Here is a 56,382-nt window from a genome sequence, read left to right as displayed (position 1 = left end):
TGAACTCAGTCCCAGTGATGCGAAGGCTCTGCGCGAAGATGTGCGCGCCATGATGGCTGCATACGCCCGCGGCGATGCGGACTTCCTCATCGAACGCACCCATCCCAGCCTCAAGCGACTGGCCGGCGGCGATGACGCCTTCCAGGCGATCACCCGTGATGCGTTGAAGAAGCAGCACAACGCCGGTGTAGTGATCATCAGCGAAGATGTAGGTGTGCCGACCCGGACCTATGCTGCCGGAGAGGAAGAAGTCTGCTTCGTGCCACGCCAATCCCTGATACGGGTGCGTGAAACCCCAATGCGCAGCACCACGTTCATGGTGGCCGTGCGCCGCGTTGGTGGTTCCGGCTGGACGTATCTGGATGGCACCGGGCTGCAGGGCAATCCAAACCTGCTTCGCCAACTGCTGCCAGCGCTGGAACCCGACGTGACCTTACCCAAGCGGGAGATCGAGGCGCTGTAGTCGCCGGCCCCTCCCGCCTTGCACGGCGTGGATCTAGCGGAACAGCGCGTTCAAGGCAGCCCCGGAGGCCGCCTGCTGCAGGCCATCGAAGCGTCCGTCCTGCACGATCGGCTGGGTCGCCTGCATCAGCCCGCCCCACGCGGCACGGGCGAGTGCGCCGCCCAGGCTGACCCGGCGCACGCCGAGCGCGGCGATGTCCTGCAGGCTCAGCGGTGTCGGTCCACCGACCAGCAGGTTCACCGGTTTCGACCCGGCAGCGGCGACCACCGCGCTGATCTGCTCGCGCGTGCTGATGCCAGGTGCATACAGCACGTCGGCACCGGCCTCTGCGTAGGCACGCAGGCGCTGCAGGGTGTCCTGCAGATCCGGCACGCCAACGAAGAAGTTCTCGGCGCGGCCGACCAGCAGCACGTCGCCACCCGCGCGGTCGATGGCTGCACGGGCAGCGCGCAGGCGCTCGACCGCCTGGTCGATCGGACGCAGCGGTGCATCGGCCACGCCGCTGGCATCCTCGATCGACAATGCCGCAATGCCGGTGTCGATCGCCGCGGCCACCGCCTCCTGCACCGCCTGCGGCGTGGCGCCGAAGCCATCACCGAAGTCGGCATTCAACGGCAATGGGGTCGCTGGCGCCATCACGCGCAGATGCGCCAGCGTGGCCTGCAGCGAAACCGCTCCGTCCGGCCGTCCTTCGCTCCAGGCGCAGCCGGCACTGGTGGTGGCCAGTGCCTGGAAGCCCTGCCGCTGCAGGTAGCGGGCACTGCCCACATCCCACGGGTTGGGCAGCACGAAGCAACCCTGCGCGTGCAGCTGGCGGAAAAACGCGCGCTTTTGCTGTGTGTCGGCATCGGGCGAGATCATGGAAGGGCTCCGGGGCGGCAGACCTGCACCCTAGCCCGCCCAGCGGCCACGCTCAACGACAACGGGGCGCACCTGCATGAGGTGATGCCCCCTGCTTATTGGACGCTGTGGATGCGGGTGCCCGAGCGTGCTTGCCTGCCCACACGATGCCGCCACGGAGCCCTTCATGCACCCGGACCCGCAGACCCTCACCGACGCCGGCGATGATGACGCCCACTGGGCCGACCTGCTTTCGCCGGCACGGCGCCGCCTGATCGCTTCGGCGGGTCTGGCCGCTGGCGGCCTGGCCAGTGCCTCGATCGCCGCCGCAGCACCGCGCGGCAACGACGCGGTGAACACCACCGAGCCTGGCCGCCCCGGCTTCCGTGCCATCGTGCCGCCAGCACCGGAAGGGCGCAGCCCCTGGGGCCAGGCCACGGCCAGCGAACCGACCCCGCGCCCGGCCAGCGTGCGTCCCGGCGAGGCCACCCTGCCCGTGACCCCACGCGCCTACACCGACATCAAGAGCTATCACGCGCACATCTACTTCGACGAGGACAGCTTCGAGAAGGCTGCGCTGCTGCGGCGCTGGGCGGCCGAGCGCTTCCCGGTGGAGCTGGGCAACTGGAACCTGGAACCACGCGGGCCGCACGTCACCCCGTCGTTCTACTTCGGCTTCACCAACGACCTGCTGCCGGTGCTGGTGCCCTGGCTGCAGCTCAACAGCCTGGGCCTGACCATCCTGATCCACCCCAATACCGGTGATGGCCGCGCCGACCACCTGTATTACGCGTTGTGGGTAAACCGCGCGCAGCCGGTGAATGCCTACAACTGGCCGGCACCGAAGCCTGGAGAACGGGAACCGCTGGAAGAGGTGTTCCCGAACGTGGTGCCGACGGTGCCGCTGGAGACGTGAGCGGGGGCGTGGCGGGGGCAGTAGGTGTGCGGCACACCTTGGGCTGCCCCTCGGTGGGTGCATGGCGTGCTGCGTACCGAACGCCCTTCATCCACGCATGGCGTAGATCTACCGACCGGTGGCCCATCATCCACCCGTGGCGTGGATCTACTGACCGGTAGCCTCATCCGCGCGTGGCGTGGATCTACCGCAGCACCGCCCATGACAGCATCAGCCCTGCGCATGCCTGCCGCCATCGTCGGCCTACGTGCATGCATCCCCGGCCTGCGAGCCATTCAGCGCGCCTTGATCCAGCGCCCGCCATACGGCCACAAGCGCTCCGGCAGATTTCAAACGTTCGATTGAAACGCTGCAAACTTCGCCGAACTGGACAGCATCCGCCGCTTCCGCCAGACTGCCGCCCTTTCCCGTCTTCCGGATCCCATGGCGAAGCTGCTGGTCCTGCACGGCCCCAACCTCAACCTGCTCGGCACACGCGAGCCGGAGGTCTACGGCCACACCACGCTGGCCGACATCGACCAGGCCCTGGCCAGCCAGGCATCGGCCGCCGGACACGCGGTGGAGAGCCTGCAGTCCAATGCCGAGCACGTGCTGGTGGACCGCGTGCAGGCCGCACGCGACGACGGAACCGCTTTCATCCTGATCAACCCCGCCGCCTTCACCCACACCTCGGTTGCCCTGCGCGATGCGCTGGCCGCGGTGGCGGTGCCGTTCATCGAGATCCACCTGTCCAACCCGCATACCCGCGAACCGTTCCGCCAGCACAGCTACTTCAGTGACAAGGCGGTGGGCGTGGTGTGCGGCTTCGGTGCCGACAGCTACCGCTACGCGATGGACGCGGCGCTGCTGCGGGTATCCGCCACCTGATTGTCGACCCGGGCGCCCACGGCGCTCTCCTCACCTAGATAGAAACCAAAGAGGCCCTCATGGATCTGCGCAAAATCAAGAAGCTGATCGACCTGCTGGAAGAGTCGAACCTGGCTGAAATCGAAATCAAGGAAGGCGAAGAGTCGGTGCGCCTGTCGCGTGCCCCGGTGGCCGGCTATGCCGCCCCGGTCGCCGCCCCGGTGTACGCCGCTCCGGCCGCCCCGGCACCGCAGGCAATGCCGATGCAGTCGCCGACCGAAGCCTCCACCGGCGGTACCGCCAAGCCGGGCCCGGCACTGCCGGAAGGCCACGTGCTGCGCTCGCCGATGGTCGGCACCTTCTACGCGTCGTCCGCCCCGGACAAGCCGGCCTTCGTCACCGTTGGGCAGCAGGTCAAGGAAGGCGAGACCCTGGCCATCATCGAAGCAATGAAGATGTTCAACCCGATCGAAGCCGACAAGTCCGGCACCATCGTCGCCATCCTCGGCGAGAACGGCCAGCCGGTGGAATTCGACCAGCCGCTGTTCGTGATCGGCTGAGGGGCACGCCATGCTCGACAAAGTCGTCATCGCCAACCGAGGGGAGATCGCGCTGCGCATCCTGCGCGCGTGCCACACCCTCGGCATCCGCACGGTGGCCGTGCATTCCACGGTCGACCGCAACCTCAAGCATGTGGCCATGGCCGACGAGTCGGTCTGCATCGGCCCGGCGCCGTCGCCGCAGAGCTACCTCAACATTCCGGCGCTGATTGCCGCCGCTGAAGTCACCGACGCGCAGGCGATCCATCCCGGTTACGGCTTCCTGTCGGAGAACGCCGACTTCGCCGAGCGCGTGGAAGAATCCGGCTTCATCTTCATCGGCCCCAAGGCCGACACCATCCGCATGATGGGCGACAAGGTCGAAGCCATCCGCGCGATGAAGTCGGCCGGCGTGCCGTGCGTGCCCGGTTCGGGCGGCCCGCTGGGCGATGACATCGTCGCCAACACCAAGATCGCCCGTGAGATCGGCTACCCGGTCATCATCAAGGCGGCCGGTGGCGGTGGCGGTCGCGGCATGCGCGTGGTGCATGCCGAGGCCTCGTTGAAGACCTCGATCGAAACCACCAAGAGCGAGGCCAAGGCCGCGTTCGGCAATGGCGAGGTCTACATGGAGAAGTTCCTGGAGAACCCGCGCCACGTGGAAATCCAGGTGCTGGCCGACGGCCAGGGCAACGCCATCCACCTGGGTGAGCGCGACTGCTCGATGCAGCGCCGCCACCAGAAGGTGGTGGAAGAAGCACCGGCACCGGGCATCACCGCCGAACAGCGCGAGCAGATCGGCAAGGTCTGCACCGAAGCCTGCGTGCGCATCGGCTACCGCGGCGCCGGCACCTTCGAGTTCCTGTACGAAGACGGCCGCTTCTACTTCATCGAGATGAACACCCGCATCCAGGTGGAACATCCGGTCACCGAAATGGTCACCGGCATCGACCTGGTGGCCGAGCAGCTGAAGATCGCCGCCGGCCAGAAGCTGTCGATCAAGCAGAGCGACGTGGTGCTGACCGGCCACGCGATCGAGTGCCGCATCAACGCCGAAGACGCCGAGACCTTCGTGCCCAGCCCGGGCACCATCACCGGCTTCCATCCGCCGGGCGGCCCCGGCGTGCGCGTGGATACCCACATCTACAGTGGCTACCGCGTGCCGTCGAACTACGACTCGATGATCGGCAAGCTGATCGTGCACGGCCCGGACCGCGAAACCGCCATCGCCCGCATGCGGGTGGCGCTGAGCGAGATGGTGGTCGACGGCATCAAGACCAACATCGCCCTGCAGCAGCGGATCATGCGCGACAAGGGCTTCCAGGCCGGTGGTCAGAACATCCACTACCTGGAAAAGCGTCTTGCCGAGCGCAAGAACAAGCCGATCGCACTGACCTGATCGGCAGCAGGTGCTGGACATGAAAAGGGCGGGGATATCCCCGCCCTTTTTCCATTGCCGTGGAGCCGAGCGTGGGCTCGGCTCTACGGCAGGTGCATCAGCGCTTGTCGGCAGCTTCGGCCGGGATCTGCGAATTCGCCAGCGGGCGTACACCATTGGGCGAGCTCGGGTCGACGATCACCATCGTCTCGGTGGACCCATCGGGCCACACCACCTGGAAGGTACTGCCTGCCGGCAACGAAGCGAACGGCATGCCGCTCTGCGCGCGATAGACCGCAGCGACCTGGCTGGCACCCACGCGGCGCACATCTTCCTGCGCCTTCACCGTGGTCAGTTCCACTTTCGACAGATGCCGGTAACGATCTTCATAGGTGTCGATCATCAACAGCCCGACCGCGCCGGCCGAATAGGCCACGAACAGTGCCACCCAGAACCAGAACTTGGCCCCATGCAGGAATCGACGGTAGTTCATTGCCCGCCCCTCTTGCCAACCAATCGCTTGATCCACTGCTTCATTTTCCCCGCACCTTGCCGCGAAACCGCAGCGTCATACACGAAATCCCGGAAATCCTGCGTTCCATCCTGCGAACAGATCCCTCCATTCGCGCAAAAACTGTTGACCAGCACGCTGTCGGCACCACACGGTAGACCGAGCTCGCAGGCCGCAACCCGCCACGCCAATTCACTGAGCTGTTCACCCGCCACCAGGCCAGTGAGCGCCTGGTCGCCCGCCGCGCGCACGCCCATGCCCGGTGCAATGGCCATGAAGGCCTCCGGATCGCGCGATGTGCGCACCCGCTCGACCAGGTCACGGCGGTACTCGGGGCTGTCATTCAGCGGCTCGCCTTCGGCAAACAGCGATGCTTCCGCTGCGAGGTTGCCCTGCGTGGCTGCCTTGCGGCGCTCGGCCAGCACCAGCGCGGACCCCAGCTTGTCGCCCGGCACGAAGCCGCCACAGCGCTGCGCCACGCGCTCGCGCGCCTGCACCATCGCCGGTGCAGCGGTCAGGCCCAGCCCGGCCAGCACATTGTTGTCCAACCGATAACCGCCTGGATCGATGGCGTACTGCGCGCAGTAGTCGTAGACCCGGCTGAGCATCCAGCGCGCCTCGTGATTGCCGTCGTCGGCCTGCACGCGCAGGCGCTGCGCGTAGGCGTACAGATCGGTCGCATCCTCGATGTCCGCGCGCAGGTCCAGCGGCAGGCCCGAAGGCAGCGCGTTGCCGCGCTCGAACGCCGCCAGGCGACGCGCCAACGCTTCCGGCACGACCGGCAGGGGCGCCGCATCGTCCGACGCAACCTGCGCCGTCGGCAGTTCGCCTGCGGTCACCGGTACCGATCCGGCATGGCCGCTGGCCCGATACCCGGCCACGCCCAGCACGGCCACCGCCGGCAGTACAAGCAACCAGGTTTTCAGGGTCGGAGCAAAGGCCATTGGCGGCAGTGAACGTTCATGGCGCACAGGAAAGCACCAAGTTTAGCAAGGCCCGCCAGGCCTGTCTGAATCGGTTCCGTTCATCTCCGAGCAGCATCTCAGGCAATACGGAGACGCTCCGATGGTCTAGCATGGCCCCCTTTCCCGCGATTGCCCCCCACCGCCATGCCGTTCCTGGAACTGACCCTGCGTTGCACCGAAGCTACCCAGCCCCGCTATGAGAATGCGCTGGAGGATGTCGGCGCACTGGCCGTCACGCTGCTTGATGCCGAGGCCGATACCAGCAACGAACAGGCCATTCTCGAGCCGGGCGTGGGCGAGACCCCGCTATGGGACACCCTGGTGCTGAGCGCGCTGTTTCCCGCCGACAGCAACGCATTGCTGCTGCTGGCCGCGCTGGAGGCGTTCGACCCGGAACTGGACTGGAGCAGCGGCAGTTTCCGCGCGGTCGAGGACGAGGACTGGGAACGCGCCTGGCTGGACCAGTTCCAGCCGATGGCTTTCGGCAGCCGCACCTGGATCGTGCCGTGGAACCATGAACTGCCGGAGGCCGCACAGGCTGCCGACGCCGCCGTGGTGCGGCTGGACCCGGGCCTGGCGTTCGGATCGGGCACCCACCCGACCACCGCGCTCTGCCTGCGCTGGCTGGACCAGCTGGCCGTGGATGACCTGCTGCAGGGCCAGCGCGTGCTCGACTTCGGCTGCGGCTCCGGCATCCTTGCGCTTGCCGCGCTGAAGCTGGGCGCCGCTGAGGCCATCGGCGTGGACAACGATCCGCAGGCCCTGGTCGCCACCGCCGACAATGCCGAGCGCAACGGCGAACAGGCGCGCATGCACGTGTACCTGCCGCCGGACGAACCGGTCGCCACCTACCCGATCGTGGTCGCCAACATCCTCGCCTCGGCACTGGACGCGTTGGCCGAGCTGCTGGCCGCGCGCGTGGCTGCCGGCGGCCGTATTGCCCTGTCCGGCATCCTGCACGGCCAGGAAGGTGAACTGCTGCAGCGCTATGCGGAATGGTTCGACGACCTGCAGGCGACCCAGGATGGCGACTGGATGCGCATCACCGGCGTGCGCCGCGCCTGATCGTGGTTGAATGACTGCTGGATCCGAGCCCGCACCCTGAGCATGTCCGAGCCGAACCCACCGCGACGCCCTCTGGCAACCTTCCTGCGCACCGCCCCGGAAGGTTTGCCCGTGCCTGCGACCGATGCGCGCACGCAGGAACCGGAAGAACACGCGTCGCCTGCCATGCAGGTGCCAGCCGGGCCCGCCGAAGCGGCGCATGTGGCGGCGGAGATGCAGCACGACGATGCGCCTGTCATCGTTGATGACATTGCGGCCATCGCGTCGGCACCGGTTGCAGTGCCGGCAACGACGGCCGCCGTTGACGCGCCGAGTTTCCTTGGCAGTGCGCGCCCCCGCAGCCTGCCGGCACCGCGCTGGCACTGGCTGCTGGTTGCAGGGCTGGCGCTGCTGCTGGTGCTGCAGAGCGTGCTGGCCGACCGTGCGCGGCTGGCCGCCGACGCTGGCAACCGTGCTTGGCTGGGCACGCTCTGCGGCCTCCTGCGCTGCAGCCTGCCGGCCTGGCATGAACCCACCGCCTTCACCATGACCAGCCGCGAGATCCGGCCGCTGCCCGGGCAGGCCGGCGTGCTGCAGGTGCAGGCCAGCATCCGCAACGACGCACGCTGGGCACAGGCCTGGCCGGACCTGCGCCTGTCACTGTCCGATGCTGATGGCCGGGTGATCGGCAGCGGTGTGTTCACGCCTGCGCAGTACCTTGGCGAGAACCCCGGCGCCGCCCTGCTGGAACCGGGCCAGAGCGCGCGCGTCGCCTTCCGTGTGCAGGAGCCCGCCGCATCCACCGTCGCATTCACCTTCGACTTCCTCTGAACGTGAAAAGGCGACCGGCCGTGGCAGGCCGGGCAAGCTCGCGCTAGACTGGCCGCCACCACCTCGTCCGGCCGCGCGCACCGCGCGCACGGGCCCACCGAATCGGGAACCCCCTTGAACGCTGTCCTCTCTCGTCCTGACAACAGTCGTGGCGCTCCCCGGCCACCGCTGCGTGAACATGTCGCCCAATCCGTGCGCCGTTACCTGCGTGACCTCGATGGCTGCGACGCGGACGATGTCTACGAGATCGTGCTGCGCGAGATGGAGATCCCGCTGTTCGTGGAAGTGCTCAACCACTGCGAAGGCAACCAGAGCCGCGCCGCCGCGATGCTGGGCATCCACCGTGCCACCCTGCGCAAGAAGCTGAAGGAATACGGCATCAGCGCGTAAGCGCGCACGGGTAGTGCCGGCCGCTGGCCGGCAACCCCACGAACGATGGCAGGATGTTGCAGTTGCCGGCCAGCGGCCGGCACTACCGGTAGATCCACGCCATGCGTGGATGGAAGCCGGCAGAATCAGCCGCCGCCCGCCTTCCAGTAATACCGCACCACGTGGAAGAACACCGGCGCGGCGAAGCACACCGAATCCAGCCGGTCGAGCATGCCGCCATGGCCCTCGATCATGTGGCCCCAGTCCTTGATGCCCCGGTCACGCTTGATCGCCGACATCACCAGGCCGCCCCAGAACCCCATCAGGTTGATCAGCAGCGACAGGCCGAACGCCTGCAGCGGCGTGAACGGGGTGATCCACCACAGCGCCGCGCCCAGTGCGCTGGCACTCAGCACGCCGCCGACGAAGCCCTCCACCGTCTTCGACGGCGACAGCTTCGGCGCGATCAGGTGCTTGCCCAACAACTTGCCCCAGATGTACTGCAGCACGTCCGAGGACTGCACCACGATCACCAGGAAAGCAAACAACAGCACGTTGCGCGAGGGGTCATGGCCCGGCACGTGCAGGTTCAGCAGCAGCGGCACGTGCGAGATGCAGAACACGCAGATCATCAGCCCCCACTGCACCTTCGCCGTGCGCTCCAGGTAGTGCGTGGTATCGCCGCCGATGGTCGACAGGATCGGCAGGAACAGGAACGCATAGACCGGAATCAGCAGCGTGTACATGCCGTACCAGTCGATCCACACCAGGTAGTACTGCCACGGCAGCACGATGTAGAACGCGGCCAGCAGCGCGTAGTAATCGCCTGAGCGGGTCGGCGCCAGGGTGATGAACTCGCGCAGTGCGAACAGCGAGATGATCGCGAACAGCACGATCACCCCGGCGCGGCCGAAGAACAGCGCCAGCCCGACCACGATCGCCATTACCCACCACGCGCGGATGCGCGACACCAGGTTGGCGATGACCGCGCTGGGCCGGCCGCGCTGGCGCCATCGCAGCGTTTCGGCCACCAGCGTGGCCAGTACCAGCACCGCACCGACGCCAGCGAACAGCAGGCCGGTCTGCTGGCCCACGCTCTGCGCTGCCAGGTCGCCGGACACATCGATCAGGAAACTCATGCGCGCCCCCCGTTCGGCGCCAGGTCCAGCAGCGCCTGCCGGCTGCGGGCCAGGAAGGCCGCCTTGTCCTCGTCGGCCTGCAGCCGCAGCGGCGTACCGAAGGTGGCCGTGCACAGCAGCGGCAGCGGCAGGAACCGGCCCTTGGGCATCACCCGCTTCAGGTTGTCGATCCACACCGGCACGAATTCCAGCTCCGGCCGTTGCCGTGCCAGGTGATAGATGCCGCTCTTGAACGGCAGCAGCGGCTCATCGCCCACGTTGCGGGTACCTTCCGGAAACAGGATCAGCGAGCAGTCTTCGTCCACCGCGTCACGCAGGGCCTGCAGCGGATCCTGCTGGCGATGGCCGGCCTCGCGCTCGACCAGCACGCCGTTGAACACCGCATCGATCAGGTAGCGACGCAGGCCGTCGCGCTGCCAGTACTCGGCCGCGGCAACTGGCCGCACCTGGCGCCGCAACGCAGGCGGCATCGACGACCAGATCAGCACGAAGTCGCCATGGCTGGCGTGGTTGCCGTAGTACACACGGCGCTCGCTGGACGGCGCGCAACCGATCCACAGCGCGCGGGCACCGGTCACTACATGGATCGCACCACTGCAGGCGCGGGCAATCAGTTCGGCGAACATTGGTCCCTCCCGTTCACGTCTGCGGCCACAACACGGCCAGCACCAGCAGTGCGAACTGCACCGCTGTCAGCAGGTACTGGCGCAGCAGCAGGCGACGCATGCCGGCCCAGCGCGCGTCCCAGCCCCGCAGGGGCGCATCGGGCGACGCGCGGCGCAGGCCACTGTCCTGCAGCAGCTGATCAGTGCGGCGCGCGGCGGCATCGCCGTCCAGGCGCTCATCGCGCAGCAGCTGCAGCAGGCTGGCGTCCAGCGCAACCCGCCACGCGTGGTACGTCTGGGCCACCCCTGCAGACATGCTGGCCAGCAGCAACCCTGCAGCGATCATCGCCAGGCCCGGCTCGGTGCCGAGCAGCAGCAATGCCACCAGCAGCAGCCCCAGCGACAGGCATGCCGGCCAACGCCCCTGCCGCAGCAGCAGCTGCATGGTCGCCAGATCGGGAACCGTGCTCATGCGCGCACTCCTGCCGCGTCGGTGATGGCACGCAGATGGGCCGTACCCAGCACGATGCCAGGGCGCGCAGCACGCACGATCGCCACCGCCGCGTCCGCATCGGCCGCACGACCACTGCGCAGCAGCCAGGTGGCCACGCTGGCGGCGCTGCGCGAATAGCCCAGCGCACAGCACACCAGCAACGGTCCGTGCGCATGCAGGCGCTCGATCGCCTCGGCCGCTTCGCGCAGCTGTTCCGGTGCAGGGACCACCAGGTCCAGCATCGGCACGCTGGCATACGCGGCGCCCTGCGCGCGACAGGACAGCTCGGCGCAGGCATCCACCACGCCCCCCAGTGGCGGCGGCAACGCGCCGTTGGGAATGCGGCCCAGCCACACGCCGTCCAGCACCGGCACCGGCTGCGGCGCACGCCGCGTCCACAGCCGCGAGTTGATCCAGGCAGCGCCCAGGTACGGTGCCAGCAGCCATCGCGGGGCCATCGCCAGGCGGCCATCGGCGCGCTTCTGGAACACCGCTGTACCCAGCCCGGCATAGGCCAGCGCCACCAGCAGCAACGACGCCACCGGCCACAGCAGCCACAATGCGGCGCCACGCAGAAGCACCACCGGCACCAGCAATACAGCGGCCCCCAGCAGGTACAACGCTGCCAATCGCCAACGCCTCGCATCACGCGCGGTGTGCCAGGCCCGCAACGGTGGCGTGCCCTGCTCCGGCCACAGCCAGACGCACAGCCAACCGGCCAGCAGGCCGGTCGGGATATCGATGAAATGGTGCTGGAACGTGGTCAGCACCGAGACGCCGATCAGCAGTGCCCACACATGCAGTACCCCGCGCCACATGCCATGCAGGTACTGCGCGAACTTCACCCACAGCACGATCAACAGCACGATGTGCAGCGACGGCGCCTGGTTGAACGGCTTGTCGAAGCCCAGCAGCACATCGAACAGCCAGCCGAACACACCGCCGATCTCCGGACGCTCGAAGCTGAAACGCAGCGGCCACAGCAGGAAGCAGGCCACCGCGATGACCTGCGCACTGAACAGCCGCAGCGCGTGCCGGTCCAGCTCCAGCCGTTGCCGGCACAGGAAGAACGAGATCGCGTAGAACAGGTCGATCGACCAGTACGGCACGATCGTCCACGGCACGAACGGGATGCGTGTCTCCCACGCGAACGCCATCACCGGCAGGGTGGCGTGGCGGCCGGCCATCCAGTTGGCGAAGCCGTAGCTTGCGAAGAAGAACGGACCCAGCAGGGCCAGCCACAGCAGGGCGCGCCGCCAGGGGCGCCCTTCCGCGGCCAGCGGGGTTGCGGCGAGCGTCGCCATCACGCGGTCCGGCGCGCCAGCGACACGGTGAAGATGCCGAAGTCGTCGATGCGCTGCGCCACCTTCTCGAAACCGGCGAGGCGCACCAGCTCATCCATCTCCTGCTGGGTACGGCGACGCATCACCCACGCCGCGCCACCGCGATGGCTGGTCAAGGCGCGCGCGATGAATTCCAGCTGCGGGTGCCAGGGTTGGCCGGTGTAGGCCAGGTAGCCGCCCACCGGCACCGTTGCGGCGATACCCTGCAGCGAGCGCAGCACGGCGTCGTTGTCGGGGAACAGCTCGTACAGGCCCGAGACCACCGCCAGTGTCGGTGCTGGATCGACCTTGGCCAGTTGCGCCGGATCGAACGCATCGCCCTGCTCGAAGCGGGCGATGTCGGCCGCACCGAGGCGCTCGATCAACGCTTGGCCCTGGGTCACGTTCAGATCGCTGAAATCACGCAGCACGATACGGTCGGCGCGCTGTTCGCCCTGGCCCAGCGCTTCCAGCACATACCGACCATGGCCGGCGGCCACGTCCAGCACACGCACCGGCGTGCCCTGCCCGCGCAGGCGCTGGGCAGCGTCGCGCAGCAGTTCCTGCAGGTGCTGGCCGCGCACGCGGATGCCACGCCAGCCGATTGCATCCAGGTAGTTGCGGTCGACCGTCCGCCCCAATGGGCCCTTGCCGCGCGCCTCATTCCGGTAGATGTAGTCCAGCGTGCTACCGGAATCGAAACCGGTCCGCAGGCCCAGCGCGATGCCTTCGGACAGCGTGCCGCCGAAGCGCAGGCCGCCACGCACCACGCGCCAGCGCAGGTCGGCCAGGCTGTTGCGCTCCGGTGGCCAGGCCAGGATCTCGGATTCTTCGAAGGTTGGCCCGTGACGGTGCGCGTCGCGCCGTGACAGCTCGCGCAGCGGCTCGGCAAAACGCGCCTGGATGAAGCTGCGGATGCGCGCCAGTGCTGGTGCACGATCGCGCTCGCCCAGCGTGTCGTGGAAGAAGCCCGGCAGATGCACACGCTCCTTGATCGGGCTGGACAGGCGCTCGTAGAAGCGGTCCTGCGGGCCACGGTGCACGACGAAATCCGAGCCGGACACCAGCAGCTGCACCGGCACACTGATCGCCTGCGCATCGGCGACGATGCGGTCGGCCGCTTCGTACAGGCCCAGCAACACGCGCACCGAAATCGGCCGGGTGATCAGCGAATCGGTGCGGTAGCTTTCCACCCGCGCCGGATCGTGGGTCAGCCACTGCGGCTTGACGTAGCTGTTGACGAAGAAGTTGCCGCGCAGCTTCTGCATCAATGCCAGGCCCGGGCGCGCGAACGGCACGTACAGCTTCACCTTGAATGCAGGCGAAGCCATGACCAGCGCGCGCAGGCGCGGCGCGTAGTCGTGCACCCAGGTCGCGGCGACCACCGCGCCCACGCTCTGCGCGATCACCACGATGTCTTCCACCGCAATGCCGTGCTCGGCGCCGATCTGGGCGATGAAACTGTCCAGATCACGCACCAGCGCGGGGAAGCCCGGTGCATCGCCCCGTGCGCCCGGCGAACGGCCATTGCCGCGCGCGTCCCAGGCGAAGAAGGCGGTGTCGGGCAGGTCCAGCTCATCGACCAGGTGGGTGACCCGGCCGGAGTGCTCATGGCCGCGGTGCAGCAGCACGATGGCCTTGGTGGCCGGCGTTGCGGTGGTGCCCGCCCAGTACCGGTAGAACAGCGGTACCTGGTCGAAGCTGTGGAATTCCCGTTCCTGCGCCTGACGCATGCAATCTCCTGATTGTCTTCTTGTATCTGCTTGATTAATTCGGCGAAACCGCTGCTTCCCGCAGTCCCCGACGGACGCGGTTGACCATCGTCAGCACGCACAGCACCGCCATGACCGCGGCCACGCCAGTGACCGTCATCGCGCCAACCCACTCGAACGCCAGCAGCAGGCCCAGCGCACCGATCACGAACGCGCGGTCGCTCTTGCCCATCGGGCCGTCGTAGCGGCGGCTGGCACCGACCATCAGCCCCAGCACCCCGGCGTACTCGCTCAGGGCCGCGGTCCAGGCCAGCAGCCACAGCGCTTCCGGGCGCACGCCCGGCACGCTGAGCAGGCTCAGGTACAGCGCCGCATCGGCAACCACATCGCACAGCTCGTTCAGATAGGCGCCCAGCCGCGACTGCTGGCCGAACTCGCGGGCCAGCATGCCGTCCACGGCGTTGAGCGCCATGCGCAGCAGCATCCACAGTGGCAGCAGCAGGTACAGCAGAGGCTGGGTCGGCGCGCAGCACCAGACGGCGGCGGCCACCAGCAGCGAGACCACGGCAGCGGCCACGGTCACCGTATTGGCAGTGATCCCCATGCGGTACAGGCCGCGTACGGCTGGACGCAACAGGTCCTGGAAACGTCCTTTCAATGCATAGATCGACATGATCCGTACCCGCTGATCCTTGGCAGTGCGGGCACAGCCTACCCCATCGTTGGCAGATTCCGACAACCCTGCTCTGGTCCGCAGGCCAGCCCCCGGATCGGGCCGGATCGGTGTGCCCGACCCGGCCTTGCGTCGATCGCCACGGCAAATTACCCCTTCCAGCGCCCGCCACCGGCCCCCACCGCCTACAATATCGGCCCCGCTCCGCTGCCGATTCTGTCCCATGACTGCTGATCTGTTGCCCGTCCGCCGGGCCCTCCTCTCCGTTTCCGACAAGACCGGCCTGGTCGAGCTGGCCACTGCGCTGGCCGCACGCGGCGTGGAGCTGCTGTCCACCGGCGGCACCGCAAAAGCCATTCGCGACATGGGCTTGGCCGTGAAGGACGTCGCCGAGGTCACCGGTTTCCCGGAAATGATGGACGGCCGGGTCAAGACCCTGCACCCGATGGTGCACGGCGGCCTGCTCGGCCGTTCGGGCCTGGATGACGCGGTGATGGCCGAACACGGCATCGGTGCCATCGACCTGCTGGTGCTGAACCTGTACCCGTTCGAATCGGTCACCGCCAAGGCCGACTGCACCCTCGCCGATGCGGTCGAGAACATCGACATCGGCGGCCCGGCGATGCTGCGCTCGGCGGCCAAGAACTTCGCCCGCGTGGCGGTGGCCACCGACCCGTCGCAGTACGCCGAACTGCTGGCCTCGCTGGACGCCAACGACGGCCAGCTGTCGGCCGCCACCCGCTTCGCGTTCTCGGTGGCCGCGTTCAACCGCGTTGCCCAGTACGACGCCGCGATCAGCAACTACCTGTCGGCGGTCACCGCCACCGACGCCGCCGTGCCGGCCCGCGCCGAGTACCCGGCGCAGATGAACTCCACCTTCGTGAAGGTGATGGACCTGCGCTACGGCGAGAACCCGCACCAGAGCGGCGCGTTCTACCGCGACCTGTACCCGGTGCCGGGCACGCTGGCCACCTTCCAGCAGCTGCAGGGCAAGGAGCTGAGCTACAACAACCTGGCCGACGCCGATGCGGCGTGGGAATGCGTGCGCCAGTTCGATGCGCCGGCCTGCGTCATCGTCAAGCACGCCAATCCGTGCGGCGTGGCGGTTGGCGCCGGCAACGGCGATGCCTACGAGCTGGCCTACGCCACCGACCCGACCAGCGCCTTCGGCGGCATCATCGCCTTCAACAAGCCGCTGGACGCCGCCACTGCCAAGGTGATCCTGGACCGCCAGTTCGTGGAAGTGCTGATTGCCCCGGACTACGAGCCGGCTGCGCTGGAATACGCGCAGAAGAAGGCCAACGTGCGCGTGCTGCGCATCCCGCACGGTGATGGCCTGAACAACTTCGACAGCAAGCGCGTCGGCTCGGGCCTGCTGCTGCAGTCCTCGGACAACCGCGGCATGACCCGCGACGAACTGAAGGTGGTCAGCAAGCTGGCACCGACCGACAAGCAGTTCACCGACCTGCTGTTCGCCTGGAAGGTGGCCAAGTTCGTGAAGTCCAACGCGATTGTGTACGCCAAGGACAACCGCACGATTGGCGTGGGCGCCGGGCAGATGAGCCGCGTCTATTCCGCGCGCATCGCCGGCATCAAGGCGGCCGATGCAAACCTGGTGGTCGAGGGTTCGGTGATGGCCTCCGATGCGTTCTTCCCGTTCCGCGATGGCATCGATGCCGCTGCCGCGGCCGGCATCAAGGCGGTCATCCAGCCGGGCGGCTCGATGCGCGATGCAGAAGTGATCGCCGCCGCCGACGAACATGGCCTGGCCATGGTGTTCACCGGCGTGCGCCACTTCCGCCACTGATCCGCATCACGAAGCCGGGCCCTGCCCGGCTTTTCTCTTCCGTACCCGAGAACCCTGTCCCATGAAGATCCTCGTCATCGGCTCTGGCGGCCGCGAACACGCCCTGGCATGGAAGCTGGCCCAGTCCTCCCGTGTCACCGAAGTGATCGTGGCACCCGGCAACGCCGGCACCGCCAGCGAAGACAAGTGCCGCAACGTGGCGGTGAAAGTCACCGACATCGACGGTCTGCTGGCGCTTGCCCAGGCCGAAGGCGTGGCACTGACCGTGGTCGGCCCGGAAGTGCCGCTGGTGGCCGGCGTGGTCGACCGCTTCCGCGCCGCCGGCCTGCGCATCTTCGGGCCGACCGCCGCCGCCGCGCAGCTGGAAGGCAGCAAGGCCTACGCCAAGGACTTCCTGGCCCGCCACAACATCCCCACCGCGTTCTACGCCGTGCACACCGACGTGGACGCCGCGCTGGCCTACATCCGCGAGAAGGGCGCGCCGATCGTGGTCAAGGCCGATGGCCTGGCCGCCGGCAAGGGCGTGATCGTGGCGATGACCCTGGCCGAAGCCGAGGACGCGGTACGTGACATGCTCTCGGGCAACGCGTTCGGCGATGCCGGTGCGCGCGTGGTGATCGAGGAATTCCTTGACGGCGAGGAAGCCAGCTTCATTTCGATGGTGGACGGCGTGCATGCGCTGCCGATGGCCACCTCGCAGGACCACAAGCGCGTCGGCGACGGCGATACCGGCCCGAACACCGGCGGCATGGGCGCCTATTCGCCGGCCCCGGTGGTGACGCCGGAGGTGCATGCACGGGTGATGCACGAGGTGGTGAACCCCACCGTGCAGGGCATGATCGCCGACGGCATCCCGTTCACCGGCTTCCTCTACGCCGGCCTGATGATCGACGGCAGCGGCGCACCGAAGGTGATCGAATTCAACGTGCGCTTTGGCGACCCGGAAACGCAGCCAGTGATGCTGCGCCTGCAGTCGGACCTGGTCGAGCTGGTGGAAGCCGCCATCGATGGCCGCCTGGACCAGGTCGAAGCGCAGTGGGACGTGCGCCCGTCGCTGGGCGTGGTGCTGGCGGCCAGGCCGTACCCGGAAGCGCCGATCACCGGTGACGTGATTTCCGGCCTGGACGACGTGCCGGCCAGTGCCAAGGTGTTCCATGCCGGTACGGCATTGGATGCGCAGGGCCACGTGGTCAGTGCCGGCGGTCGCGTGCTGTGCGTGGCCGCACTGGGCGACAGCGTGCGCGACGCGCAGGCCAATGCCTATGCCGGCGTGGCAAAGGTGACCTGGGCCAACGAGTTCCACCGCAACGACATCGGCTGGCGCGCGATCGCACGCGAGGGGTGAGGCACCCCCCCGCTTCCATGCATGGCGCGGATTGAATACCACGGTAAAGCAAAGGCCCGGCATTGCCGGGCCTTTGCTTTACAGGACTGCTTCGAGACCCTTCCGATCAATCAGGTTCAAAAGCTTCAGCGACGGCCCGCTCGGCTTCTTCTCGCCCTGTTCCCAGCTACGGACCGTCGAAACGCTGGTGTTGAGCACACCTGCGAACACCGGCTGGCTAAGTTCCAACGATGTGCGAAGTGCACGGATCTGGGCGCTGCTGTATTCGGGCACAGGCTCCAGACAAAGCGCCTCGTACATGCTCATGCGCCGCTTGTCGATGAAGCCGCTGGCGTAAAGGCCCGCCGCGCCTTCATGCACCGCATCGAGGATCGCACTCTTTGCACGTCTATGTTCAACCGTCTTTGTCATGGCAAATCTCCTGCAGTTCTCCGCAGATAACTGCCCTGTCCAACTGTGCAGGGCTCATTCCCAAGAACTCAGACGCATACAGCTGAAGGGCATCCCGTTCCGCACTATATTGATGGTCGCGCGCGCGTTCTTCTCGTAGCAGAAGAGAAAGAACCAGTAGCGCCCCACCTTGGTTGCGACAATAACGCGGGCGCTACCGCGCTTTCCGCGGCCCGGCAGCGCAACTCGCTTTTTGAGAAGGCCGCCCCCTATGTCTGCATCAATCAGTCCTTGACGCATTTCCACCACCGCGCGGCACAAGGCTCTATCGGTCAGTGAAGAACGTCGTGTACTGCGGTTGAAGCTTCGAGTGCGGAAGACACGTGACATGATCGTACCGTGCCACCGAGTGGTACGGCGTGAAAATCAGCGTCCAGCGCATGCTGCGGTCGGCGCAGTTGCCGACCTGGCGTCAGGATTGATCCACGCCATGCGTGGATGCGCTCCAAAAACAAAAAGGCCCGGGATCACGCCGGGCCTTCTTCATTCCAACGCCTTCCCGCTTACGCGGTGAACAGCGCCTTCATCTTCTTCAGCGCGTTCGCCTCAACCTGGCGGATGCGCTCGGCCGACACGCCGTACTCGTCGGCCAGCTCCTGCAGCGTCACCTTGCTGTCGGCGTCCAGCCAGCGACGGCGGATGATGTCGCGCGAGCGGGCATCCAGTTCGGCCAGGCCTTCGCGCAGCAGCTGCATCTGGTTGTCTTCGCTGTCCTCGCGCTCGTAGGCCATCGACGGGTCTTCGTCATCGGCAACCAGGAACGCAGCCGGCGACGGCGGTGCGTGCTCGTTGTCCTCGTCGGTCGGCGCGTCGAAACCGATATCGCGGCCGGACAGGCGCGACTCCATTTCCATGACCTCGCGCTCGGACACGTTCAGGTCCTTGGCCACCGCGCTCACTTCCGCCGCGTTCATCCAGCCCAGGCGCGTCTTCGACTTGCGCAGGTTGAAGAACAGCTTGCGCTGCGCCTTGGTTGTGGCGACCTTCACGATGCGCCAGTTCTTCAGGATGAACTCGTGCATCTCTGCACGGATCCAGTGCACGGCGAAGGAGACCAGGCGCACGCCCATGTCCGGGTCGAAGCGCTTGACCGCCTTCATCAGGCCGATATTGCCTTCCTGGATCAGATCGCCCAGGGCAAGCCCGTAGCCGTTGTAACCGCGGGCCACGTGCACCACGAAGCGCAGGTGCGAATGCACCAGCTCGCGGGCGGCGTCCAGATCGTTGCCGTCGCGGAAGCGACGGGCCAGGTCCTGTTCGTCATCGACCGACAGCACCGGGATCTGGTGCACGGCACCGATGTAGGCGTCCAGCGAACCGAGCGCACTGGGAATCGGGAGATTGTTTGCCACAAGGGCAGTAGAGGTGTTCTGGCTCATAGGCACCCATCTTAGCAGTCCGGGATTTGGACTGCTAAAGGAGGAAAAAGTTCCAGCATCCTATTGATGCAACACTGGTCCCAAACAGAGCCCTACCGTAGCGCGATTTGATGACAGTGGCGAGCGCGCTTTTCGGGATTCACAATCCCTTGGAATTCAAGCAATTACCTACCGAGAACCGGCCGATTCCGGTCAAGCGGAGCTGAACGGGCCGTTCTGGAGGCCCATTCAGGCCAGGGAACGTTGTCCGGCGTTCAGGCCCGGCCGCCAGCCGGCGCTCAGAGCACCGAGCGCGGCGGCAGCGACCAGTCGATCGGGGCCTGGCCGCGACGCTGCAGGTACTCGTTGGCCATCGAGAAATGGCGGCAGCCGAGGAAGCCACGATGGGCCGACAGCGGCGACGGATGCGGGGCCTTCAGAACGCGATGGCGACGGGTATCAATGACCTTGCCCTTCTGCTGCGCGTAGGCACCCCAGAGCATGAACACCAAGCCTTCGCGTTCGCGGTTGAGCACGTCCACCACGTGATCGGTGAAGCCTTCCCATCCACGACCCTGGTGTGCGCCGGCCTTGCCCTCCTCCACCGTCAGCACGGCATTGAGCAGCAGCACGCCGCGTTGCGCCCACGGGATCAGGCAGCCGTGGTCCGGGCGCGGGATACCGAGATCGCTCTCGATCTCCTTGTAGATGTTCAGCAGCGACGGCGGCACCGGCACGCCCGGCGGCACCGAGAAACTCAGGCCATGCGCCTGGCCACGGCCGTGGTACGGGTCCTGGCCGAGGATCACCACCTTCACCTGCTCGAATGGCGTGGCGTCGAACGCGGCGAAGATCTGCGGGCCGGGCGGGAATACCGCCGCGCCACTGGCCTTGCGCTGGCGCAGGAAGCTGGACAGCTCGCGCATCTGCGGCTGCAGGAGGTAATCGCCGACATGCTGCTTCCAGCTCGGTTCCAGCTGGATCGTCGGGGTGTCCGCTACTTCATCAATCATTGCACCACTTCATCGAATCAGGGGTCCATCGTTCAACCGGGCCAGGCGCAGCTGGAACAGCACCTTGGTGACCAGCAGCCGTTCTTCGATCGGCTTGAGTACCAGGTCGTTGGCGCCGGACTGCAGCAGCCCGGTCTGGTTGTGCGGGTTGCCGTCGCCGGTCATCACCAGCACCGGCAGGCGGCGCTTGCCGTAGCCGAAGTCCACGCGCACGCGCTGCACCACGTCGCGGCCGCTCAGTTCGCCCTTCAGGGTGACGTCGGTCAGCACCAGGTCGATGCGATGACGGCTGCGGCCCAGCGACTCGGCGGTGAGCAGGGTGAACGCCTCTTCGGCGCTGACCACGTGCAGCACGTTCAACTGCTGGCGTTCGAGCATGCGCTTGGTGGCCTCGGCCACCACGCGGCTGTCCTCGATGTAGAGGATGGTCGCGCCGGGAATGGTCTGCGGCTGCACATAGCCGCGGATGAAGGTCGCCAGCGCCTCGTGGCCCAGCGCCTTGTCGAAATAGTCGGTGACGTACTCGGTGAAGCGACGCTGCTCCAGATGCTGCTGGGCATCGCCGGACACCACGATCACCGGCACGTAGGCCTGGCCGGCCGCTTCGCGGACCATCCGCGCCAGCGCCAGGCCGTCGCCATCACGCAGGGTCAGCGAGGTGGTCACCAGATCCACCGGGCCCTGCGCCAGCGCCTGCTGCGCATCCTCGATGCTGTCGCAGCCGATCACCTCCACGCCTGGCAGGTCGCGCTGCAGGACGTCGGCGATCAGCTTGCGGACCAGCTTCGAGCCATCGACCACCATCACCCGCGTCGCGGGCCCTTCAAGGTGCTTCAGCGCTTGCGGTTGCATGCCGGTCTCAGGTGTCGGTCGGTCGGGTCTGGCGCAGGAAGTGGCCGGTGACCAGCCACGCACCCAGCCAGCCCAGCAGCAGCGTGCCGAGCAGGTCCAGGCCACCGTGCAGCAGGTCCAGGCCGTGCAGCACGAACGGGCTGCCGTAGCTGCGCGAGAGTTCGGCCAGCGGCACGCGCAGCGCGGCACCGGCGGCGCCGATCAGGGCCAGCGCAACCGCGCCGGCGCCCAGGCCATACCACGCCCCCAGGTACAGGAACGGGCGGCGGATGAAGCCATCACTGGCGCCGAGCAGCTGCAGCACGCCGATCTCTTCGCGGCGGGCCTGGATGTCCAGGCGCACGGTGTTGCCGACCACCAGCGCGGCGCCCACGCCAAGCAGCACCGACAGCACCTGCACCAGCCGCGCACCGAACGCCAGCCAGGCATCCAGGCGCTGGCGCCACAGTGCATCGTGCTGCACCAGGTCGGCCTCGGGCAGACTTTCCAGCGCGCGCGCCAGGCGCGCGTCGTCCTTGCCCTGGCCGGGGGTGATCACCAGCAGCGAGGGCAGCGGATTGCCGTTGAGTGCGTCGATCGCCTCACCGAGGCCGGCATCGCGCAGTTCCTGCAGGCCCTGCTCGGGCGTGCGCACGTTCACTTCGGCCACGTCGTCGCGGTCGCGCAGCTGGCCCGCCAGGCGCAGCGCGCCGGGACCATCGACGTTGCCCTTCAGGAACACGTTGATGTCGCGCGACTGCTGCACGCTGCCGGCGAACTGCTTGAGGTTGTCCAGCGCGATCGACAGGCCCAGCGGCAGGGCCAGTGCCAGCGCCATGACCATCACCGTCAGCAGGGTCGCCCACGGCTTGCGGCAGGCACGGCCGAGGCTGAACACCACGCTGTGCGCGTGGTGCTGGAACCAGACGCCCACGCGCGAGGGGGCGGCGGCTTCGCTGTTTTCGTTCTTCGCCATGCGTTACTCCGCCAGGTCCTGCGGCGAGATGTCATCCACCAGCCGGCCGTGGTCGAGGATCAGCACGCGCTTGCGCATGCGGCGCAGCAGCGGCAGGTCGTGGCTGACCACCAGCACGCTGGTGCCGCGCGCGGGCAGCTCGGCGAACAGGGCCATGATCTCCGCCGCCAGGGTCGGGTCGAGGTTGCCGGTCGGCTCATCGGCCACCAGCAGCTTGGGCTCACCGACGATGGCGCGGGCGATGCCGACGCGCTGCTGCTCACCGGCCGACAGCTGCGAGGGCAGCGCCTTCTCGCGGTGGCCCAGGCCCATCCGTTCCAGCACCGAGCGCACGCGCTTGCTGATGTCGCCCCGGCGGGTGCCGCGCAGGATCAGCGGCAGCGCCACGTTCTCGGCGATCGAGCGGTCCATCAGCAGGCGGTGGTCCTGGTAGACCGCACCCACCGCGCGACGGTGGCGGGGCACATCGCCGCCACGCACCTTCAGCAGGTTGCGCTCGTCGAACACCACCGCGCCACGGCTGGGCCGCTCGTCCAGGTGGATCAACTTGAGCAGGGTGCTTTTGCCCGCACCGGAATGGCCGGTGACGAACAGCATCTCGCCCGGCGCGACCTCGAAGCTGACATCGGTCAGTGCCTCGTGGCCACCGGCGTACTGTTTGCTGACATTGTCGAAGCGCAGGACACTCATGCCCCGATTATGCAGGACCGGCGCGACGTCGTGGAGACGGTCACACGATCGGTAGTGCCGGCCGCTGGCCGGCAGCTGTGTGGGTTGCCGGCCTGGTGGCTGCCGACCGTTGGTCGGCACGCCCTTGAAGCCACCCGACCAACGGTCGGGTGCTACCCGCTGATCGGCAGCGCCGATCAGCTGCCCGACAGCATCCGGCGGATCTTGCGGCCGATGCGGGTCAGGAACGAATCGCCGGTATCAGCAGCCGTGCGCACCGGCTTGGCCACCACCTGCACCGGCGTGACCGGGCTGGCGCCATTGCCGGCGGCGTTCTGCACGCCCTCGGCACCCTCGACCGGACGACCGTGGCGACGGCGGCGGCGCTTGCGCGGCTTGTGCTCGCCGTCCGCCGCACCTTCCGGTGCGCCTTCGGCACGCGGGGGACGCGGCGGACGCGGGGCCTGGGCAGCGGCGCCTTCGGCACCGGCGGCCGGCGCGGCAGCGCCCTGCTCGCCTTCCGCGCGTGGCTTGCGCGGGCCACGCGAACGGCGTTCGCCGCTGCGCTCACCGTCACGACCACCACGGCCACCACCACCACCGCCGGAACGGCCGCCACTGCGGCCACCGCCCCGACGCTCTTCCTCGGCGGCGCGGGCTTCGCGCGCTTCGCGGAAGATCTGGCCGACGCTTTCGTTGTCCTCGCCTTCCTCGCCTGCAGCCGGAGCCGGGCGTTCCGGGCGCGGCAGCGGGGTCAGCAGTTCCTTGGTGACCGGCTCGGACGGAATCTTCTGCTCGATATAGGCCTCGATGTCCGGCAGGCCCATGGCGTAGCGCTCGCAGGCGAAGCTGATGGCGTCGCCCTCTTCACCCAGGCGCGCGGTGCGGCCGATGCGATGCACGTAGTCTTCGGCGTCGAACGGCAGGTCGTAGTTGTAGACGTACTTGATGCCGTCGATGTGCAGGCCGCGCGCAGCCACGTCGGTGGCCACCAGGATTTCCAGCTGGCCCTTCTGGAAGCGGTTGAGCAGGCTCTCGCGCTTCTTCTGCGGCACATCGCCGGACAGCACGCCGACACGGTAGCCGGCCTTTTCCAGCGAACGCGCCACGCGCTCGACGAACACCTTGGTGTTGACGAAGACCATGGTGCGCGCACCTTCGCTGCGCGACAGCAGGCCCAGCAGCAGCGGGATCTTCTCGTCGTCGGCCGGGAAGTAGATGCGCTGGCGCACGCGCGCGGCGGTGATGGTCTCGGCTTCGACCACCAGCTTCTGCGGCTCGTTCATGTGCTCGTAGGCCAGCTCCAGCACGCGGTGGCTGAGGGTGGCACTGAACAGCAGGGTCTGGCGGGTGGTGCGCTCCGGCATGCGGCGCAGCAGGAAGCGGATGTCCTTGATGAAGCCCAGGTCGAACATGCGGTCGGCTTCGTCCAGCACGCAGATCTCGCAGGCGTGCAGCGACACCACCTTGTGCTGCTTGACGTAGTCGATCAGGCGGCCCGGGGTGGCGATGATCACGTCCACGCCCTGCTGCAGCAGCTCGCGCTGCTTGTCGTAATCCACGCCGCCGTAGACCAGGGCGAAGCGCAGGCCCAGGTCGGAACCGAACTTCACCGCATCCTTGTGGATCTGGATGGCCAGCTCGCGGGTCGGGGCGAGGATCAGCGCGCGCGGATCTTCCGGCTTGCGATCGGCCAGCGCCGGACGCGTCAGCAGGCGGTTCACGACAGCGACCAGGAAGGCCAGGGTCTTGCCGGTGCCGGTCTGGGCCTGGCCGGCGACATCACCGCCGGGCAGCGCGACCGGCAGGGTCAGCGCCTGGATCGGGGTGCAGCGGGTGAATCCGGCTCCTTCAAGGCCGGCCTGCAGGGCCGGGTGCAGCTCGAAGGAGGAAAAGGTCAAATCGGTCAGCGGTTTGTCGCTCATGAGTCCGTCTTGGTATGGCCGCCGGCCCGTGGGGCGGCTGGCACTTCATCGTCTAGGGGCACCGTCGCAAACTGCGGCCCCTGCGGCGGGTTGGCAGGCTGGGACCACCCGGTCCGCGCGCCGCACAATGGCCCAGTTTAACGCACTCGGGCCGGCAAACCGGAATGCCCTGTCTCACCAACTGGAGAGACGGCGCACCTTCATCCAGCCACACGGGACTTGAACGACCCCGCCGGTCCCGCTGGTGTCGCCCGCTGCCACCCCCATCTTCGGGAAGACAGTGAAATCCGACACATACCGGGCTTCGAAGCGATCACGATACGCTGGGTTCCAGCCGGCGCCTGTCCCCGCCCTGCGATAGGGGTACACTGCCGGCCGTGAGCGTCCAGGCATCCCGCCGAACGCACCGCGGCAGTGCGCCGCGAGGCAACGACGAGGGTCGCGCCACCGGGCATGGCCCAGTTCACCCACCTCCGGCATGGCCGGGTGCAATCCAAGACGAGAAACCAAGATGAGCGACAAGGTTGTACATGTCGGCGACGCCGACTTTGATAGCGCAGTACTGAATTCCAAGGAACCGGTGCTGGTCGATTTCTGGGCCGAATGGTGTGGCCCGTGCAAGATGATCGCCCCGGCGCTGGACGAACTGGCCGATGCCTACCAGGGCCGCGCCAAGATCGCCAAGGTCAACGTCGACCACAATCGTGCGCTGGCCGCCAAGTACCACGTGCGTTCGATCCCGTACCTGGTCGTGTTCAAGGACGGCGAGAAGGTCGGCGAGCAGATCGGTGCGGTGGGCAAGGCCCAGCTGGCCGGCCTGCTGGACAAGGCCCTGGCCTGATCCTCCTGTTTTCCGGCAGCCGCCACCCGCGGCTGCCGGCGGACGCCCTGCGTCCATGATGAATGCTGTTCCCGGCAGCCCTTGCACGGCGCCGCAGGCCGATGATAGTGTCGGCACATCCGGCCGCGTTCGCGTGCCGCACCCTCTGGACGCAGTTTCTTCCAGACCCATTCCCAACGTTCGCCGCCCCAGCCGGGCGCTCGCACCTTCAAGCGAGGAATAACGCTCTTGTCCGATAACACTTCCGAAACCGGCAGCGCCGATGCGCCCGCCGAAAAGCGCGTGCGCAAGCCCCGCGTGAGCAAGGCCGCCGCCCCGGCAGCCGCCGAAACCAGCGCCGCTCCGGCGCAGCCGACCCTGCCGCTGGCCGCCGCGCCCGAGGCACCGGCCCCCGCCCCCGCACCGAGCGCGCCCGCCGCCGAGGCCCCTGCCAGCAGTGGCGGTGGCGAAGGTGGTGAGGGTCGCGAATCCGGCCAGCCGCGGCAGCAGAACCACCAGGGCGGTGGCCAGAACCAGGGCCAGAACCCGTACAACCAGAACGGCCAGCAGGGCCAGGGGCAAGGCCAGGGCAACCGCCGTGACCGCTTCCGCAACCGCCGCGACCGTGACCGCAACAACAACCGCTTCCGCGACGACGGCATGCCCAACGACGGCAGCGAGCAGCAGCCCTTCGTGCCGCGTCCGCACGCCAACGTGCCGGAAGGTTTCCCGGTCTATTCGCTGAGCGACCTCAAGCGCATGCCGGCACAGAAGCTGCTGGAAATCGCCGAGCAGCTGCAGATCTCCGAAGGCGTGGCACGCGCCCGCAAGCAGGATGTGATCTTCGCCCTGCTGAAGGTGCTGACCCGCCATGGTGACGGCGTCGCCGCCGACGGCGTGCTGGAAATCCTGCCGGACGGCTTCGGCTTCCTGCGCGCGGCCGAAGCCAGCTACCTGGCCGGCCCGGACGATACCTACATCTCGCCCAGCCAGATCCGCCGCTTCAACCTGCGCACCGGCGACCATATCTCCGGCCGCATCCGCTTCCCGAAGGACGGCGAGCGCTACTTCGCGCTGAACATCGTCGACACCATCAACGGCGAGCCGATCGAAGCGTCGAAGAACAAGGTGCTGTTCGAGAACCTGACCGCCCTGTTCCCGCGCCGCCGCTTCACCCTGGAGCGCGGCAACGGTTCGTCGGAAGACATCACCGGCCGCATCCTCGACCTGATGGCGCCGCAGGGCAAGGGCCAGCGCTCGCTCATCGTGTCGCAGCCGAAGGCGGGCAAGACCATGATGATGCAGCAGGTCGCCACCGCCATCACCACCAACCACCCGGACGTGCACCTGATCGTGCTGCTGATCGACGAGCGCCCGGAAGAAGTGACCGAAATGCAGCGCACCGTGCGCGGCGAGGTCATCAGCTCGACCTTCGACGAACCGGCCGCGCGCCACGTGCAGGTGGCCGAAATGGTCATCGAGCGCGCCAAGCGCCTGGTCGAGCACAAGAAGGACGTGGTGATCCTGCTCGACTCGATCACCCGCCTGGCCCGCGCCTACAACAACGTGGTGCCGAGCTCAGGCAAGGTGCTGACCGGTGGCGTGGACGCCAACGCCCTGCACCGCCCGAAGCGCTTCTTCGGTGCCGCGCGCAACGTGGAAGAAGGCGGCAGCCTGACCATCATCGCCACTGCGCTGGTCGACACCGGCTCGAAGATGGACGAAGTGATCTACGAAGAGTTCAAGGGCACCGGCAACAGCGAAGTGCACCTGAGCCGTCGCATCGCTGAAAAGCGCGTGTTCCCGGCCATCGACATCAATCGTTCCGGCACCCGCCGCGAAGACCTGCTGATCGAACCGGAACTGCTGCAGAAGATCTGGATCCTGCGCAAGCTGCTGCATCCGATGGATGAAATGGCCGCGATGGAGTTCCTGCTCGACAAGATGAAGAACACCAAGTCCAACGACGAGTTCTTCGGTTCGATGAAGCGCTGATCCACGGCATTGCATCGAAAAGAACCTGCCGCTCGCTGCGGCAGGTTTTTTTTTACCTGCAGGGCGACCCACTTCACTTCACCGCCGCCCGGTTTTGGCGATAATCCGCCCGATGCCCTGCCCGGCCCCGAGGGCCTGGCCACCGATTCCCGCTGTCGCCCCTTCCGGAGAACCGGTCGGGTCCAGCCTCCTGCCGGATCCGTCGACGCATGCGCACGCTGTCTCCCCGCCTCAACCTGGGCAAGCTGATCCTCGCCCTGGCCCTGCTCAGCGCCATCATCGCGCTGGCCAACACCCTGCTGGCCAGCTACCGGGTGCAGCGCGACCAGCTGGTCGGCAACACCCTGGAGGCCAACCGCGTCTACGCCACCAAACTGGCCGAAACGACCCAGAACTTCCTGCTGGCTGCCCAGCAGGAACTGGCCTACGCCGCCACCCGGCTCGGCCAGGGCAACCTCGACCCGGCACAGGCCCAGGACGAAGCCAGCCGCCTGCAGCTGCAGACCAACAGCTTCAACTCTTCGCTGGTGGTGGATGCCGACGGCCTGGTGATCGCCACCTCGCCGCAGACCCTGCAGCTGCAGGGCGAAGTGCTGCACAGCGTCGGCAACAATGCCGCGCTGGCCGCGCGCCAGCCGATGATCAGCGACCCGTACCAGTCGGCCACCGGCAAGCTGCTGGTCTCGCTGTCGCACCCGATCTTCGATCGCCAGGGCCACTACCGTGGTTACGTCAGCGGCACCCTGTACCTGCGCCAGCGCAGCGCACTGCACACGCTGCTGGGCAAGCACTACTACCGTGATGGTTCCTACCTGTACGTGGTCGATCGCCATGGCCGCCTGCTGTACCACGCCGATGGCAAGCGGGTGGGCGACTACGTGGTCGGCAACCCCGCAGTAAAGGCCGTGGTGCGCGGCGAGCGTGGCGCGCAGCAGGTGCGCAACAACCTGGGCGTGTCGATGCTGGCCGGCTATGCGCCGGTGGCGGCCACCGGCTGGGGCATCATCGCCCAGCGCCCGACCGAGGCCACGCTGCAGCCGCTGTCGCGGTTGATGACTGCGGTAATCTGGAACGCAATCCCGCTGGGCCTGCTGTCGCTGCTGATCACCTGGTGGTTCGCCCGTCGCATCTCGATGCCGCTGTGGCAGCTCGCACGCAACGTGCAGGGCGGCGAAGACACTGGCAATGCGATCAACCACGTCAGCGGCATCCGCGCGTGGTACTTCGAGGTCGCCCAGCTCAAGCAGGCGGTACTGCACAGCTTCAATGCGCTGCAGGACCGCATCGGCACGCTCAACCGCGCCAGCCGCACCGATCCGCTGACCAGTCTTCTCAACCGCCGCGGCCTGCAGCAGGCGCTGGATGCCCTGCAGGTACAGGGCATCCCGTTCGCGATCCTGGCGCTGGACATCGATCGCTTCAAATCGATCAATGACAACCACGGCCATGACGTCGGCGACGCTGCCATCGTCCACATCGCCAACCAGATGCGCCGCTACTCGCGCGACAGCGACATCCTCTGCCGCGCCGGCGGCGAGGAGTTCCTGCTGCTGTTGCCGGGCATCAGCGCCGAGTCAGCGCGACAGGCTGGCGAGCGTCTGCGCCAGCACATTGCCGACCATCCGTTTGAACCGGTCGGCACCATCACCGTCTCGCTGGGCGTGGCCCACTTCCCCAGCTTCCATGTCGATGCCGAGCAGGCGCTGCGGCTGGCCGACAAGGCGCTGTACCTGGCCAAGGAACAGGGCCGCAACCGAGTGGTGGTCTACCCCTACGCCGATTGACGCGGAGCCGGGCGGGCCGGCTCCTCAGTGATCGTCAGCCCTGCTCCAGCGGCGTCAGCAGGCGCAGGCCGCGCTTGGCGCCGTCGACCATGTAGATGCCGCCCTCGGGCAGCAGGTCGCTGCCGTTTTCCGCCGCGTCACCGGTCACCCACGGTGCGCGCTGCTTCGGTCCTGGAATGAAGGCGCGCCAGCGGCCATAGCGCTCGGCAGCGGCATTGCGATCATCCGAGAACGCATAGTTGACCGGCACGCGTACCGACCAGAATTCCCGTGTGACGTCCTTCCCGCTGCTTGGAGGAATGAAGGTCCACTTGCGGGCGGTATTGATGCTGGCCTTGGCCAGCACATCGCGCAGCTTGGCCATGGTCCGCTCCGGCCCCGCCACGGTCATGTTGACCTGCTCGGCGATGACGTCGGCCACCGTGCCATCACGGGCGACCTTGATGATCAGGATCACATCGCCCTGACCACCGATCCTCATTGCCTCGTCCGGATAGCGCGGCGGCGCCAGGCGCTCTGCGGTCACCGAATCGGTGGCCTTTGGATCGTACTCGCTGAAATCCACGCTGGTCATGCTGACTTCGTAGTCGCCCTTGCCCGTGGACTTGCCACGCAGACGCACCCGAAACGGTGCTTGTGCGGCGACGGCCTTGCCATCGACCCGCGTCGGCTCGAAACGCCAAGGGCGAATGGTGCGTTCAACAAACGCGGCAACACCCGGGCTGATGTTTGCCTTCTGATCGAGCACCAGAGCGCTGACTGCGCCTTCTGCCGTGACCTCGATCTTTCCGGTCAGTGTCATGCTCAATTCGGTGGTGGCACGCACCGCGCGCGTGGTCTGCGCGTTGGCATCGCCGGCGAACAGCGGAGCGCCGGCACCGACGGCCAACGCGAGAGCGAGGAACAATGGGGAACGCATCATTGCCGGATCCTTGGTGATGAAGGGCGAGAGTACCTCAGTCCCAACACCCATGACAGCTGGCTCACGCCAACCGGTGCGCGCCAGCATAGGGCGGTGTATCCGGATAGTCACCGCGGGCGAAGCGCTCCTGCAGGCCCTGCCACCAGCCCGGGTCGAACAGGTGCCGGTAGTGCTCGCGCACCGCTGCCAGCTCTGCAGCGGGCAGGCCCATGAACGGGCCGAAGCGCTCGGGAAACACGTCGCGCGGACCCACATGGAACCATGGCTCGTCGGACATCGCTTCCTCCGGCGTGCGCGGCTGCGGCCAGGCGCGGAACACGCAGTCGCTGACCAGGCACAGCTCGTCGTAGTCGTAGAATACGGCCCGGCCATGCCGTGATACGCCGAAATTCTTCGGCAGCATGTCACCGGGGAAGATGTTGTTGCGCGCCATGTCGGTGATCGCCTGCGCATAGTCGAGCACCGCCGCCCGCACCGCCTCCGCGCCCTGCTCGCGCAGGTACAGATTCAAGGGACGAAAACGACGCTGCACATAGCACAGTGCGACTTCGACCTCATCGCCATCGATGCGTACGCTCTGCGCGCACTGCTGCAGCAGTTCATCCAGCAGGGCCGGCGCAAAGCGCTCGCGCGGGAAGCGCAGATGACGATAGGGCTGCGCATCGAGCAGGCGGCCGACACGATCGAGGTTGAACACCAGCGCGTACTTCTCTTCCACCTGCTGTCGCGACATCGCCTTGGGCCACGCGAAACGGTCGCGGATCAGCTTGAACACCAGCGGGTAACTGGGCAGGGTGAACACCGCCATGACCATGCCCGGCGTGCCTTCTGCATGCACCAGCCGCTCCTGCGGGTGCTCGTTGAAATGACGGAAGAAGGTGCGGTAGCGCTCGGTCTTGCCCTGCTTGGCGCGGCCCAGCACGGTGTAGATCTCATCGATGGGCTTGCCCGGCAGCAGACTGCGCAGGAACACCACCGCATCACCTACCGTGGCCAGGTTGGCCTGGAAATAACTGCGCGACACGCCGAACAGGTGGGCCACGTCCCGGCGCCGGGTCAGCACCGCATCGGCGCGCAGGCCACGCTCGTCGTTCACCAGGGCAATCACGCACGGCGAGAACCGGTGCTCGCCGAACACGCGGCCAACCAGGTAAGCGCGGCGCTCGCGGTAGAACACCGTGTCGAGCAGCTCGATGCTGCGTACCGGCGTATCGCCCCAGTGGGCCAGGTCATCCTGCAGGCGCACCGCGATGGCCGCGGCGCAGCGCAGCTGGTGCGCATAGGGGATATCGAAGCGATAGTCGGCCAGCACCCGCTGCAGCGCCTCCACCGGCCGCGTCGGCGAAACCGCGTAGGTATGCCGCGCCACCGGGTGGGTGATGGCATCGGAGGGTTCGACATCGAAGGCGATGAACTCCAGCGCCGGGTCCACGCCGCGGGTAGCGAACAGGCGTCGCGACAACGTGTTGTAGAAGGTCTTGTACAGCTCCGCGTCGATCAGGCCCTGCAGCAGCGTGCTGTAGCGGGCGTGCACCCGCAACCACAGCGCGCGCTCGCCGATCGCGTCACCGGCAAGGCGGCGCAGCGCATCCATCTGCTCGGCGATGCACAGGTCGTACAGGGCGATGCGCTCGACCGCATCCTGCCGGGCGCCGGCCCAGTCGCGCTGCTCAAAGCGCTGCCGCGCCCGCGCGGTGATCGCCGCAAAGCGGGCGTGGTACCGCTCGAAACCGTCGCGGATGGCTACCGCGATGCGCGGTGCCAGCTCGGCAGCGATGTCAGGCCTGGACATGCATGGCTCACCCGGGAGGACCGGCTTCACCATACGCTGGCGTGTGCGATGCCGTCGAGCGCGAAGGTAGTGCCGGCCGCTGGCCGGCAGCACCTGGACCGTCGATGGATCGATGCAGATGCCGGCCGCTGGCCGGCACTACTGGCTCAGATCGCCAGTTCGGCTTCCACGTCCTGCACCTTGCGCCGCGCCAATGCCAGGTTGGACCTGGTACGGTCCAGCACGATGTAGAAGAACAGGCCCTTCTTCTTCGCCACCGGGCGCATGATGTGGTACGCCTTGCCCAACGAGATCAGGATGTCCTCGATGCTGTCGTTGAGGTTCAGCGATGCGGCGGTCTTCATCTTGGCACGGATCACTTCGGTGTTGCCGGCGGCGGCCACTTCCATGTCCATGCCGGCACCGGCTTCGCCCAGCAGCATGCCGCTTTCATAGTCGACCAGCGCCACTGCCTGCGCGCCGTCGATGCCCATCAGTGCGTTCAACGATTCATTCAGTCCAGCCACGTCGCACCCCTTGTCGATGTTGGTTCGAGCCCCTCGTTCCCCTGCGGCCGGGCTCACGATCCGCCGAGTTCGGCCAGGATCGCCTGGCCACATTCCCTGCTCTGCCACAGCACCTGGCCGATCACGCTGCGCTGGTCGCAAGCCGCCATCAGCAGCAGCGGTGCGCGTCCCTCGGCCTGGATCGCCAGCATCAGCACCTTGCCGCCCGCGGCTTCCAGCATCAGCGTCTGCAGATCCCCAAGCACCAGTTCGCGCCCCACTGCTGCAGCCAGCGCCAGCATCGCGCTGGTCATCGCTGCCAGGCGTTCACCGCGCCCTTCGGCACCGGCACTGACCAGGGCGAAGCCATCCACACTGGCCAGCACCACCGTGCGTATGCCTTCCACCCGCTGGTGGAGGTCCTGCAACAGCGGCTGCAGGCGCTCACGCTGGCTGGCATCGGGCAACAGCGCCACCTGTCCGTCAGCCATGCGCGGCCACCAGTGCGTGCGCTTCCATCTCGCCCATCAATACATCCATCAGCAGCAATCCCTGTTCGCGGTCGCGGGTATCCACGGCCAGTAGCGGCAGCGGCTGGTCATCAATGCAGGCACGGGCGGCCCAGTCGTCCAGCGCGGCGTGCGGTGCCTGGTCGAGATGGGTGACGGCCACCACCAGCGCCAATGACGATGCGAACGGCCGCAACACCTGCAGATAATCCTCCAGTTCGGCAACCACGCCCGCGCGCCGCGCATCCAGCAGCAGCACGGCGCCGCGGGCGCCCTGCAGCAGGATCGGCCAGAGGAAATCGAAACGCTGCTGTCCCGGCGTGCCATACAGGCGCAGCCGCTCGCCATTGGGCAGGTCGATATCTGCATAGTCCAGGGCGACGGTGGTGGAGGCCTTGTCGGCACCGAGGCGGTCGCTGTTGGCCACGTCGGTGTCGACCACCGCGCCGGCCGCGATGCTGCGCACCAGGGTCGACTTGCCACTGCCCATGCCACCCAGCACCACCACCTTGTGCTCACGCATTGCGTTCGCTCCCACGCAGGTGACGCCACAGGCGGGCGAGCAGGCCGTTGTCAGCGCCGGCAGCGCGTTCCGGCAGCGGTACCGCCAGTGCTGCCTGCAGCTGCGCGTAACCGCACAGGTAAGCGGCATGGATGAAATCGCGCACGGCCGCAGGCGGCAGATCAAGCAACATCGCGCACTCGTCCACCGTGCACGCGCGCTTGAGCAGCAGCGAGCACAGGCGGAAGCCATCATGGTCATGGCCCAGCACACGGAAATCGGGCCAGCGCAGCAGCTTTACCGAAGCACCGCGCAGGCGTTCGTCCAGTGCCTGCCAATGGCGGCTGCGTTGCGCCCATTGCCACAGCAGCGGCCGCAGTGGCTGGCGTGGCCGCTCGCCGGCCAGGCCATGCAGGCGTGCGGGTGTCAGCGCATCCAGCTGCAGGCGTTCGAAGGCATCGGCCAAACGCTCCACCAGGGCCGTAGCCGGTTCCTGCAGCAGCACGGCCTGGTCATGCTCCAGGTCCATCAGCAGCAGAGGCTCGCCCGCATCACTCAGCAGTGCCTGGCCCTGTCGCAGCGGCAGCCGCTCGCGCAGCAGACGGGTGATGGCATGCGCACCATCAGCCAGGCGGATCGGTGCGGGTGCGTGCATGGCCAAGGGCTCCACTGCCAACTGCATGCGACGCAGCGCGCGACCGATGGCACTGTCATCAAGCACGTCCTGGTGCCCGTCGCCATCACGCAGCTGGCCGCCGATGTCTTCGATCCAGCACTGCAGTCGCGGACGCTGCTGGCGCATGCGCTGGGCCGCGTTGCGCAGCGCCGGTGTATCGCGGATGACCAGCAGGTCGCAATCGTCCAGGTCCTGGCTGCGGCGGATCTGGCCGTCCGGCAGGGCCGATGCCACCCGCAGCCGCTGCAGCAGGGCCTGCTCGCCCTGAATGTCGGTTCCCACTACCAGCACGCGTGCCATCCGTGTTCCCCGTGCGGCCACCTCCCCGGTGGCCTCGCGTCGCCAAGGCTAGGGCATCGCCAGCGGCAGCCGTCGTGATCGACTGCTCAGATCGAGGGCGGTTGCAGACGGTGTCCGATCAGTTCTGCGACGGCCATCGCGGGCAAGTTTCATGCCTCGTTGACGACATTCCGACAGCCGACGGAAGTCACGGTTCTGGACGCGGGTCGAATGGGGTCAGATCCCTTTTGCATGGCAAAAGGGTTCTGACCCGGAGCCCAAAAGAAACCCGCGCCGAAGCGCGGGTTCCGGTGTCACGACCGAACGGCGATGGATCAGCCGCGCAGCTGCTCCAGCGCGGCGTTGAAGGTCGCGCTCGGGCGCATCGCCTTGCTCGCCTTGGCGACGTCCGGGCGGTAGTAGCCGCCGATGTCCACGGCCTTGCCCTGCACCGCGATCAGCTCTTCGACGATCTTCTGCTCGTTGTCGGTCAGTGCCTTGGCCAGCGGTGCGAAGCGTGCCTTCAGTGCCGCATCTTCGTCCTGTGCGGCCAGCGCCTGCGCCCAGTACAGCGCGATGTAGAAGTGGCTGCCACGGTTGTCGATGCCACCCAGCTTGCGCGACGGCGACTTGTCGTTGTCCAGGAACTGGCCGTTGGCTTCGTCCAGCGCCTTGGCCAGCACGCGGGCGGCGGCGTTGTCGTAGCGGTTGCCCAGGTGTTCCAGCGACGCGGCCAGGGCCAGGAACTCACCCAGCGAATCCCAGCGCAGGTAGTCCTCTTCGACGAACTGCTGCACGTGCTTCGGGGCCGAACCACCGGCGCCGGTCTCGAACAGGCCGCCACCGGCCATCAGCGGCACGATCGACAGCATCTTGGCGCTGGTGCCCAGCTCCATGATCGGGAACAGGTCGGTCAGGTAGTCGCGCAGCACGTTGCCGGTCACCGAGATGGTGTCCTCGCCCTTGCGGATGCGGTCCAGCGAGAACGCGGTGGCTTCCACCGGCGGCAGGATGCGGATGTCCAGGCCGGTGGTGTCGTGGTTCTTCAGGTACTGCTCGACCTTGGCGATGACCTGCGCGTCGTGGGCGCGGGCGGCATCCAGCCAGAACACCGCCGGGGTGCTGCTCAGGCGGGCGCGTTCGACGGCCAGCTTGACCCAGTCCTGGATCGGCGCGTCCTTGGTCTGGCACATGCGCCAGATGTCACCGGCTTCCACGGCGTGTTCGAACACCACGGTGCCGGCATCGTCGGTGACCTTGACCACGCCGTCGGCGGCGATCTGGAAGGTCTTGTCGTGCGAACCGTACTCTTCGGCCTTCTGCGCCATCAGGCCGACGTTCGGCACCGAGCCCATGGTGGCCGGGTCGAAGGCGCCGTGCGCCTTGCAGTCGTCGATGACGGCCTGGTACACGCCGGCGTAGCAGCGGTCCGGAATGACCGCCTTGGTGTCCTGCAGCTTGCCTTCGGCATTCCACATCTTGCCCGAGTCGCGGATCATCGCCGGCATCGAGGCGTCGACGATCACGTCGCTCGGCACGTGCAGGTTGGTGATGCCCTTGTCCGAATTGACCATGGCCACGCCCGGACGCTGCGCGTACTCGGCGGCCAGGTCCGCTTCGATCGCGGCGCGGGTGGCTTCCGGCAGCGACGGCAGGCGCGCGGCCAGGTCACCGATGCCGTTGTTGGCATCGAAACCGGCCTGCTTGAGCACGTCGGCGTGCTTGGCCAGCACGTCCTTGTAGAACTCGTTGACCGCCACGCCGAACATGATCGGGTCGGAGACCTTCATCATGGTCGCCTTCAGGTGCAGCGAGAACAGCACGCCCTGGGCCTTGGCATCGGCGATCTGCTCACCGATGAACGCGGCCAGCGCCTTGCGGCTCATGACGGCGGCATCGACGATCTCGCCGGCCTTGACCGCGGTCTTTTCCTTCAGCACGACGGCGCTGCCGTCCTTGCCGTGGAAGGTGATCTTCAGCGCACCGGCGTTGGCCAGGGTGGCCGACTTCTCGCTGCCGTAGAAATCGCCGGCGGCCATGTGCGCGACGTGCGACTTCGAATCCGACGCCCAGGCGCCCATGCGGTGCGGGTGCTTGCGCGCGTAGTTCTTCACCGACAGCGGTGCACGGCGGTCGGAGTTGCCTTCGCGCAGTACCGGGTTCACCGCACTGCCCTTGACCTTGTCATAGCGCGCCTTGTAGTCGCGCTGCTGGTCGTCGGCCGGGGTTTCCGGGTAATCCGGCAGCGGATAGCCCTGGTCCTGCAGTTCCTTGATGGCCGCCTTCAACTGCGGCACCGAGGCGGAGATGTTCGGCAGCTTGATGATGTTGGCGTCCGGGGTGGTCGCCAGCTGGCCCAGCTCGGCCAGGTCGTCGCTGACCTTCTGCGCGTCGGACAGCAGTTCCGGGAACTGCGACAGGATGCGGCCGGACAGCGAGATGTCACGGGTTTCCACCACGATGCCGGCAGTGGCGGTGTAGGCGTCGACGATCGGCAGCAGCGACTGGGTCGCCAGGAACGGTGCTTCGTCGGTCAGCGTGTAGAGGATCTTGGACATGGGGGACTTGGACTCTGTAGCAATGCTCAGGGGAAGGCCGGCGCCAGCGCCGGGCCACGTGCAACCGTGTCGCTTTCCCCCGTCGCCGTCAGGGTGGGCGCGCGGCGGGGAAACCCCTGCATTGTCGCGTTTTCAGCCTCGCGGGGCAAAGCCGCGCCATACGCGGCGGTACTGCACGGCGGCAACGCTGTGATCCATCCACGCACGGCGTGGATCTGCGCGAACGCCGCCGTCAGTGGATCCACGCCATGCATGGATGAAGCCAGCCACCGGCCAATAAAAAAGGACGCAGCCTTGCGGCTGCGTCCATCGTGAGTCCTGCCGGGAGAGAGTCGGCAGGACTTACTTGACCTCGAACTCCTGCGGCGTTCCAGCCGCCTTGCCATCGACCGTGACCTCGGCGCGGTACTTGCCGGCCGGCCAGCCCTTTGCATTCTTGAACGTGACGTTGGTGGTCTCCGCGCCGCTGGCATTCAGGGTCGCGGTCTGTTCGCCGGCCACCTGGCCGTCCTGGAAGGTCAGCTTGGCACCGACATTGACGTTGTTGGCGGCGCCATCGGTCTTGACCGAGACGATGACATCATCCTTCGGCGAGAACAGTGCAGCCGGGGCGACCGATTTGTCGGCGGCAGCGGTCTTGCCCACGGTGACGGTGGAAACGCTGACCGCTGCAGCTTCCGCCATCGGCGGCGGTGCACCGGTCATCGGTGCCGGCGCTGCCGGCTCGGCCGGAGCCGTGGCGGCCGGAGCCGCATTGGTGTCGGTTGACTCTTCCTTCTTCTTGCAACCGACCAAGGCAACGCTGCCCAGCAGGGCGGCGATCAGGGCGGTCTGGAGCGGGGTGGTCTTGATCATTCGGGGTTCCTCCCAGGGATTGTCGGACGGCGTTTGATCGCCGGCTTACTTCGGCGGCAGTTTCAGGGTCTGGCCCGGGAAGATCTTGTCCGGGTCGTCAAGCACATCGCGATTGGCTTCGAAGATCTTCTTCCAGGCGTTGGCGTCGCCCAGATGCTGCTTGGCGATCTTCGACAGCGAGTCACCCTTCTGCACGGTATAGGTGCCGCCGCTGACGATCTCGGCGGTGCTGTCCACCGAAGCGCTCACGCCGGAGAAGTCCGCCTTCGGCACCTGCTCGGCGGTACTGTCGACGCTGGCGCTGACGCCGGAGAAATCGGCTTTCTTCTCGGTACTCATCCACAACTCCCGTCTGCATGACTACGTGGCTCGCACGGTGCCATGGCGGTTGTTAAATGGGGATGGTGCAGATGTGAAGCCGCCCCGGGGGGCGGCTGAACAATCGGGAGAGACGGTGCCCGGTAGTGCCGGCCGCTGGCCGGCTGTGCCAGGGGGATCCGGCCTTGGCCGATTGCCGGCCAGCGGCCGGCACTACCCGTAACCGCCTGCGAATCATGGTAGTGCCGGCCGATGGCCGGTGTTCGCCGGGCATGGCCCGGCACAACGGGCAACCGCCTGCGGCGGTTACTGGCGCAGTTCGCGGTAGGTCGCGGCCGGGGCGGCAATGCCGGGACTGGCGCGCCACGGGTTGATGTCCAGGCCACCACGGCGGGTATAGCGCGCCTCCACTTCCAGCCATTGCGGCTGGCAGCGCGCAGACACCTCGCTGAAGATCCGCTCAACGCACTGCTCGTGGAACTCGGCGTGCTCGCGGTAGCTCACCAGATAGCGCAGCAGGCCGGCACGATCGATCTTCGGCCCGCGGTAACGCAGGCTGACCGTCGCCCAGTCCGGCTGGCCGGTGACCGGGCAGTTGGACTTCAGCAGTGCCGAGACCAGGGTCTCCTCCACCACCTCACCGGCATTGGCCGAGAGAAAGTCCGCCTGCGGCGGGCCGTAGCAGTCGATCTCCAGCTCCAGCCCGTCGATGGATTCACCGAGCGGCGTCTCGCGCAGGCCCGGCAGCCCGAACTCGACCTGGACCGGCGCACCGGCACAATCCGACAGATCCGCCACGATGCGCGCGCGCAGTGCCTCGGCGCTGTCGATGCGGGTGCTGTTGAGGGAGTTGAGGTACAGCTTGAACGACTTCGATTCGATCAGCCGCGGCGAGGTGCACGGCACCTGCACGGTGGCCACGGCCACCTGCGGCTTGCCACGCGGGTCGAGCCAGCTCAGCTCGAAGGCGTGCCAGCGGTCATGGCCGACGAACGGCAGCGCGGCGTCATCGAGGCCGATCTCGGCGCGGGCGCCGCTGCGGGGGATGGGAAACAGCAGGCCGGGATCGTACTGCGACGGGTAACTGACCTCGCGACCGAGGCTGGAATCCTGTGGGGTGTTCATGGGGGGCATTGTATCGCGCGGACGGCGGGCCTTCGGCCGGGCCGGCCAACGGCGGAGCCCCTCCGTGGTGGTTTTGTTGGTTGGTCGTGGAAGGCGGTCTATCGGCTTGGCCGGGTGGGTAGGCGGGTCGGGGGACGCCGTAAACCCGTCCTTGGGGGCTTGGCCGCGGCATCCATGCCGCGGACACCCCCGCCCCGCCTACCCACCCGGCCCCTGACAGTTCCTTGCGCGCCGCCACCACCACGGGAAAGATCAGGAAAATCAAAATCAGAAGCCGATCCTTCAGACGTTCATGACGTCCGCCGTGCCGACCAACGGTCGGCACCCACCAACAGCAGCGGGCACCAACAGCCGCGGGAAACTGTGGAAGGCGGGGTGGGTCCGGTTGAGGGGGTGTCCGCGGCACGGATGCCGCGGCCAAGCCCCCATGGACGGGTTTACGGCGTCCCCCTCAACCGGACCCACCCCGCCATCCCACGGTATGCCCGCTTTTGACGTTGACGTTGCCGTTGATTCAAGCGGGTGCAGGGCTGCAAGCCCTGCCGGAAACCCTCACCCCGCCGGAGTGCCGGCACCGTGCAGGTAATCCAGGCTCACCTGCAGCAACGCGCGCAGTCCGACATCCAGCGCCTTCTCATCCAGCAGGAACTTCGGCGAATGATTGGCCGGCGCCGTCGCCGGGTCGATGCCCACGCTGGTGGAACCAACGAAGAAGAACATCCCCGGCACTTCCTTCGCGTACAGCGAGAAATCTTCCGCGCCCATCTGCAGCGGCGGCTCGTACACGTTGTCCTTGCCCACCACCGCCTGCAGGCTCGGCAGCATCTTCGCGGTCAGCGCCGGGTCGTTCACCGTGGCCGGGTTGCCTTCCGATTCGTAGATGTCGGTGACCGCCTTTGCCCCGTGCGCGGCCGCAGTGTGCTCGGCGACGTTGCGCAGGTCGGCGAAGATCTGCTGGCGCATGCCCTCGTCGAAGGTGCGGATGGTGCCGACCATCTCCACTTCATCGGGAATGATGTTGTAACGGATGCCACCGTTGATCGCACCGAAGGTCAGCACCGCCGGTTGCTTGGACAGGTTGGCGCGGCGGCTGACGATGGTCTGCGCGGTACCGACCAGATCGGCCGTGGCCACGATCGGGTCGACACCGTTCCACGGTGCCGAGCCGTGCGTCTGGCGACCGATCACCTTGATCCCGAAACGATCCGAGGCGGCCATCAATGGGCCACCGCGAACCGCGATCTGACCGGCCTGCACGCTGGAGAACACATGCAGGCCAAACACCGCCTCCGGCTTGAAGTCGGCGAACAGGCCTTCCTTCAGCATCAGCGCGGCACCGCCCTCTTCCGGCGGCGGTGCGCCTTCCTCGGCCGGCTGGAAGATCAGCATCACCTGGCCCGGCAGGTCCTTCTTCATCGACACCAGCGCTTCGGCCACGCCCAGCAGGGTGGCGGTGTGCGCGTCATGGCCGCAGGCATGCATCACGCCCACGGTCTGGCCGCGGTACTGGTCGGTGGCCTTGGAGGCGAACGGCAGCCCGGTCTGTTCGGTTACCGGCAGCGCGTCCATGTCCGCACGCAGCGCGATCTTCGGGCCGGGCTTGCCGCCTTCGATGATCGCCACCACGCCGTGGTGGGCGATGCCAGTCTTCGGCTTCAAGCCCATCGCACGCAGGCGCTTGGCGACCTCGGCCGAGGTGCGCGCCTCGCGGTTGGACAGTTCCGGGTGCTGATGGAAGTCGCGGCGCCATTCAACCACCTTGGCCTGCAGGCGCTGGGCAGCAGCGGTCACTTCGGGGCGTTGCCCGTCCTGGGCGTGGGCAACGGCCGGCAGGGCCAGCAGCAGGGCGGACAGCAGCAGCGAACGGCGCATCGCAATCTCCACAGCAAGAGGGGTCCAGCTGAATGTAGGGCAACACCGCCGCCACGGGAACCTCCGCGGCCGGATCCGGTCTTAGCGCCCGTCCCATCCGTCATGCAGGAAACGTGATGCGGCACAGGTATGCTTTGCGCATTGCCAACCGGGGCCGCGCCCCGTCCAGCCCTCTTGGAGTCCTCGTAATGTCACGTGTTTGGAAGATCGTGCTGCTGGTCGTGGCGGTTCTGGTGCTGGCCGTGGTCGGCCTGCGCGTCATCGGCGGGGGCAAGGACAAGGCTGGAAAGCCGGCAGCGGGAGCGCGCCAGGGTGGCGAAGACCCGGATGCCGGCCCGGTGCCGGTGACCGTGGTCCAGGCCACGCACCAGGACGTACCGGTGTATGCCAGCGCACTGGGTACCGTGACGGCAATGAACACCGTCACCGTCAGCCCGCAGGTCGGTGGCCAGCTGATGAGCCTGAACTTCCGCGAAGGCCAGGAAGTGAAGAAGGGCGACGTGCTGGCAGTGATCGATCCACGCACTGCCCAGGCCAGCTACGACCAGGCCGCGGCAGCCAAGCGCCAGAACGAGGCGCTGCTGGCCACCGCGCGCTCCAACTACCAGCGCTCCAATGCGCCGGAGTATCGCCAGTTCGTCGCCAAGACCGATCTGGATACACAGCGAAACCAAGTGGCACAGTACGAAAGCGCAGTCGCGGCGAACGAAGCCAGCATGCGCTCGGCACAGGTGCAGCTGCAGTACACCAGGGTCACCGCACCGATCACCGGCATCGCCGGCATCCGCGCGGTCGACGCGGGCAACGTGGTCAACGCCGGCACCGCGCTGGTCACCCTGACCCAGATCCACCCGATCCACGTCCTGTTCAACCTGCCCGAACGCCAGCTCGGCGACGTGCGCCAGGCGCAGGCCGCCGGCGCGGTGCCGGTGGCGGCACTGGACCGCGCCGACTCGCACGTGCTGTCCGGCGACGGCAAGCTGGACGTGGTCGACAACCTGATCAGTGCCGACAGCGGCACCTTCAAGGCGCGCGCGCTGTTCGACAACACCGACAACGGCCTGTGGCCGGGCCAGTTCGTCAACGTGCGCATGCAGCTGCGCACGATTGCCGGCGGCGTGGTCATTCCGACCCAGGCCGTGCTGCGTGGGCCGGATGGCGAGTACGTCTACGTCGTGCAGGGCGACAACACGGTGAAGATGCAGACCGTGCGCAGCGGCGTGGAAGTGGGCGACAGCCAGGTGCAGATCGCCGAAGGCCTGAAGGGCGGCGAGCGGGTGGTCAGTGAAGGCCAGTTCCGCCTGAAGCCGGGCAGCAAGGTCACCGCGCTGAAGCCGGGCGAAACCCCGGCCGCACCGACCGAGGCCGAGCTGAAGGCCGCCGAACAGAAGAACGGTGGCGGCGGTGGCCGTCGCGGTGGCGGTCCGCGCTGAGCGCAGGCCACGGTTCTCCCTCGCGCCGGCGGACCCGCCGGCGCCGACATTGAAGTGCCAGCAAGGATCAGTCCGTGGGCTTTTCGACGATCTTCATCCGCCGCCCGATCGCTACCTCGCTGTTGATGGCGGGCCTGTTGCTGCTGGGCATCCTCGGTTACCGCAAGCTGCCGGTGTCGGCGCTGCCGGAAATCGATGCGCCCAGCCTGGTGGTCACCACCCAGTACCCCGGCGCCAACGCCACCACCATGGCCTCGCTGGTCACCACGCCGCTGGAGCGCCAGTTCGGCCAGATCTCCGGGCTGGAGCTGATGACCTCCGACTCGTCGGCTGGCTTGTCCACGATCATCCTGCAGTTCTCGATGGACCGCGACATCGACATCGCCGCGCAGGACGTGCAGGCGGCGATCCGCCAGGCCACCCTGCCCTCGTCGCTGCCCTACCAGCCGGTCTACAACCGGGTGAACCCGGCCGACGCGGCCATCGTCACCCTGAAACTGACCTCTGACACGCGCCCGCTGCGCGACGTCAACAATTACGCCGACTCGATCCTGGCCCAGCGCCTGTCGCAGGTGCAGGGCGTCGGCCTGGTCTCGATTGCCGGCAACGTGCGCCCGGCCGTGCGCATCCAGGTCAATCCGGCGCAGCTGTCGAACATGGGCCTGACCCTGGAACAGCTGCGCAGCGCGCTCACCCAGGCCAACGTCAATGCGCCCAAGGGCTCGTTGAACGGCAAGACGCAGTCCTACAGCATTGGCACCAACGACCAGCTGGCCAGCGCCGCCGAGTACCGCGACACCATCATCAGCTACAAGAACGGCCGCCCGGTGCGGCTGTCCGACGTGGCCGAGGTGGTCGACGGCGTGGAGAACGACCAGCTGGCGGCCTGGGCCGATGGCAAGCCGGCGGTGCTGCTGGAAGTGCGCCGCCAGCCGGGCGCCAACATCGTGCAGACCGTCGAGCGCATCCGCGCGATCCTGCCGCAGCTGCAGGGCGTGCTGCCGGCCGACGTGCACCTGGAGATCTTCAACGACCGCACCGAGACCATCCGCGCCTCGGTGCATGAAGTGCAGTTCACCCTGATCCTCACCATCGGCCTGGTGGTGGCGGTGATCTTCGTGTTCCTGCGCCGGCTGTGGGCCACCATCATCCCCTCGGTGGCGGTGCCGCTGTCGCTGGCCGGCACCTTCGCGGTGATGGCCTTTGCCGGCATGTCGCTGGACAACCTGTCGCTGATGGCGCTGGTGGTGGCCACCGGCTTCGTGGTCGACGATGCGATCGTGATGATCGAGAACATCGTCCGCTACATCGAACAGGGCAAGAGTGGCAAGGAAGCGGCCGAGATCGGCGCACGCCAGATCGGCTTCACCGTGCTGTCGCTGACGGTCTCGCTGGTGGCGGTGTTCCTGCCGCTGCTGCTGATGCCTGGCGTCACCGGCCGCCTGTTCCACGAGTTCGCCTGGGTGCTGAGCATCGCCGTGATGCTGTCGATGCTGATCTCGCTGACGCTGACCCCGATGATGTGCGCCTACCTGCTCAAGCCCGACGCCCTGCCCGAGGGCGAGGATGCACATGAGCGCGCAGCGGCGGCCGGCAAGCAGAACCTGTGGACGCGCACCGTCGGCCTGTACGAGCACAGCCTGGACTGGGTGCTGGGCCACCAGCGCCTGACCCTGGCCGTGGCCGGTGGCGCGCTGGTACTGACCGTGCTGCTGTACGTGCTGATTCCCAAGGGGCTGCTGCCCGAGCAGGACACCGGCCTGATCACCGGCGTGGTGCAGGCCGACCAGAACATCGCTTTCCCGCAGATGGAACAGCGCACAAGGCAGGTTGCCGAAGCGCTGCGCCAGGATCCGGACGTGACCGGCGTGTCGGCGTTCATCGGTGCCGGCAGCATGAACCCCACGCTCAACCAGGGCCAGCTGTCGATCGTGCTGAAGGAGCGCAGCCAGCGTGATGGCCTGGATGAGATCCTGCCGCGCCTGCAGAAGGCGGTAGCCGGTATTCCGGGCGTGGCCCTGTACCTGAAACCGGTGCAGGACGTGACCCTCGATACCCGCGTGGCCGCCACCGAATACCAGTACTCGCTGTCGGACGTGGACAGCGCCGAAGTGGCCACGCAGGCCACGCGCCTGACCGAAGCGCTGCGCAAGCGCCCGGAACTGGCCGACGTGGACAACAACCTGTCCAACCAGGGCCGCGCGCTTGAACTGAACATCGACCGCGACAAGGCCAGTGTGCTGGGCGTGCCGATGCAGACCATCGACGACACGCTCTACGATGCGTTCGGCCAGCGCCAGATCTCGACCATCTTCACCGAACTCAACCAGTATCGGGTTGTGCTGGAAGTGGCGCCGGAGTTCCGTACCAGCACCGCGCTGATGGAACAGCTGGCCGTGGCTTCCAACGGCGCCGGCGCGCTGACCGGCACCAATGCCACCAGCTTCGGCCAGGTCACCTCGTCCAACTCGTCCACCGCCACCGGCATCGGCGCGCAGAACACCGGCATCACGGTCGGCGCCGGCAACATCATTCCGCTGTCGGCGCTGGCCGAAGGCAAGGTCAGCAGTGCGCCGCTGGTGGTCAGCCACCAGCAGCAGCTGCCGGCAGTGACGGTCTCGTTCAACGTGGCGCCGGGCTATTCGCTGTCCGAAGCGGTGCGTGCGATCCAGGAGACCAAGGACAGTCTGGACATGCCGGCACACCTGCATGCCGAGTTCATCGGCAAGGCCGCCGAATTCACCGGCAGCCAGACCGATGTGGTGTGGCTGCTGCTGGCCTCGCTGGTGGTGATCTACATCGTGCTCGGCGTGCTCTACGAGAGCTACATCCACCCGATCACGATCATCTCCACGCTGCCACCGGCCGGCGTCGGCGCGCTGCTGGCGCTGATGCTGTGCGGGCTGAGCCTGTCGGTGGACGGCATCGTCGGCATCGTGCTGCTGATCGGCATCGTCAAGAAGAACGGCATCATGATGGTGGACTTCGCAATCGAGGCGCGTCGCGCCGGTGCCAACGCGCATGAAGCGATCCGCCGCGCCTGCCTGCTGCGCTTCCGCCCGATCATGATGACCACCGCCGCGGCAATGCTCGGCGCACTGCCGCTGGCGCTGGGCACCGGCATCGGCTCGGAGCTGCGCCGCCCGCTGGGCATCGCCATCGTCGGCGGCCTGCTGCTGTCGCAGCTGGTCACGCTGTACACGACGCCGGTGATCTACCTGTACATGGAACGCTTCTCCGAGTGGCTGGCGCGCCGCCGCGAGCAGCGCGCACTGCGCAACGGTTCGCTGCAGGAGCCGCAGGCATGATCCACGCCCCGCTGCTGCGGTGGGCCGCACGATGAACCTGTCCGGCCCCTTCATCCGCCGCCCGATCGGCACCGCGCTGCTGGCGATCGGCCTGTTCATGGTCGGCCTGATCTGCTACCTGCGCCTGGGCGTATCGGCACTGCCGAACATCGAGATCCCGGTGATCTTCGTGCACGCCAGCCAGTCCGGCGCGGATGCGGCGACCATGGCCTCGACAGTCACCGCGCCGCTGGAGCGCCACCTCGGCCAGCTGCCGGGCATCGAACGCATGCGCTCGTCGAGCTCGGAAGGCAGCTCGCTGGTGTTCATGATCTTCCAGAGCGGCCACAACATCGATTCGGCCGCGCTGGACGTGCAGACCGCGATCAACTCGGCGCAGGCCGACCTGCCTTCGGGCATGGGCTCGCCGATGTACCAGAAGGCGAATCCGAACGACGACCCGGTCATCGCCATCGCGCTGACCTCGCAGACGCAGTCGGCCGACGAGCTGTACAACGTCGCCGACTCGCTGCTGGCCCAGCGCATCCGCCAGATCAGCGGCGTTGCTTCGGTCGACATCGCTGGCGCTTCGACGCCGGCGGTGCGTGTGGACGTCAACCTGCGCCTGATGAACGCGCTCGGCCTGACCGCCGATGACCTGCGCAACGCCGTGCGCGCGGCCAACGTGACCTCGCCCACCGGCTTCCTCAGCGACGGCAACACCACTACCGCGATCATCGCCAACGACTCGGTGGCGCGTGCCGCCGACTTCGCCGACCTGGTGGTCAAGACCCAGGGCGATGGCCGGGTGATCCGCCTGAAGGACATCGCCAACGTCTACGACGGCCAGCAGGATGCCTACCAGGCCGCGTGGTTCGACCACAAACCGGCGGTGGTGATGTACGTGTTCACCCGTGCCGGCGCCAACATCGTGGAGACCGTGGACCGGGTCAAGGCGCAGATCCCGACCCTGCGCGATTACCTGCAGCCCGGCACCACGATGACGCCGTACTTCGACCGTACGCCGACCATCCGCTCGTCGCTGCATGAAGTGCAGATCACCCTGCTGATCAGCCTGGCGATGGTGGTGCTGACCATGGCGCTGTTCCTGCGCCGGCTGGCACCCACGCTGATCGCCGCGGTGACCGTGCCGCTGTCGCTGGCCGGTGCCGCGCTGGTGATGTACGTGATGGGCTTCACCCTGAACAACCTGAGCCTGCTGGCGCTGGTGATCGCGATCGGCTTCGTGGTCGACGATGCGATCGTGGTGATCGAGAACATCATGCGCCACCTCGACGAAGGCATGCCGCGGATGCAGGCGGCGCTCACCGGCGCGCGCGAGATCGGCTTTACCATCGTCTCGATCACCGCCTCGCTGGTGGCGGTGTTCATCCCGCTCCTGTTCGCCAGCGGCATGATGGGTGCGTTCTTCCGCGAATTCACCGTCACCCTGGTGGCGGCCATCGTGGTCTCGATGATCGTTTCGCTGACGCTGACTCCGGCGCTGTGCAGCCGGTTCCTCAGCGCGCACGACCACAGCGCGCCGCCGTCGCGCTTCGGCCGCTGGCTGGATGCCGGCCATGAGCGCATGCTTCGCATCTACACGGTCTTCCTCGACTTCTCGCTGCGCCACGCGCTGCTGATGTCGCTGACCCCGCTGATCCTGATCGGCGCCACCGTCTTCCTGTTCGGCGCAGTAAAAAAGGGCGCGTTCCCGCCGCAGGACACCGGCCTGATCTGGGGCCGCGCCAATTCCAGCGCCACGGTGTCCTTCGAGGACATGGTCGCCCGCCAGCGCCGCATCACCGACATGCTGATGGCCGACCCCGCGGTGAAGACCGTGGGCGTGCGCCTGGGCAGCGGCCGCCAGGGCTCCAGCGCACAGTTCAACATCGAGCTGAAGTCGCGCAGCGATGGCCGTCGCGAGACCACGGCGCACGCACTCGCACGGCTGAGTGCCAAGGCCGACCGCTACCCCGACCTGCAGCTGCGCCTGCGCGCGATCCAGGATCTGCCCAGCAACGATGGCGGCGGTTCCAGCCAGGGCGCGCAGTACCGCATCTCGCTGCAGGGCAACGACCTGGCATCGCTGCAGGAATGGCTGCCCAAGCTGCAGGCGGAGCTGAAGAAGAACCCCAAGCTGCGCGATGTCGGTACCGACGTGGACAACGCCGGCCTGCGCCAGAACATTCAGATCGACCGCGCCAAGGCCGCACGCCTGGGTATCACCGTGGGTGCCATCGACGGTGCGCTGTACGGTGCGTTCGGCCAGCGCCAGATCTCCACCATCTATTCGGACATCAACCAGTACAGCGTGGTGGTCAACGCCCTGCCCTCGCAGACCGCCACCCCCGCCGCGCTGGACGAGGTGTACGTACGTGCGCGCAATGGCGACATGGTGCCGATCACCGCGGTGGCCACGCAGATGCCCGGCCTGGCCCCGTCGCAGATCACCCACGAGAACCAGTACACGACGATGGACCTCAGCTACAACCTGGCTCCGAACGTGAGCATGGGTGAGGCCAAGGCGATCATCGACGCGACCGTGGCCGGCATGCGCATGCCTGGTGACATCCGCCTGGCCGATGATGCGGGCTTCGGCTTCAACTCCGACCCCAGCGACATGCTGATCCTGGTGTTCGCCGCGATCCTGACCGTGTACCTGGTGCTGGGCATGCTGTACGAGAGCCTGATCCACCCGGTCACCATCCTGTCCACGCTGCCGGCGGCGGGCGTGGGTGCACTGCTCGCGTTGTTCGGCACCAACACCGAGTTGTCGGTGATCTCGATGATCGCGCTGGTGCTGTTGATCGGCATCGTCAAGAAGAACGCGATCATGATGATCGACTTCGCGCTGGTGGCGCAGCGCGAGCATGGCCTGGCACCGCGCGATGCCGCGCGCGAGGCCAGCATCGTGCGCTTCCGCCCGATCATGATGACCACGATGGTGGCGATCCTGGCGGCGGTGCCGCTGGCGATCGGCCTGGGCGAAGGCTCCGAACTGCGCCGCCCGCTGGGCATCGCGATGATCGGCGGCCTGCTGTTCTCGCAGAGCCTGACCCTGCTCAGCACGCCAGCGCTGTACGTGATCTTCTCGTGCCTGGCCGAACGCTGGCGGGCCCGTCGCGCGCGCAAGCGCGAAGCGAAGCTGCTCAAGCGCGCGCAGCGTGCGTAGAACGGCCCATCCACGCATGGCGTGGATCTAAGGGTAGAGCCGGCCGCTGGCCGGCTTTCTCGGTACGGCAAATCTGCCGGCCAGCGGCCGGCACTACCGCGGTGGTCCGCCCTCCATATTTCACGCGCACCCCGCAATAATGGTGGGAGATCCTTCCGCCGAGCCTGCATGCCCGCCCGCCAATCCCGCCTCAGCCGCCTGTGGGCCCACGAGAAGGCCAGTTACGGCCTGCGCGTGTTCATCGCCCTGACCGCAGCGCTTGCCGTGTGCTGGCAGCTGGATGCGCTGACCGCCCTGCCCGGCGTTTTCCTCGGCATCATCGCCAGCGCCATCGCCGAGACCGACGACAACTGGTGGGGCCGGACCAAGGCGGTGGCGCTGTCGCTGCTGTGTTTCTGCATCGCTGCGGCGTCGGTGATCTGGCTGTTCCCCTGGCCGTGGATCTTCATCGGCGCGCTGGCACTGTCCACCTTCTGCCTGACCCTGCTGGGCGCGCTCGGCGAGCGCTACGCATCCATCGCCCAGGCCACGGTAACGCTGGCGATCTACACGATGATCGGGCTGGAGCAGCACGGTGCCAGCGACCTGCACACCGCGCTGCAAGCGGTCAGCCACCTGCTGGCGGGCGCCGTCTGGTACGGACTGCTGTCGATCCTGTGGACCGCACTGTTCGCCAACCGACCGGTGCGCGAGCGCGTGGCGCGGCTTTACATCGAGCTGGGCCGCTACCTGCAGCTGAAGGCCGCCCTGTTCGAACCGGTACGTGAGGCCGACCTGCAACGCCGCCAGCTCGACCTGGCCGAGCAGAACCGGCGCGTGGTCGGCGCGTTGAACGAGGCCAAGACCGCGATTCTCGCCCGCTTCGGCCGTTCCGGGCGGCCGGGCGTGAACTCCGGCCTGTACCTGCGCCTCTATTACATGGCACAGGATTTCCACGAGCGCGCCAGTTCCTCGCACTACCCGTACGGCGCCCTGGTCGATGCGTTCTTCCACAGCGACGTGCTGTACCGCTGCCAGCGCCTGCTCGATCTTCAGGGCCAGGCCTGCGCGCGCCTGGGCGAGGCGATCCGCCTGCGCCGCCCGTTCGTGTATGGCGAAACCAACCAGCAGGCCGGGCGCGACCTGGCCGATGCGCTGGCCTACCTGCGCGACCAGCAGCGCCCGCAGTGGCAGCGCCTGCTGGGTTCGCTGGACCTGCTGGTGCACAACCTGCGCAGCATCGAACGCCGCCTGCTGGACGCCGAACGCTCCGAGGCCAGCCTCGACAATGTCGATACGCGCCTGCGCGACAGCAACCCGCATACCCTGCGCGAGATGGGCGTGCGCGTGCGCCAGCAGCTCACGCCCGGCTCGGTCCTGTTCCGCCACGGCCTGCGCATGGCATTGGCGCTGATCGCCGGTTTCGCCGCGATCCGCCTGTTCAATGCGCAGAACGGCTCGTGGGTGCTGCTGACCATCGTATTCGTGTGCCGGCCCAACTTCGGCGCCACCCGCCAACGCCTGGCGCAGCGCATCGTCGGCACCGTGGCGGGCCTCGTGCTCACCTGGGCGCTGCTGCAGTTGTTCCCGCAACTGCACGTGCAGCTGCTGATCGCGCTGCTGTCGGCGCTGCTGTTCTTCTTCACCCGCACCGACCGCTACCTGGTGGCATCGGCGGCGATCACGGTGATGGCCCTGACCTGCTTCAACCTGATCGGCGATGGCTTCGTGCTGATCGTGCCGCGCATGGTCGACACGCTGCTGGGCTGCGCGATTGCCGCTGCCGCCGCGTTCCTGATCCTGCCCGACTGGCAGGGCCGCCAGCTGCACCTTGTGCTGGCGCGGGTGCTGGATACCGCCGCGCGCTACCTGGATTCGGTGCTGGGCCAGTACCGCAGCGGCATGCGCGATGACCTGGCCTACCGCATCGCCCGCCGCGACATGCACAACGCCGACGCCGCGCTGTCCACCGCGCTGTCGAACATGCTGCGCGAACCCGGTCATGTGCGCCGCAACCTGGATGCCGGCTTCCACTTCCTGGCGCTCTCCAACACGCTGCTTGGGCACTTGTCGGCGCTGGGTGCACACCGCGACCAGGTGGACAGCTACGCCGGCGATCCGCTGGCCTTGGCCGCCGGTGAGCGCGTGCGGAAAGCGCTGCAGCAGCTGGCCTCGGCCCTCACCGCACGGCGGCCGGTCAGCGAGGACGACAACGACGCCGACCGCGCGGTGGCGGCCGAGCTGGAGCAGATCGACGAGGCGATGCCGGCGAAGCTGCAGTTGATCCGCACCCAGATGGCGCTGGTGCTGCGGATGCTGCCGAAGATGCGGGCGGCGGCCAATGAGGCGGTGCGCACGCTCACCTGAAGGCCGGCGCCGGGCATGGCCTGGCGCGGCCCGCAGTCCATCCACGCATGACATTGATCTACTGCACCGTGTGCAACCGTGTGTTGCGCCTGGCGCTGCATCCCGATCACGGTCCTGCGCGGATACTGGGTGATCCCCTGCTCCTGGACTCCCCCCATGAAGATCGAACTCGCCGGCCGCACCGCGCTCGTTACCGCTTCCACCGCCGGCATCGGCCTGGCGATCGCCCAGGGTCTTGCCGCGGCGGGTGCGCGGGTCATTCTCAACGGCCGCAGCACCGACAGTGTCGAACGCGCCCGCCAGCGCCTGCTCGCCACCGTTCCAGGTGCCGAGGTGATCGGCGTCGCCGCCGACCTTTCCGATGCAGCCGGTGTCGATGTGCTGCTGGCCGGCCTGCCCAAGGTCGACATCCTGGTCAACAACGCCGGCATCTTCGGCCCCGAGGACTTCTTCGAGACCGAAGACGCCACCTGGGAGCGCTACTGGCAGACCAACGTGATGTCCGGCGTGCGCCTGTCGCGTGCGCTGCTGCCGGCGATGGTCGACGCCGGCTGGGGCCGCGTGCTGTTCATCTCCTCCGAATCGGCACGCAACATTCCCGCCGACATGATCCATTACGGCGTCAGCAAGACCGCGCAGCTGTCGCTGTCGCGCGGCCTGGCCAAGCGCGTGGCCGGCAGTGGCGTCACCGTCAACGCGGTGCTGCCCGGCCCGACCCTGTCCGACGGTTTCGCGGCGATGTTCGAAGATGAACGCCAGCGCAGCGGCAAGCCGCTGGAGCAGATCGGCCGCGAGTTCGTGATGGCACACCGGCCGTCTTCGGTGATCCAGCGCACCGCCACGGTCGAGGAAGTAGCCAACATGGTGGTGTACCTGGCATCGCCGCAGGCTTCGGCCACCTCCGGTGCAGCACTGCGCGTGGACGGCGGCGTGGTCGACGATATCGTCTGAGACCATCGACAGGTGTGCGGACCAACGGTCCGCACCCACAGGTCCGCACCCACAGCGGATAGGCAGGAATGCTAGGCTGCGCCGGTCAAGGAGGTTCCATGTCCGGTCACAACCAGTTCGCCCTGCTGCGCCAGCGCCGTTTCCTGCCGTTCTTCGTCGTCCAGGCGCTGGGTGCGTTCAACGACAACGTGTACCGGCAGGCGATCATCAGCATGTTGCTGTTCATGGCCGTGCCGGAGGAAGAACTGGGGCTGTACGCCACGCTGGCACCGGCCATCTTCATCCTGCCGTACTTCCTGTTCTCGGCACTGGCCGGGCAGATCGCCGACAAGCTGGAAAAATCGCGACTGATCGTGATCACCACCACCATGGAGATCGTGATCATGTCGCTGGCGGCAACCGGCTTCCTCACCCAGAGCCTGCCGGTGCTGCTGGTCGCCTTGTTCTGCACCGGCATGCAGTCAACCCTGTTCGGCCCGGTGAAGTACTCGGTGCTGCCCTCGGTGCTCAAGCCCGAAGAGCTGACCGGCGGCAACGGCCTGGTCGAGATGGGCACCTCGATGTCGATCCTGTCCGGCATGATCGTCGGCGGCCTGGTGTTCACCGTCGCCGGCAGCCATGGCACGGTGGTGGCCGCGTGCGCGATCATCGCGCTGGCGATCTGCGGCAACATCGCCGCCCGCCTGATTCCCAAGGTCGATGCCGGCGACCCGAACCTGAAGATCAACTGGAACCCGCTGCCGGAATCGCTGGCGGTGCTGCGCATGGCGCGCCAGCAGAAGGCGGTGCGCAATTCAATCCTGGGCGTGTCCTGGTTCTGGTTCGTCGGCACCGTGCTGACCTCGCAGCTGCCGGCCTATGCGGTGACCAACCTCGGCGGCGAACCGACGCTGTATATCTTTGCCCTGGCCCTGTTCTCGGTCGGCACCGGCGTTGGCTCGCTGCTGTGCGAGAAGCTGTCGGCGCGCACGGTGGAAATCGGTCTGGTGCCGCTGGGTGCGTTCGGCATGACCGCGTTCCTGCTCGACCTGTACTTCGCGCGCAGCGGCGAGGCCACGGCGCACGGGTTGACCATCGGCACCTTCCTGCAGCAGCCCGGCAGCATCCGCATCGTCATCGACCTGATCGGCATCGGCCTGTTCACCGGTATCTTCGTGGTGCCATTGTTCGCGCTGATCCAGAGCCGCACGCCGAAGGCGCAGATGTCGCGCGTGTTCGCCGCACTGAACATCCAGAATTCCGGCTTCATCGTCGGCGCAGCCCTGTTGTCGCTGGCCGCGCACAAGCTGCTGCACTGGACCATCCCGCAGCAGTTCCTGGCGCTGGCCATCGCCAACGCGCTGGTGGCGATCTACATCTTCACCATCGTCCCCGAATTCCTGATGCGCTTCCTCAGCTGGCTGATGGTGCGCACCCTGTACCGCCTGCGCCCGCACGGCATCGAAGCCAACGTGCCCGACGAAGGTGCCGCGCTGCTGGTCTGCAACCATGTCAGCTACATGGACGCACTGATCCTGTCGGCGACGATTCCGCGTCCGGTGCGCTTCGTCATGTACTACAGGATCTTCAACATCCCGGTGATGCGCTGGATCTTCCGTACCGCCAAGGCGATCCCGATCGCCGGTGCGCGCGAAGACCCGGCGCTGATGCAGCGCGCGTTCGATGACATCGACGCCGCGTTGGCCGAAGGCGAGCTGGTCTGCATCTTCCCGGAAGGCGCACTGACCAGGGATGGTGCAATCGCCCCGTTCAAGTCCGGCGTCGAGAAGATCCTCGAACGGCGGCCGGTGCCGGTGGTGCCGATGGCCCTGCGCGGCATGTGGTCGAGCATGTGGAGCCGGCGCGACAGCCGCCTCGGCCGCATGCGGGTGCCGCGCCGTTTCCGAGCCACCGTCGAGGTGGTGGCGGCACCGTCCATGGACGGCCACACCACCAACGCCCAGGCGCTGGAAGCCCAGGTGCGGGCCCTGCGCGGCGATCACGCCTGACAGAATCGGACTGACAGGCAGGCCCGGCAACCTCCCCCGCATACGCCACCGTCCAGTGGCGAACACGACATGCCGTGCGTGTAAACGCATACATGCAACGCCGGTTGCGGTAGATTACGCACCCACAGGGGGGAGGTTCGGCCGATTCACCAAGGCCGGCCACCAAGGAATGGAGTCTCGCTTTGAATCAACCACCACCGCTCAGCCGTCCGGTCTACATCCCCAACCATCTGGTCTGGGCGATCCTGACGACGCTGTTCTGCTGCCTGCCGTTGGGCGTGGTGTCGATCGTCTATGCCTCCCAGGTCGATGGCCGCCGCGCGGCTGGCGATCTGCCGGGGGCCTACAGCGCGTCGCGCAAGGCGGGCTGGTGGGCAGTGGCTTCGGCCGTGGCCCTGCCGGTCCTGTTGCTGTTGTGGCTCGGGCTGTTCGGCGGCTTGGCCGTACTGGGCGCTCTTTCCGACCAATGATTCACCACCACCACCCATCAAGGAGCTTGAACCCATGAATACCGCTACTCCGCAGGTCCCGAACAACCTGGTCTGGGCCATCCTGACCACCCTGTTCTGCTGCCTGCCGGCCGGCATCGTGTCGATCGTCTACGCCGCACAGGTCAACGGCAAGCTGGCCGCTGGCGACATCGCCGGCGCCCAGGACTCCGCCGCCAAGGCCAAGAAGTGGGCCATCTGGTCGGCCATTGCCTGGGCCGTGCTGGTCGTGCTGTACGTGCTGTTCTTCGTCGTGCTCGGCGGCATGGGCGCGATGAGCAACAGCGGCTACTGATACGCCTGGACGGATCCGGCGCCTGCGCCGGATCCGTTGTTGCATGTCCGCGCTTCCCGCTCGTTCCCGACTCGCCCGCTGGGCACCGCTGCTGGCTTCCGCCGGCCTGGCCGTGGGTGCCACGGTGGTGCTGCGCAACGTCAATCCGTATGTCGCCGGCAATCCACTGCCGAGCTGCCCGCTGTACGCCCTGACCGGCCTGTACTGCCCGGGCTGTGGCAGCACGCGCTGCCTGTATTCCCTGGTCCACTTCGACCTGCCCGGCGCGATGGCGATGAACCCGCTGCTGGTCATCAGCCTGCCGTTCCTGTTGCTGATGCTGCTGAACATCGCCGGCATCCGCCCACGCGTGCTCGACCCGCTGATGCGGGTGCTGGCCAATCCTGTGTTCTGGCTCTGGGTGCTGCCCGGGTATGCGCTGCTGCGCAACCTGCCGTGGGCACCGTTCACTGCACTGGCACCGATCTAGGTTTCCAGCCAACGGCGCAGCCCCTCGTGGTGGGCGGCGTTTGAAGGCAGAAGCCTTGGGGTTGGCCGGGCGGGATGGGTTTGCGGGGGACGCCGTGAATCCGTCCGTGGAGGCTTGGCCGCGGCATCCATGCCGCGGACTGATCTGGCCCCCTGAAAACGGACGCCATGAAGCCGTTTCAGGCGGCAGCCCGGAGCTGCCGGGCGTAGTTGTTAGGCGAGTGGTAGCCCAGCGCCGAGTGTAGCCGGGCTGGATTGTAGAAGCCGTGGATGTAAGCAGCGATGGACTGGCTGGCTTGTTCCCTACTGGCGTAAGGCTCGGCAGCCTCTTCTGTCTTGAGCGTCGCAAAGAAGCTCTCGGCCACCGCGTTGTCCCAGCAATTGCCAGGCCGGCTCATGCTTTGGACCACGTCATGGGACTGCAGCAGCTGGCGAAACT

General features: G+C 67.3%; 50 protein-coding genes and 2 pseudogenes (1 of these 52 only partly in view). 22 read left to right on the top strand and 30 right to left on the bottom strand.

All coding sequences use genetic code 11. The annotated features are described in order from the left end of the window. Positions 1–463, top strand: partial view of a hypothetical protein gene (locus tag JLDANKMP_RS20570; protein WP_099561444.1) — the 3' portion only. Its footprint begins 80 nt before the window's first position; 463 of the gene's 543 nt are visible here — the last part of the coding sequence; its start codon lies off the left edge, out of view; the stop codon is at positions 461–463. Positions 464–496: 33 nt separating this feature from the next. On the opposite strand, the gene JLDANKMP_RS20565 is transcribed toward JLDANKMP_RS20570, so the two are convergent. Further along, positions 497–1,324, bottom strand: a complete 828-nt coding sequence (locus JLDANKMP_RS20565; protein ID WP_212561985.1) for an isocitrate lyase/phosphoenolpyruvate mutase family protein — start codon at positions 1,322–1,324, stop codon at positions 497–499. A gap of 166 nt (positions 1,325–1,490) precedes the next feature. Between JLDANKMP_RS20565 and JLDANKMP_RS20560 the strand changes: the two genes are divergently transcribed. From JLDANKMP_RS20560 to accC, 4 genes are all read left to right on the top strand, one after another. Further along, positions 1,491–2,219, top strand: a complete 729-nt coding sequence (locus JLDANKMP_RS20560; protein WP_212561984.1) for a DOPA 4,5-dioxygenase family protein — start codon at positions 1,491–1,493, stop codon at positions 2,217–2,219. 423 nt (positions 2,220–2,642) lie between these two features. Beyond that, on the top strand, positions 2,643–3,086 hold the full coding sequence (gene aroQ / locus JLDANKMP_RS20555) for a type II 3-dehydroquinate dehydratase (protein ID WP_005411251.1): 444 nt from the start codon (positions 2,643–2,645) through the stop codon (positions 3,084–3,086). Positions 3,087–3,145: 59 nt separating this feature from the next. Beyond that, a complete protein-coding gene (gene accB, locus JLDANKMP_RS20550) occupies positions 3,146–3,625 on the top strand; it encodes an acetyl-CoA carboxylase biotin carboxyl carrier protein (RefSeq protein WP_010481080.1) in 480 nt (159 codons plus the stop codon). A gap of 10 nt (positions 3,626–3,635) precedes the next feature. Next, entirely contained in the window at positions 3,636–5,003 is a 1,368-nt protein-coding gene (accC, locus tag JLDANKMP_RS20545; RefSeq protein ID WP_005411253.1) for an acetyl-CoA carboxylase biotin carboxylase subunit, read from the top strand. A gap of 97 nt (positions 5,004–5,100) precedes the next feature. Here accC and JLDANKMP_RS20540 read toward each other — a convergent pair whose 3' ends face one another. Next, a complete protein-coding gene (locus tag JLDANKMP_RS20540) occupies positions 5,101–5,475 on the bottom strand; it encodes a hypothetical protein (protein WP_005411254.1) in 375 nt (124 codons plus the stop codon). Further along, positions 5,472–6,437 carry a hypothetical protein gene (locus JLDANKMP_RS20535; protein WP_024958374.1) on the bottom strand — a complete coding sequence of 322 codons (966 nt, stop codon included), beginning with the start codon at positions 6,435–6,437 and terminating at the stop codon, positions 5,472–5,474. Before JLDANKMP_RS20535 ends, JLDANKMP_RS20540 begins: the two co-directional genes overlap by 4 nt. A 165-nt stretch (positions 6,438–6,602) precedes the next feature. On the opposite strand from JLDANKMP_RS20535, the gene prmA reads away from it, so the two are divergent. The 3 genes from prmA to fis all read left to right on the top strand — a co-directional run bounded on the left by prmA (position 6,603) and on the right by fis (position 8,723). Next, positions 6,603–7,523, top strand: coding sequence for a 50S ribosomal protein L11 methyltransferase (gene prmA / locus JLDANKMP_RS20530; RefSeq protein WP_212561983.1), 921 nt, complete (start codon positions 6,603–6,605; stop codon positions 7,521–7,523). A 42-nt stretch (positions 7,524–7,565) separates the two neighbouring features. Continuing rightward, the gene (locus JLDANKMP_RS20525; protein WP_212561982.1) at positions 7,566–8,333 is read left to right on the top strand and encodes a DUF3426 domain-containing protein; all 768 of its coding nucleotides are present in this window, start codon (positions 7,566–7,568) and stop codon (positions 8,331–8,333) included. A gap of 114 nt (positions 8,334–8,447) precedes the next feature. Then, positions 8,448–8,723, top strand: coding sequence for a DNA-binding transcriptional regulator Fis (gene fis, locus JLDANKMP_RS20520; RefSeq protein WP_005419706.1), 276 nt, complete (start codon positions 8,448–8,450; stop codon positions 8,721–8,723). Positions 8,724–8,848: 125 nt separating this feature from the next. Here the strand turns inward: fis and JLDANKMP_RS20515 are convergent, their stop codons facing one another. Genes JLDANKMP_RS20515 through JLDANKMP_RS20490 form a run of 6 tightly spaced genes read right to left on the bottom strand, consistent with a single transcriptional unit; the run spans position 8,849 to position 14,646 of the window. After that, entirely contained in the window at positions 8,849–9,841 is a 993-nt protein-coding gene (locus JLDANKMP_RS20515; protein WP_212561981.1) for a phosphatidate cytidylyltransferase, read from the bottom strand. Then, positions 9,838–10,467: a lysophospholipid acyltransferase family protein gene (locus JLDANKMP_RS20510; RefSeq protein WP_005411260.1), complete on the bottom strand. Its 630-nt coding sequence runs from the start codon at positions 10,465–10,467 to the stop codon at positions 9,838–9,840. The genes JLDANKMP_RS20515 and JLDANKMP_RS20510 overlap by 4 nt, the downstream gene beginning before the upstream one ends. Before the next feature lie 13 nt (positions 10,468–10,480). Continuing rightward, on the bottom strand, positions 10,481–10,918 hold the full coding sequence (locus tag JLDANKMP_RS20505; RefSeq protein WP_049448511.1) for a hypothetical protein: 438 nt from the start codon (positions 10,916–10,918) through the stop codon (positions 10,481–10,483). After that, complete coding sequence (locus JLDANKMP_RS20500; RefSeq protein WP_212561980.1) at positions 10,915–12,243, bottom strand: phosphatase PAP2/dual specificity phosphatase family protein; 1,329 nt, start codon at positions 12,241–12,243, stop codon at positions 10,915–10,917. Before JLDANKMP_RS20500 ends, JLDANKMP_RS20505 begins: the two co-directional genes overlap by 4 nt. Next, positions 12,243–13,994 carry a bifunctional alpha/beta hydrolase/class I SAM-dependent methyltransferase gene (locus JLDANKMP_RS20495; protein ID WP_212561979.1) on the bottom strand — a complete coding sequence of 584 codons (1,752 nt, stop codon included), beginning with the start codon at positions 13,992–13,994 and terminating at the stop codon, positions 12,243–12,245. The genes JLDANKMP_RS20500 and JLDANKMP_RS20495 overlap by 1 nt, the downstream gene beginning before the upstream one ends. 34 nt (positions 13,995–14,028) lie before the next feature. After that, positions 14,029–14,646: a CDP-alcohol phosphatidyltransferase family protein gene (locus tag JLDANKMP_RS20490; RefSeq protein WP_212561978.1), complete on the bottom strand. Its 618-nt coding sequence runs from the start codon at positions 14,644–14,646 to the stop codon at positions 14,029–14,031. A gap of 223 nt (positions 14,647–14,869) precedes the next feature. Between JLDANKMP_RS20490 and purH the strand changes: the two genes are divergently transcribed. Both purH and purD read left to right on the top strand, forming a co-directional pair. Continuing rightward, entirely contained in the window at positions 14,870–16,453 is a 1,584-nt protein-coding gene (gene purH / locus JLDANKMP_RS20485; RefSeq protein ID WP_212561977.1) for a bifunctional phosphoribosylaminoimidazolecarboxamide formyltransferase/IMP cyclohydrolase, read from the top strand. Positions 16,454–16,514: 61 nt separating this feature from the next. After that, complete coding sequence (gene purD, locus JLDANKMP_RS20480) at positions 16,515–17,798, top strand: phosphoribosylamine--glycine ligase (protein WP_212561976.1); 1,284 nt, start codon at positions 16,515–16,517, stop codon at positions 17,796–17,798. 78 nt (positions 17,799–17,876) lie between these two features. Here the strand turns inward: purD and JLDANKMP_RS20475 are convergent, their stop codons facing one another. The 8 genes from JLDANKMP_RS20475 to rhlB all read right to left on the bottom strand — a co-directional run bounded on the left by JLDANKMP_RS20475 (position 17,877) and on the right by rhlB (position 25,020). Further along, a complete protein-coding gene (locus tag JLDANKMP_RS20475; protein ID WP_005414661.1) occupies positions 17,877–18,209 on the bottom strand; it encodes a DNA-binding transcriptional regulator in 333 nt (110 codons plus the stop codon). 54 nt (positions 18,210–18,263) lie between these two features. Then, positions 18,264–18,578, bottom strand: a complete 315-nt coding sequence (locus tag JLDANKMP_RS20470) for a type II toxin-antitoxin system RelE/ParE family toxin (protein ID WP_249337026.1) — start codon at positions 18,576–18,578, stop codon at positions 18,264–18,266. Positions 18,579–18,751: 173 nt separating this feature from the next. After that, the gene (rpoH, locus tag JLDANKMP_RS20465; protein WP_005411269.1) at positions 18,752–19,627 is read right to left on the bottom strand and encodes an RNA polymerase sigma factor RpoH; all 876 of its coding nucleotides are present in this window, start codon (positions 19,625–19,627) and stop codon (positions 18,752–18,754) included. A 278-nt stretch (positions 19,628–19,905) separates the two neighbouring features. Next, complete coding sequence (gene ung / locus JLDANKMP_RS20460) at positions 19,906–20,619, bottom strand: uracil-DNA glycosylase (RefSeq protein ID WP_005411270.1); 714 nt, start codon at positions 20,617–20,619, stop codon at positions 19,906–19,908. 9 nt (positions 20,620–20,628) lie between these two features. Beyond that, the gene (locus JLDANKMP_RS20455; RefSeq protein WP_005411271.1) at positions 20,629–21,471 is read right to left on the bottom strand and encodes a response regulator; all 843 of its coding nucleotides are present in this window, start codon (positions 21,469–21,471) and stop codon (positions 20,629–20,631) included. A 7-nt stretch (positions 21,472–21,478) separates the two neighbouring features. Continuing rightward, positions 21,479–22,426 (bottom strand): permease-like cell division protein FtsX, encoded by a 948-nt coding sequence (ftsX, locus tag JLDANKMP_RS20450; protein ID WP_212561975.1) that lies wholly within the window; start codon positions 22,424–22,426, stop codon positions 21,479–21,481. A 3-nt stretch (positions 22,427–22,429) separates the two neighbouring features. Continuing rightward, entirely contained in the window at positions 22,430–23,116 is a 687-nt protein-coding gene (gene ftsE / locus JLDANKMP_RS20445) for a cell division ATP-binding protein FtsE (protein ID WP_005411273.1), read from the bottom strand. Positions 23,117–23,292: 176 nt separating this feature from the next. Further along, complete coding sequence (rhlB, locus tag JLDANKMP_RS20440) at positions 23,293–25,020, bottom strand: ATP-dependent RNA helicase RhlB (RefSeq protein WP_212561974.1); 1,728 nt, start codon at positions 25,018–25,020, stop codon at positions 23,293–23,295. A 511-nt stretch (positions 25,021–25,531) separates the two neighbouring features. Here rhlB and trxA point away from each other — a divergent pair. From trxA to JLDANKMP_RS20425, 3 genes are all read left to right on the top strand, one after another. Continuing rightward, on the top strand, positions 25,532–25,861 hold the full coding sequence (trxA, locus tag JLDANKMP_RS20435; RefSeq protein ID WP_005411275.1) for a thioredoxin: 330 nt from the start codon (positions 25,532–25,534) through the stop codon (positions 25,859–25,861). A gap of 228 nt (positions 25,862–26,089) precedes the next feature. After that, the gene (gene rho, locus JLDANKMP_RS20430) at positions 26,090–27,835 is read left to right on the top strand and encodes a transcription termination factor Rho (protein WP_212561973.1); all 1,746 of its coding nucleotides are present in this window, start codon (positions 26,090–26,092) and stop codon (positions 27,833–27,835) included. A gap of 209 nt (positions 27,836–28,044) precedes the next feature. Then, the gene (locus JLDANKMP_RS20425) at positions 28,045–29,619 is read left to right on the top strand and encodes a sensor domain-containing diguanylate cyclase (RefSeq protein WP_088431065.1); all 1,575 of its coding nucleotides are present in this window, start codon (positions 28,045–28,047) and stop codon (positions 29,617–29,619) included. 34 nt (positions 29,620–29,653) lie between these two features. Here JLDANKMP_RS20425 and JLDANKMP_RS20420 read toward each other — a convergent pair whose 3' ends face one another. The 11 genes from JLDANKMP_RS20420 to JLDANKMP_RS20370 form a co-directional block, all read right to left on the bottom strand. Further along, positions 29,654–30,541, bottom strand: coding sequence for an energy transducer TonB (locus JLDANKMP_RS20420; protein WP_005414669.1), 888 nt, complete (start codon positions 30,539–30,541; stop codon positions 29,654–29,656). A gap of 61 nt (positions 30,542–30,602) precedes the next feature. Continuing rightward, positions 30,603–32,333: a bifunctional isocitrate dehydrogenase kinase/phosphatase gene (gene aceK, locus JLDANKMP_RS20415; protein ID WP_212561972.1), complete on the bottom strand. Its 1,731-nt coding sequence runs from the start codon at positions 32,331–32,333 to the stop codon at positions 30,603–30,605. 146 nt (positions 32,334–32,479) lie between these two features. Further along, positions 32,480–32,839, bottom strand: a complete 360-nt coding sequence (locus JLDANKMP_RS20410; RefSeq protein ID WP_005411280.1) for a hypothetical protein — start codon at positions 32,837–32,839, stop codon at positions 32,480–32,482. 53 nt (positions 32,840–32,892) lie between these two features. Next, complete coding sequence (locus JLDANKMP_RS20405) at positions 32,893–33,309, bottom strand: roadblock/LC7 domain-containing protein (protein WP_212561971.1); 417 nt, start codon at positions 33,307–33,309, stop codon at positions 32,893–32,895. Next, entirely contained in the window at positions 33,302–33,850 is a 549-nt protein-coding gene (locus JLDANKMP_RS20400; protein WP_212561970.1) for an ATP/GTP-binding protein, read from the bottom strand. Before JLDANKMP_RS20400 ends, JLDANKMP_RS20405 begins: the two co-directional genes overlap by 8 nt. Then, entirely contained in the window at positions 33,843–34,805 is a 963-nt protein-coding gene (locus JLDANKMP_RS20395; protein WP_212561969.1) for a hypothetical protein, read from the bottom strand. The genes JLDANKMP_RS20400 and JLDANKMP_RS20395 overlap by 8 nt, the downstream gene beginning before the upstream one ends. A gap of 314 nt (positions 34,806–35,119) precedes the next feature. Further along, on the bottom strand, positions 35,120–37,342 hold the full coding sequence (locus tag JLDANKMP_RS20390; RefSeq protein WP_212561968.1) for an NADP-dependent isocitrate dehydrogenase: 2,223 nt from the start codon (positions 37,340–37,342) through the stop codon (positions 35,120–35,122). Between the two features lie 342 nt (positions 37,343–37,684). Beyond that, on the bottom strand, positions 37,685–38,197 hold the full coding sequence (locus JLDANKMP_RS20385) for a hypothetical protein (protein ID WP_005411286.1): 513 nt from the start codon (positions 38,195–38,197) through the stop codon (positions 37,685–37,687). 45 nt (positions 38,198–38,242) lie between these two features. Next, positions 38,243–38,536, bottom strand: coding sequence for a LysM peptidoglycan-binding domain-containing protein (locus JLDANKMP_RS20380; protein WP_005411287.1), 294 nt, complete (start codon positions 38,534–38,536; stop codon positions 38,243–38,245). A 285-nt stretch (positions 38,537–38,821) separates the two neighbouring features. Then, complete coding sequence (gene queF / locus JLDANKMP_RS20375; protein WP_012481425.1) at positions 38,822–39,640, bottom strand: NADPH-dependent 7-cyano-7-deazaguanine reductase QueF; 819 nt, start codon at positions 39,638–39,640, stop codon at positions 38,822–38,824. A gap of 552 nt (positions 39,641–40,192) precedes the next feature. Beyond that, entirely contained in the window at positions 40,193–41,512 is a 1,320-nt protein-coding gene (locus JLDANKMP_RS20370) for a M20 family metallopeptidase (protein ID WP_012481426.1), read from the bottom strand. A 188-nt stretch (positions 41,513–41,700) separates the two neighbouring features. On the opposite strand from JLDANKMP_RS20370, the gene JLDANKMP_RS20365 reads away from it, so the two are divergent. The 9 genes from JLDANKMP_RS20365 to JLDANKMP_RS20325 all read left to right on the top strand — a co-directional run bounded on the left by JLDANKMP_RS20365 (position 41,701) and on the right by JLDANKMP_RS20325 (position 55,944). Beyond that, positions 41,701–42,945 (top strand): efflux RND transporter periplasmic adaptor subunit, encoded by a 1,245-nt coding sequence (locus JLDANKMP_RS20365; protein ID WP_012481427.1) that lies wholly within the window; start codon positions 41,701–41,703, stop codon positions 42,943–42,945. A 74-nt stretch (positions 42,946–43,019) separates the two neighbouring features. Beyond that, the gene (locus JLDANKMP_RS20360) at positions 43,020–46,253 is read left to right on the top strand and encodes an efflux RND transporter permease subunit (RefSeq protein ID WP_212561967.1); all 3,234 of its coding nucleotides are present in this window, start codon (positions 43,020–43,022) and stop codon (positions 46,251–46,253) included. Positions 46,254–46,284: 31 nt separating this feature from the next. After that, positions 46,285–49,407, top strand: coding sequence for an efflux RND transporter permease subunit (locus JLDANKMP_RS20355; RefSeq protein WP_212561966.1), 3,123 nt, complete (start codon positions 46,285–46,287; stop codon positions 49,405–49,407). A gap of 168 nt (positions 49,408–49,575) precedes the next feature. Next, positions 49,576–51,753 carry a YccS family putative transporter gene (gene yccS / locus JLDANKMP_RS20350; RefSeq protein WP_088436488.1) on the top strand — a complete coding sequence of 726 codons (2,178 nt, stop codon included), beginning with the start codon at positions 49,576–49,578 and terminating at the stop codon, positions 51,751–51,753. Between the two features lie 156 nt (positions 51,754–51,909). Continuing rightward, positions 51,910–52,704 carry an SDR family oxidoreductase gene (locus tag JLDANKMP_RS20345; protein WP_024958118.1) on the top strand — a complete coding sequence of 265 codons (795 nt, stop codon included), beginning with the start codon at positions 51,910–51,912 and terminating at the stop codon, positions 52,702–52,704. A 98-nt stretch (positions 52,705–52,802) separates the two neighbouring features. After that, positions 52,803–54,692, top strand: coding sequence for an MFS transporter (locus tag JLDANKMP_RS20340; RefSeq protein ID WP_049461103.1), 1,890 nt, complete (start codon positions 52,803–52,805; stop codon positions 54,690–54,692). A gap of 182 nt (positions 54,693–54,874) precedes the next feature. Then, on the top strand, positions 54,875–55,162 hold the full coding sequence (locus JLDANKMP_RS20335) for a CD225/dispanin family protein (protein WP_005411297.1): 288 nt from the start codon (positions 54,875–54,877) through the stop codon (positions 55,160–55,162). 34 nt (positions 55,163–55,196) lie between these two features. Then, positions 55,197–55,475, top strand: coding sequence for a CD225/dispanin family protein (locus JLDANKMP_RS20330; RefSeq protein WP_005411298.1), 279 nt, complete (start codon positions 55,197–55,199; stop codon positions 55,473–55,475). 43 nt (positions 55,476–55,518) lie between these two features. After that, positions 55,519–55,944, top strand: coding sequence for a DUF2752 domain-containing protein (locus tag JLDANKMP_RS20325; RefSeq protein ID WP_005411299.1), 426 nt, complete (start codon positions 55,519–55,521; stop codon positions 55,942–55,944). 178 nt (positions 55,945–56,122) lie between these two features. On the opposite strand, the pseudogene JLDANKMP_RS20320 reads toward JLDANKMP_RS20325, so the two are convergent. Together JLDANKMP_RS20320 and JLDANKMP_RS22370 are read right to left on the bottom strand one after the other, a co-directional pair. Further along, a pseudogene (locus tag JLDANKMP_RS20320) lies at positions 56,123–56,296 on the bottom strand (IS3 family transposase); the annotation flags it as partial. Beyond that, positions 56,273–56,382 (bottom strand): annotated as a pseudogene (locus JLDANKMP_RS22370) (integrase core domain-containing protein); the annotation flags it as partial. The pseudogenes JLDANKMP_RS22370 and JLDANKMP_RS20320, both read right to left, overlap by 24 nt.

Origin of the sequence: Stenotrophomonas sp. PE591, from assembly GCF_018320795.1 — a bacterium.
GTDB classification, from domain to species: Bacteria; Pseudomonadota; Gammaproteobacteria; order Xanthomonadales; family Xanthomonadaceae; genus Stenotrophomonas; species Stenotrophomonas maltophilia.
This window is presented reverse-complemented; position numbering and strand designations above follow the sequence as displayed.

Excerpts from the sequence above, each read along its gene's own strand:
- JLDANKMP_RS20565 (WP_212561985.1), bottom strand. The coding sequence starts at position 1,324 with ATGATCTCGCCCGATGCCGACACACAGCAAAAGCGCGCGTTTTTCCGC.
- JLDANKMP_RS20560 (WP_212561984.1), top strand. The coding sequence starts at position 1,491 with ATGCACCCGGACCCGCAGACCCTCACCGACGCCGGCGATGATGACGCC.
- aroQ (WP_005411251.1), top strand. The coding sequence starts at position 2,643 with ATGGCGAAGCTGCTGGTCCTGCACGGCCCCAACCTCAACCTGCTCGGC.
- accB (WP_010481080.1), top strand. The coding sequence starts at position 3,146 with ATGGATCTGCGCAAAATCAAGAAGCTGATCGACCTGCTGGAAGAGTCG.
- accC (WP_005411253.1), top strand. The coding sequence starts at position 3,636 with ATGCTCGACAAAGTCGTCATCGCCAACCGAGGGGAGATCGCGCTGCGC.
- JLDANKMP_RS20540 (WP_005411254.1), bottom strand. The coding sequence starts at position 5,475 with ATGAACTACCGTCGATTCCTGCATGGGGCCAAGTTCTGGTTCTGGGTG.
- JLDANKMP_RS20535 (WP_024958374.1), bottom strand. The coding sequence starts at position 6,437 with ATGGCCTTTGCTCCGACCCTGAAAACCTGGTTGCTTGTACTGCCGGCG.
- prmA (WP_212561983.1), top strand. The coding sequence starts at position 6,603 with ATGCCGTTCCTGGAACTGACCCTGCGTTGCACCGAAGCTACCCAGCCC.
- JLDANKMP_RS20525 (WP_212561982.1), top strand. The coding sequence starts at position 7,566 with ATGTCCGAGCCGAACCCACCGCGACGCCCTCTGGCAACCTTCCTGCGC.
- JLDANKMP_RS20515 (WP_212561981.1), bottom strand. The coding sequence starts at position 9,841 with ATGAGTTTCCTGATCGATGTGTCCGGCGACCTGGCAGCGCAGAGCGTG.
- JLDANKMP_RS20510 (WP_005411260.1), bottom strand. The coding sequence starts at position 10,467 with ATGTTCGCCGAACTGATTGCCCGCGCCTGCAGTGGTGCGATCCATGTA.
- JLDANKMP_RS20505 (WP_049448511.1), bottom strand. The coding sequence starts at position 10,918 with ATGAGCACGGTTCCCGATCTGGCGACCATGCAGCTGCTGCTGCGGCAG.
- JLDANKMP_RS20500 (WP_212561980.1), bottom strand. The coding sequence starts at position 12,243 with ATGGCGACGCTCGCCGCAACCCCGCTGGCCGCGGAAGGGCGCCCCTGG.
- JLDANKMP_RS20495 (WP_212561979.1), bottom strand. The coding sequence starts at position 13,994 with ATGCGTCAGGCGCAGGAACGGGAATTCCACAGCTTCGACCAGGTACCG.
- JLDANKMP_RS20490 (WP_212561978.1), bottom strand. The coding sequence starts at position 14,646 with ATGTCGATCTATGCATTGAAAGGACGTTTCCAGGACCTGTTGCGTCCA.
- purH (WP_212561977.1), top strand. The coding sequence starts at position 14,870 with ATGACTGCTGATCTGTTGCCCGTCCGCCGGGCCCTCCTCTCCGTTTCC.
- purD (WP_212561976.1), top strand. The coding sequence starts at position 16,515 with ATGAAGATCCTCGTCATCGGCTCTGGCGGCCGCGAACACGCCCTGGCA.
- JLDANKMP_RS20475 (WP_005414661.1), bottom strand. The coding sequence starts at position 18,209 with ATGACAAAGACGGTTGAACATAGACGTGCAAAGAGTGCGATCCTCGAT.
- JLDANKMP_RS20470 (WP_249337026.1), bottom strand. The coding sequence starts at position 18,578 with ATGTCACGTGTCTTCCGCACTCGAAGCTTCAACCGCAGTACACGACGT.
- rpoH (WP_005411269.1), bottom strand. The coding sequence starts at position 19,627 with ATGAGCCAGAACACCTCTACTGCCCTTGTGGCAAACAATCTCCCGATT.
- ung (WP_005411270.1), bottom strand. The coding sequence starts at position 20,619 with ATGATTGATGAAGTAGCGGACACCCCGACGATCCAGCTGGAACCGAGC.
- JLDANKMP_RS20455 (WP_005411271.1), bottom strand. The coding sequence starts at position 21,471 with ATGCAACCGCAAGCGCTGAAGCACCTTGAAGGGCCCGCGACGCGGGTG.
- ftsX (WP_212561975.1), bottom strand. The coding sequence starts at position 22,426 with ATGGCGAAGAACGAAAACAGCGAAGCCGCCGCCCCCTCGCGCGTGGGC.
- ftsE (WP_005411273.1), bottom strand. The coding sequence starts at position 23,116 with ATGAGTGTCCTGCGCTTCGACAATGTCAGCAAACAGTACGCCGGTGGC.
- rhlB (WP_212561974.1), bottom strand. The coding sequence starts at position 25,020 with ATGAGCGACAAACCGCTGACCGATTTGACCTTTTCCTCCTTCGAGCTG.
- trxA (WP_005411275.1), top strand. The coding sequence starts at position 25,532 with ATGAGCGACAAGGTTGTACATGTCGGCGACGCCGACTTTGATAGCGCA.
- JLDANKMP_RS20425 (WP_088431065.1), top strand. The coding sequence starts at position 28,045 with ATGCGCACGCTGTCTCCCCGCCTCAACCTGGGCAAGCTGATCCTCGCC.
- JLDANKMP_RS20420 (WP_005414669.1), bottom strand. The coding sequence starts at position 30,541 with ATGATGCGTTCCCCATTGTTCCTCGCTCTCGCGTTGGCCGTCGGTGCC.
- aceK (WP_212561972.1), bottom strand. The coding sequence starts at position 32,333 with ATGTCCAGGCCTGACATCGCTGCCGAGCTGGCACCGCGCATCGCGGTA.
- JLDANKMP_RS20405 (WP_212561971.1), bottom strand. The coding sequence starts at position 33,309 with ATGGCTGACGGACAGGTGGCGCTGTTGCCCGATGCCAGCCAGCGTGAG.
- JLDANKMP_RS20400 (WP_212561970.1), bottom strand. The coding sequence starts at position 33,850 with ATGCGTGAGCACAAGGTGGTGGTGCTGGGTGGCATGGGCAGTGGCAAG.
- JLDANKMP_RS20395 (WP_212561969.1), bottom strand. The coding sequence starts at position 34,805 with ATGGCACGCGTGCTGGTAGTGGGAACCGACATTCAGGGCGAGCAGGCC.
- JLDANKMP_RS20390 (WP_212561968.1), bottom strand. The coding sequence starts at position 37,342 with ATGTCCAAGATCCTCTACACGCTGACCGACGAAGCACCGTTCCTGGCG.
- JLDANKMP_RS20385 (WP_005411286.1), bottom strand. The coding sequence starts at position 38,197 with ATGATCAAGACCACCCCGCTCCAGACCGCCCTGATCGCCGCCCTGCTG.
- JLDANKMP_RS20380 (WP_005411287.1), bottom strand. The coding sequence starts at position 38,536 with ATGAGTACCGAGAAGAAAGCCGATTTCTCCGGCGTCAGCGCCAGCGTC.
- queF (WP_012481425.1), bottom strand. The coding sequence starts at position 39,640 with ATGAACACCCCACAGGATTCCAGCCTCGGTCGCGAGGTCAGTTACCCG.
- JLDANKMP_RS20370 (WP_012481426.1), bottom strand. The coding sequence starts at position 41,512 with ATGCGCCGTTCGCTGCTGCTGTCCGCCCTGCTGCTGGCCCTGCCGGCC.
- JLDANKMP_RS20365 (WP_012481427.1), top strand. The coding sequence starts at position 41,701 with ATGTCACGTGTTTGGAAGATCGTGCTGCTGGTCGTGGCGGTTCTGGTG.
- JLDANKMP_RS20355 (WP_212561966.1), top strand. The coding sequence starts at position 46,285 with ATGAACCTGTCCGGCCCCTTCATCCGCCGCCCGATCGGCACCGCGCTG.
- yccS (WP_088436488.1), top strand. The coding sequence starts at position 49,576 with ATGCCCGCCCGCCAATCCCGCCTCAGCCGCCTGTGGGCCCACGAGAAG.
- JLDANKMP_RS20345 (WP_024958118.1), top strand. The coding sequence starts at position 51,910 with ATGAAGATCGAACTCGCCGGCCGCACCGCGCTCGTTACCGCTTCCACC.
- JLDANKMP_RS20340 (WP_049461103.1), top strand. The coding sequence starts at position 52,803 with ATGTCCGGTCACAACCAGTTCGCCCTGCTGCGCCAGCGCCGTTTCCTG.
- JLDANKMP_RS20330 (WP_005411298.1), top strand. The coding sequence starts at position 55,197 with ATGAATACCGCTACTCCGCAGGTCCCGAACAACCTGGTCTGGGCCATC.
- JLDANKMP_RS20325 (WP_005411299.1), top strand. The coding sequence starts at position 55,519 with ATGTCCGCGCTTCCCGCTCGTTCCCGACTCGCCCGCTGGGCACCGCTG.